46 protein-coding genes and 1 riboswitch (2 of these 47 only partly in view) are annotated in these 57,671 nt (G+C 38.6%); of the genes, 13 read left to right on the top strand and 33 right to left on the bottom strand.

The genetic code is table 11. The annotated features are described in order from the left end of the window. Nucleotides 1-842, bottom strand: partial view of a sensor histidine kinase gene (locus KHA99_RS11795; protein WP_213117638.1) — the 5' portion only. 301 nt of this gene lie to the left of the window's left edge; 842 of the gene's 1,143 nt are visible here — the first part of the coding sequence; it begins with the start codon at nucleotides 840-842; its stop codon lies beyond the left edge, outside the window. 282 nt (nucleotides 843-1,124) lie between these two features. Here KHA99_RS11795 and KHA99_RS11790 point away from each other — a divergent pair, with 282 nt between their 5' ends. After that, a complete protein-coding gene (locus tag KHA99_RS11790) occupies nucleotides 1,125-1,763 on the top strand; it encodes a YigZ family protein (protein ID WP_213117637.1) in 639 nt (212 codons plus the stop codon). 233 nt (nucleotides 1,764-1,996) lie between these two features. Here KHA99_RS11790 and KHA99_RS11785 read toward each other — a convergent pair whose 3' ends face one another. From KHA99_RS11785 to KHA99_RS11715, 15 genes are all read right to left on the bottom strand, one after another. Then, nucleotides 1,997-3,547, bottom strand: a complete 1,551-nt coding sequence (locus tag KHA99_RS11785; RefSeq protein WP_213117636.1) for an LTA synthase family protein — start codon at nucleotides 3,545-3,547, stop codon at nucleotides 1,997-1,999. Next, nucleotides 3,534-3,857 carry a hypothetical protein gene (locus tag KHA99_RS11780; RefSeq protein WP_213117635.1) on the bottom strand — a complete coding sequence of 108 codons (324 nt, stop codon included), beginning with the start codon at nucleotides 3,855-3,857 and terminating at the stop codon, nucleotides 3,534-3,536. Before KHA99_RS11780 ends, KHA99_RS11785 begins: the two co-directional genes overlap by 14 nt. A gap of 200 nt (nucleotides 3,858-4,057) precedes the next feature. Continuing rightward, entirely contained in the window at nucleotides 4,058-5,122 is a 1,065-nt protein-coding gene (locus KHA99_RS11775) for a glycosyltransferase family 4 protein (RefSeq protein ID WP_213117634.1), read from the bottom strand. 137 nt (nucleotides 5,123-5,259) lie between these two features. Continuing rightward, the gene (locus KHA99_RS11770) at nucleotides 5,260-6,357 is read right to left on the bottom strand and encodes a glycosyltransferase family 4 protein (protein ID WP_213117633.1); all 1,098 of its coding nucleotides are present in this window, start codon (nucleotides 6,355-6,357) and stop codon (nucleotides 5,260-5,262) included. Nucleotides 6,358-6,679: 322 nt separating this feature from the next. Next, nucleotides 6,680-7,525, bottom strand: coding sequence for a dTDP-4-dehydrorhamnose reductase (gene rfbD / locus KHA99_RS11765; protein ID WP_213117632.1), 846 nt, complete (start codon nucleotides 7,523-7,525; stop codon nucleotides 6,680-6,682). Further along, a complete protein-coding gene (gene rfbB / locus KHA99_RS11760) occupies nucleotides 7,525-8,547 on the bottom strand; it encodes a dTDP-glucose 4,6-dehydratase (RefSeq protein ID WP_213117631.1) in 1,023 nt (340 codons plus the stop codon). Before rfbB ends, rfbD begins: the two co-directional genes overlap by 1 nt. A 10-nt stretch (nucleotides 8,548-8,557) precedes the next feature. Next, on the bottom strand, nucleotides 8,558-9,118 hold the full coding sequence (rfbC, locus tag KHA99_RS11755) for a dTDP-4-dehydrorhamnose 3,5-epimerase (RefSeq protein WP_213117630.1): 561 nt from the start codon (nucleotides 9,116-9,118) through the stop codon (nucleotides 8,558-8,560). Nucleotides 9,119-9,141: 23 nt separating this feature from the next. After that, nucleotides 9,142-10,014 carry a glucose-1-phosphate thymidylyltransferase RfbA gene (gene rfbA, locus KHA99_RS11750; RefSeq protein WP_213117629.1) on the bottom strand — a complete coding sequence of 291 codons (873 nt, stop codon included), beginning with the start codon at nucleotides 10,012-10,014 and terminating at the stop codon, nucleotides 9,142-9,144. A gap of 225 nt (nucleotides 10,015-10,239) precedes the next feature. Further along, complete coding sequence (locus KHA99_RS11745; RefSeq protein WP_213117628.1) at nucleotides 10,240-11,085, bottom strand: glycosyltransferase; 846 nt, start codon at nucleotides 11,083-11,085, stop codon at nucleotides 10,240-10,242. After that, nucleotides 11,082-12,443 (bottom strand): O-antigen ligase family protein, encoded by a 1,362-nt coding sequence (locus KHA99_RS11740; RefSeq protein WP_213117627.1) that lies wholly within the window; start codon nucleotides 12,441-12,443, stop codon nucleotides 11,082-11,084. Before KHA99_RS11740 ends, KHA99_RS11745 begins: the two co-directional genes overlap by 4 nt. A 71-nt stretch (nucleotides 12,444-12,514) precedes the next feature. Continuing rightward, on the bottom strand, nucleotides 12,515-13,597 hold the full coding sequence (locus KHA99_RS11735; protein ID WP_213117626.1) for an acyltransferase family protein: 1,083 nt from the start codon (nucleotides 13,595-13,597) through the stop codon (nucleotides 12,515-12,517). A gap of 204 nt (nucleotides 13,598-13,801) precedes the next feature. Then, nucleotides 13,802-14,842, bottom strand: a complete 1,041-nt coding sequence (locus KHA99_RS11730) for an LCP family glycopolymer transferase (RefSeq protein WP_213117625.1) — start codon at nucleotides 14,840-14,842, stop codon at nucleotides 13,802-13,804. 200 nt (nucleotides 14,843-15,042) lie between these two features. After that, entirely contained in the window at nucleotides 15,043-15,759 is a 717-nt protein-coding gene (locus KHA99_RS11725) for a glycosyltransferase family 2 protein (protein ID WP_213117624.1), read from the bottom strand. Further along, nucleotides 15,756-16,808 (bottom strand): WaaS/CpsH family glycosyltransferase, encoded by a 1,053-nt coding sequence (locus KHA99_RS11720; protein WP_213117623.1) that lies wholly within the window; start codon nucleotides 16,806-16,808, stop codon nucleotides 15,756-15,758. The genes KHA99_RS11725 and KHA99_RS11720 overlap by 4 nt, the downstream gene beginning before the upstream one ends. Beyond that, nucleotides 16,808-17,944: an SDR family NAD(P)-dependent oxidoreductase gene (locus tag KHA99_RS11715; RefSeq protein WP_213117622.1), complete on the bottom strand. Its 1,137-nt coding sequence runs from the start codon at nucleotides 17,942-17,944 to the stop codon at nucleotides 16,808-16,810. The genes KHA99_RS11720 and KHA99_RS11715 overlap by 1 nt, the downstream gene beginning before the upstream one ends. Nucleotides 17,945-18,531: 587 nt before the next feature. Here KHA99_RS11715 and KHA99_RS11710 point away from each other — a divergent pair. From KHA99_RS11710 to KHA99_RS11700, 3 genes are all read left to right on the top strand, one after another. After that, nucleotides 18,532-19,602: a glycosyltransferase family protein gene (locus tag KHA99_RS11710; RefSeq protein ID WP_213117621.1), complete on the top strand. Its 1,071-nt coding sequence runs from the start codon at nucleotides 18,532-18,534 to the stop codon at nucleotides 19,600-19,602. A 233-nt stretch (nucleotides 19,603-19,835) separates the two neighbouring features. Next, nucleotides 19,836-21,275: an oligosaccharide flippase family protein gene (locus tag KHA99_RS11705; RefSeq protein ID WP_213117620.1), complete on the top strand. Its 1,440-nt coding sequence runs from the start codon at nucleotides 19,836-19,838 to the stop codon at nucleotides 21,273-21,275. 82 nt (nucleotides 21,276-21,357) lie between these two features. Next, on the top strand, nucleotides 21,358-22,269 hold the full coding sequence (locus KHA99_RS11700; RefSeq protein WP_213117619.1) for a glycosyltransferase family 2 protein: 912 nt from the start codon (nucleotides 21,358-21,360) through the stop codon (nucleotides 22,267-22,269). A gap of 184 nt (nucleotides 22,270-22,453) precedes the next feature. Here KHA99_RS11700 and KHA99_RS11695 read toward each other — a convergent pair whose 3' ends face one another. The 5 genes from KHA99_RS11695 to KHA99_RS11675 form a co-directional block, all read right to left on the bottom strand. After that, the gene (locus tag KHA99_RS11695) at nucleotides 22,454-26,608 is read right to left on the bottom strand and encodes an Ig-like domain-containing protein (RefSeq protein ID WP_213117618.1); all 4,155 of its coding nucleotides are present in this window, start codon (nucleotides 26,606-26,608) and stop codon (nucleotides 22,454-22,456) included. Nucleotides 26,609-26,930: 322 nt separating this feature from the next. Next, complete coding sequence (locus KHA99_RS11690) at nucleotides 26,931-29,627, bottom strand: glucosaminidase domain-containing protein (RefSeq protein ID WP_213117617.1); 2,697 nt, start codon at nucleotides 29,625-29,627, stop codon at nucleotides 26,931-26,933. Between the two features lie 182 nt (nucleotides 29,628-29,809). Further along, nucleotides 29,810-31,852 (bottom strand): N-acetylmuramoyl-L-alanine amidase, encoded by a 2,043-nt coding sequence (locus KHA99_RS11685; protein ID WP_213117616.1) that lies wholly within the window; start codon nucleotides 31,850-31,852, stop codon nucleotides 29,810-29,812. A gap of 162 nt (nucleotides 31,853-32,014) precedes the next feature. Continuing rightward, entirely contained in the window at nucleotides 32,015-32,893 is an 879-nt protein-coding gene (gene galU, locus KHA99_RS11680; RefSeq protein ID WP_213117615.1) for a UTP--glucose-1-phosphate uridylyltransferase GalU, read from the bottom strand. A gap of 174 nt (nucleotides 32,894-33,067) precedes the next feature. Continuing rightward, entirely contained in the window at nucleotides 33,068-35,467 is a 2,400-nt protein-coding gene (locus tag KHA99_RS11675; protein WP_213117614.1) for an immune inhibitor A domain-containing protein, read from the bottom strand. 275 nt (nucleotides 35,468-35,742) lie between these two features. Between KHA99_RS11675 and KHA99_RS11670 the strand changes: the two genes are divergently transcribed. Further along, nucleotides 35,743-36,357 carry a hypothetical protein gene (locus KHA99_RS11670; protein ID WP_213117613.1) on the top strand — a complete coding sequence of 205 codons (615 nt, stop codon included), beginning with the start codon at nucleotides 35,743-35,745 and terminating at the stop codon, nucleotides 36,355-36,357. A gap of 67 nt (nucleotides 36,358-36,424) precedes the next feature. Here the strand turns inward: KHA99_RS11670 and KHA99_RS11665 are convergent, their stop codons facing one another. After that, nucleotides 36,425-37,339: a CPBP family intramembrane glutamic endopeptidase gene (locus tag KHA99_RS11665; RefSeq protein WP_213117612.1), complete on the bottom strand. Its 915-nt coding sequence runs from the start codon at nucleotides 37,337-37,339 to the stop codon at nucleotides 36,425-36,427. 453 nt (nucleotides 37,340-37,792) lie between these two features. On the opposite strand from KHA99_RS11665, the gene KHA99_RS11660 reads away from it, so the two are divergent. Beyond that, on the top strand, nucleotides 37,793-39,574 hold the full coding sequence (locus KHA99_RS11660; protein ID WP_213117611.1) for a vWA domain-containing protein: 1,782 nt from the start codon (nucleotides 37,793-37,795) through the stop codon (nucleotides 39,572-39,574). A 143-nt stretch (nucleotides 39,575-39,717) separates the two neighbouring features. Beyond that, the gene (locus KHA99_RS11655; RefSeq protein ID WP_213117610.1) at nucleotides 39,718-40,341 is read left to right on the top strand and encodes a LysE family translocator; all 624 of its coding nucleotides are present in this window, start codon (nucleotides 39,718-39,720) and stop codon (nucleotides 40,339-40,341) included. Nucleotides 40,342-40,375: 34 nt separating this feature from the next. Here KHA99_RS11655 and KHA99_RS11650 read toward each other — a convergent pair whose 3' ends face one another. From KHA99_RS11650 to KHA99_RS11625, 6 genes are all read right to left on the bottom strand, one after another. Continuing rightward, the gene (locus tag KHA99_RS11650) at nucleotides 40,376-41,653 is read right to left on the bottom strand and encodes a UDP-glucose dehydrogenase family protein (protein WP_213117609.1); all 1,278 of its coding nucleotides are present in this window, start codon (nucleotides 41,651-41,653) and stop codon (nucleotides 40,376-40,378) included. A gap of 224 nt (nucleotides 41,654-41,877) precedes the next feature. Continuing rightward, entirely contained in the window at nucleotides 41,878-42,480 is a 603-nt protein-coding gene (locus tag KHA99_RS11645; RefSeq protein WP_213117608.1) for a response regulator transcription factor, read from the bottom strand. Beyond that, nucleotides 42,477-43,610: a sensor histidine kinase gene (locus KHA99_RS11640; RefSeq protein WP_213117607.1), complete on the bottom strand. Its 1,134-nt coding sequence runs from the start codon at nucleotides 43,608-43,610 to the stop codon at nucleotides 42,477-42,479. Before KHA99_RS11640 ends, KHA99_RS11645 begins: the two co-directional genes overlap by 4 nt. A gap of 4 nt (nucleotides 43,611-43,614) precedes the next feature. After that, entirely contained in the window at nucleotides 43,615-44,352 is a 738-nt protein-coding gene (locus KHA99_RS11635; protein ID WP_213117606.1) for an ABC transporter permease, read from the bottom strand. Further along, complete coding sequence (locus KHA99_RS11630) at nucleotides 44,353-45,255, bottom strand: ABC transporter ATP-binding protein (RefSeq protein WP_213117605.1); 903 nt, start codon at nucleotides 45,253-45,255, stop codon at nucleotides 44,353-44,355. A gap of 363 nt (nucleotides 45,256-45,618) precedes the next feature. Next, the gene (locus KHA99_RS11625) at nucleotides 45,619-45,759 is read right to left on the bottom strand and encodes a hypothetical protein (protein WP_213117604.1); all 141 of its coding nucleotides are present in this window, start codon (nucleotides 45,757-45,759) and stop codon (nucleotides 45,619-45,621) included. Between the two features lie 335 nt (nucleotides 45,760-46,094). On the opposite strand from KHA99_RS11625, the gene KHA99_RS11620 reads away from it, so the two are divergent. Next, nucleotides 46,095-47,147 carry a multicopper oxidase domain-containing protein gene (locus tag KHA99_RS11620; protein ID WP_213117603.1) on the top strand — a complete coding sequence of 351 codons (1,053 nt, stop codon included), beginning with the start codon at nucleotides 46,095-46,097 and terminating at the stop codon, nucleotides 47,145-47,147. 149 nt (nucleotides 47,148-47,296) lie between these two features. Here KHA99_RS11620 and KHA99_RS11615 read toward each other — a convergent pair whose 3' ends face one another. Then, on the bottom strand, nucleotides 47,297-47,473 hold the full coding sequence (locus KHA99_RS11615; protein ID WP_213117602.1) for a hypothetical protein: 177 nt from the start codon (nucleotides 47,471-47,473) through the stop codon (nucleotides 47,297-47,299). A 48-nt stretch (nucleotides 47,474-47,521) separates the two neighbouring features. Next, nucleotides 47,522-47,606: riboswitch (cyclic di-GMP riboswitch) on the bottom strand. Between the two features lie 234 nt (nucleotides 47,607-47,840). On the opposite strand from KHA99_RS11615, the gene KHA99_RS11610 reads away from it, so the two are divergent. Beyond that, entirely contained in the window at nucleotides 47,841-48,617 is a 777-nt protein-coding gene (locus tag KHA99_RS11610; protein WP_249366599.1) for a M15 family metallopeptidase, read from the top strand. 1,000 nt (nucleotides 48,618-49,617) lie between these two features. On the opposite strand, the gene KHA99_RS11605 is transcribed toward KHA99_RS11610, so the two are convergent. The 4 genes from KHA99_RS11605 to wecB form a co-directional block, all read right to left on the bottom strand. Next, complete coding sequence (locus tag KHA99_RS11605) at nucleotides 49,618-50,793, bottom strand: toxic anion resistance protein (protein WP_213117601.1); 1,176 nt, start codon at nucleotides 50,791-50,793, stop codon at nucleotides 49,618-49,620. Further along, nucleotides 50,790-51,446, bottom strand: a complete 657-nt coding sequence (locus KHA99_RS11600) for a 5-bromo-4-chloroindolyl phosphate hydrolysis family protein (RefSeq protein WP_213117600.1) — start codon at nucleotides 51,444-51,446, stop codon at nucleotides 50,790-50,792. The genes KHA99_RS11605 and KHA99_RS11600 overlap by 4 nt, the downstream gene beginning before the upstream one ends. 209 nt (nucleotides 51,447-51,655) lie before the next feature. Then, nucleotides 51,656-52,042 (bottom strand): SMU1112c/YaeR family gloxylase I-like metalloprotein, encoded by a 387-nt coding sequence (gloA2, locus tag KHA99_RS11595; protein ID WP_213117599.1) that lies wholly within the window; start codon nucleotides 52,040-52,042, stop codon nucleotides 51,656-51,658. A 185-nt stretch (nucleotides 52,043-52,227) separates the two neighbouring features. Next, the gene (gene wecB, locus KHA99_RS11590) at nucleotides 52,228-53,367 is read right to left on the bottom strand and encodes a non-hydrolyzing UDP-N-acetylglucosamine 2-epimerase (protein ID WP_372447586.1); all 1,140 of its coding nucleotides are present in this window, start codon (nucleotides 53,365-53,367) and stop codon (nucleotides 52,228-52,230) included. Nucleotides 53,368-53,606: 239 nt separating this feature from the next. Here wecB and KHA99_RS11585 point away from each other — a divergent pair, with 239 nt between their 5' ends. The 4 genes from KHA99_RS11585 to KHA99_RS11570 form a co-directional block, all read left to right on the top strand. Then, entirely contained in the window at nucleotides 53,607-55,013 is a 1,407-nt protein-coding gene (locus tag KHA99_RS11585) for a trypsin-like peptidase domain-containing protein (RefSeq protein ID WP_213117597.1), read from the top strand. A gap of 421 nt (nucleotides 55,014-55,434) precedes the next feature. Then, complete coding sequence (gene tagU, locus KHA99_RS11580) at nucleotides 55,435-56,361, top strand: polyisoprenyl-teichoic acid--peptidoglycan teichoic acid transferase TagU (protein ID WP_213117596.1); 927 nt, start codon at nucleotides 55,435-55,437, stop codon at nucleotides 56,359-56,361. A gap of 211 nt (nucleotides 56,362-56,572) precedes the next feature. Continuing rightward, nucleotides 56,573-57,394, top strand: coding sequence for a zinc transporter ZupT (gene zupT / locus KHA99_RS11575; protein WP_213117595.1), 822 nt, complete (start codon nucleotides 56,573-56,575; stop codon nucleotides 57,392-57,394). Nucleotides 57,395-57,539: 145 nt separating this feature from the next. After that, on the top strand, nucleotides 57,540-57,671 hold the beginning of the coding sequence (locus tag KHA99_RS11570) for a glycerol-3-phosphate acyltransferase (protein ID WP_213117594.1). The gene runs 438 nt beyond the window's last position; 132 of the gene's 570 nt are visible here — the first part of the coding sequence; it begins with the start codon at nucleotides 57,540-57,542; its stop codon lies off the right edge, out of view.

Here is a 57,671-nt window from a genome sequence, read left to right as displayed (position 1 = left end):
TCATTTCCTATTTTCACAAATTCAATTTTTGAATGATTATGATATTCTTCAATGGTCTGTAAATACTTTCTGAGGGTCGGTACGAGTCCCAAATCATCCAATGCCATTGGACGCAGGTCGTAAATAATCCGGCGGACCTCATAAAGTGCTGAGCGGACCATTTTCTTAAAGCTCTGAATCTCTGCGAATGCATCATCAGGACCCTTCTCACGAAAAACACGATCCACAATATCAGAACGCATGATGACATTTGCCAGCATTTGCGCCGGCCCATCGTGAATTTCTCTCGAGAGACGTTTCCGCTCTTCCTCCTGGGCTTCAATTATTTTCAAGCCCAAATCCTGCTTCGCCTTGGCATTTTCAAACGCCTCACCAAACTGTTTCAAGTCGCTCTGCAGGTAATTCATGACCACGCAGATTTGCGAAATCAGCTGCTCGGCACGTTCAATCGTATCATTAATACCAACAAGCCTGTGCTCGAGTTCTTCCCTTTTTTCAAGAAGCTGCTTGCGGTATTGCCAATTGATGGAGAGATCCATTTGCAGCTGATGCGCTTTTTCGTAGGCGTCACGGACCTCCTCCTCCGAGAAGGTTTTCATGTTCATGCTTACTTCTGAAAGTCTGTGCCTCGCGGCAGTAACCTGCGCCTCTAGCTGATTTCCTTCATCGATCAGCTTAACCATGACTTCCTTAATATTGTCCAGCTCACTTGTGATGCTGTCATAGTCCGTACGGCATTGCTCGCTAATGCGGAAGATGTCACTTTTGCTGCAGGTGACGGTTTCAATCATCGCTTCACGAATGTCATCAATCGATTTCAAATCTATTTGCTTTAAATTCATTTCAGATTCCTCCGGGGCTTTTTTTCCCTTAGGCCTTTAACATACTTTACCATTTTTTCAAATACTTTGCTAAGCTATAAATATTGCTTACGTGACTTTTGTATAAAAGTAGTATAATTACTATATCAGACTACTACCTTTAGCCTATTAGAAGGTACTATAAAGCTGTATTTATTATATCATTCGAACTTTACACCCATATTATAGGTATATTACATTATTTTTTTTTAAAAATATTATATTACATTAGTGTGACATTTTTGCTAAAGAAAGGAGTTTAACATGCTGCCTCGTTACTTAACTGTAAAAGAGTATGGAGAACATGAAATAAATATCCAAAAATCCCGTTTTATTGCCCAACTGAAAAGAGTGGAATCCGAACAAGATGCCCAAGAGTTCATTCAAGCTATTAAGAAAAAGCATTGGAACGCCACCCATAACTGCTCAGCCTACCTAATTGGCGAGCATGACCAAATCCAAAAAGCGAACGATGACGGCGAGCCAAGCGGCACAGCCGGCGTCCCGATTCTTGAAGTTTTGAAAAAAAGACAGTTAAAAGACACTGTTGTCGTGATCACCCGCTATTTTGGCGGGATCAAGCTCGGTGCAGGCGGGCTAATCCGTGCATATGGAAAAGCTACTTCTGAAGGTCTTGAAGCGGTCGGCGTTGTCGAAAGACGGCTTGTTCAAATTATACAAGTGAAAATCGATTACACATGGCTTGGGAAAATTGAAAGGGAACTGCGTGCTTCCGAGTACAAAATTAAAGATATTCTCTATTTAGATAACGTCCAAATTGATGTCTATGTTGAGGAAGATAAGAGTAAAATCTTTATGGACTGGATGGTCGAGCAGACCAATGGACAATGTACGCTGGGCAAGGGTGAAACGGTTTATTTGGAAGAAGATTTTGTTAGGTAATTCGAGATGTTCTTTATTTGAATTATAGTAGGACATTTGGCAGGAGGCAATTGGGAAAAAATATTAAGTTTGGACTATTGGGCAAAAAACAAAATGGAAAAATTAAAGGGATCTCAAATTTGAGACCCCTTTAATTTTTCATTATTTTAACCTAAAATTTACAGTATTTTTATCTAGGATTAATTTATTTATGATTAAATAAAAGAAAGTATATTTCTGACTAATTACTGTTATTACTTTTTAGCCTTTATTAAATCCAAGTAATCATCTTTCAAAATTTTGTCATTATAGAATTTTGAGTTTTTAGCTAACTCATCATTTAAGTTTAATATTCCTTGTTCTTCCGCTAATGTTTTCCTATTTGAAAATAGATTTGTTCCGATTCCTAATCGGTCTCCTTCGATTTTAACATCGATACTCGCTAAAATTGTTGGATACATATCCATGGATGAAAATAATCTGTTTTTCGAATTTATTGGCTCAATAGCGGAATTTATAATTGCATTATAAATGGTTCTTTCATAGCCCTTATACATATGGGATTCGAAGTATTTAGGATCTTGCATACTGTGATGGTCTCCCATTATTACTAGAGTTGTATTTTCATAAAAATCCTGTTGTTTTAACCACTCAACAAAATCATTTACTTGTTTAGAAGAATACGCAAAGACATTTTCATATTGACTTTTGTATAAATTCTCGGCAGCACTCTCCATATACCCATCTGTAAAATGTGTATTAGCAGTTAGGAAGGAAAAGCTAAAAGGTTTATCCGAATTCGCTAAATTGGTTATTTCCTCCTTAGCCCAATCAAATAGATGGGTATCATCAAACCCCCACCAAACTTTTTCATCTTCGGACATTTTCCCCTCATTGATTGCAGTATTAACGTCAAATATCTTGTAATTTCCATGTCTTAAATAATAATTACTACGTCCTCCAAAAGTAGCATCCGAACCAAACATAGCCTCTAGATTATATCCTTCTTTATGCAATAGGTCCCCTAATGTATAAGCTCCCACTAAAAAGTTATTTGAAGAAGTATACTCATTTCCATCAATAGGAATTTTCAGCGGAATACCTGAGGTAGTTGAAACAAGTCCCGCTACAGTCCATTGAGTGCCAGGAGCAAACAGGGCACCACCAATTTTATCAGAATTAGAGAAATTAATATTTTCCTTTGCAATACTTGCTAGCTCTGGAATAACAGAATATCCCCAACCTCCACCATTTTCCTTATCAATAAATGTGTTTTCAGTTGATTCCAAATATAAAATAATTAAGTTTCTTTTCTCATTAGGAAATGTAATAGAAACGTCGGCGGGATTAACATAATTATCATCAATTATTGATGAGTAATTTGTTATACGTTTGATGTATTCGTGCAAACCTAACATATTATAACTAAGAACTAATGAAACCAATAGCACAGTGGAAGAATAGATGATTCTGTATTTATATAAAAACTTGTTTGGCAAAATTGTAAAACAGTACTTCTTATTTTTAATTTTAACATCGATCATATATTTCCTTTTTTGTAAGCGGATAAAGGGGATTAATAAAAAGAGAAATAAAAATAAAAATGGCACTAAACTTAATGCTATGGCATGTACAATAACATCGGTGGATGTACCATTTAGTCCATTAAAAAGATAATAAACCATTTCGTCCGCATTTTGATTTGCGAAATTTAACTTTATATATATAGATGCTGAAATGATTATTGAAGTTATAAACAATAACAAGATTGTAAAGATATTAATAATTGTCTTATTCTTCTTCATCTCTTGATGTCACCACTCTAAGACCGATACTGAAATTTAATTCTAAAAACCGATAAATTATTGCAATTACAATTGCTATAAAGGTAGCCATGATACTATATTTCAATGTAAAACTGTCTGTGTAAATAAAAGACACTGTTTTTTTCAAGTATATTAAGAATGCATAACATATACAGTTCGTGATTAGGATAAATAAAACAGTATTACATAACCCATCAAAAAAGGTTACTTTTTTTAATGTAACTTTGGAATAGAATAGTAATGCTATTATTGAAGGCATAATTAATGCCATTACTTCATTAAAAGTCATAGGTACCTCCCAAAATAAATATAAAATTATTTCGAATAACGCATTAAATATTATTTTAGTAAATAATCAAAAATTTTTCAAAGTCATTTTATCCCCAAAAAACTTTTAGTAAATTTGTAATGCACTTTTATTGAAGTCAAAAATACATTAAAAAAGAGAGAACTATAAAAGTCCCCCCAAAAACCATTTACTTAAAGGAATCATGATCTTCCTTTGGCTGATCCCGCCCTTAGTGTTTGCAAAATGTTTAAAATTGGACGATAATCTCTCCCAACTAATCCGATTTTTTCTGCAGTAATCTCTATAAACAAAATTATTAATAAAATTAAAAACAAAGCTCCACCAATCCTAGCCTGAGAATAAATAACAGCCATTAAACCAAAAAATGCTGACATCGCGTAAATGAGTAATACCGCCTGACGATGAGAGTAACCCATTCGCAGCATGCAATGGTGTAGGTGCTGTTTGTCCGGTGCACCTAAAGGTTTTTTATGAATAATTCTACGCAAGATTGCAAAAAAAGTATCTGAAATTGGCACGGCTAGAACAATGACTGGAATTATAAATGAAATGAAGGTTACATTTTTAAAACCCATTAGCGAAAGCACTGAAATGATATATCCTAAAAATAGTGCCCCAGTGTCTCCCATAAAAATGCTTGCAGGATGGAAGTTGTATATCAAAAAACCTAATGTACTGGCAAGGACAATTAAACCTACTATTGCAACAAATATATGTCCTTGAATAACAGCCATCCCGGAAATTGTAATTAACGCTATGGAAGATACCCCTGCAGCAAGACCGTCCAGCCCGTCAATTAAATTAATCGAATTGGTAATTCCTACAATCCAAATAATTGTAAAGGGAATACTTAATAAACCAAATTGAAGCTGAGCCCCGAACGGCAAATTAATAAAGACGACCTGCAGGTTTCCCCAAAAAACAACAACAACCGCAGCTGCCAATTGGCCCAAAAGTTTGTATTTTGCCGAAAGCTCCAGAAGGTCATCCAAAAGGCCGGTCACTATTATGATAAGACAACCAATTAATATTGGAACCAAGGATGGGTTGGCAGGACGCAAAAGAAAAATGCCCAGCATAAAACTGATAAAGATTGCTAAACCACCAAGCCTCGGCATGATTGATTGATGAACCTTGCGCTGATTTGGCCTGTCAGTTGCCCCAATTAGAATGGCGAGTTTTTTTACAAGTGGTGTAATAAGAACCGAAGCAACAAAACATAATATCATGGTGAGAAGAAGCATATTAAATCCTCCTTAACAATAAGTTTGTCCATTAAAGAGGATTCGAAACACTAAAGGTTTTGCAAAAAAAAGGAAAATCTCGCGAGTGTCAAACAGCAAAAAAGCGAGCTCACAAGTTGTGAAAGCCCGCGCATTCTTTATTTATTTCGCAAATTGACTTGTCTAAAACCTCGAATCAGGTTTAACAATGGTTTGTAGTCTTCTCGGATAAGTCCTATTTTCTCAACAAATATTTCGATGATAATCAATATTGTGAGAAGAATAATGACCGACCCACGGATTGTTGCTTGGGAAAAGATAAATCCCGCTAGTCCAAAAACCGCACTCATCGCATATATCATTAAAACCGTTTGCCGATGTGAATAACCTGCTTTTAACAAGCAATGATGCAGGTGTGATTTATCCGGTGCAGATAATGGCTGCTTGTTCACAAGTCTGCGGATAATAGCAAAGAATGTATCTGAAACTGGAACACCCAATATAATAACCGGAATAACAAGGGACATCACCGTAACACTTTTTAGTCCTAATAATGAAAGAACACTAATTAAAAATCCTAAAAACAATGCGCCGGTGTCACCCATAAAAATCTTGGCTGGATGAAAATTATATACAAGGAAACCAAGTGTAGATACAGCCGCTATTAATGCCACAATTGTAACATAAGGGTTTCCAGTAATAAAGGCTATTCCCGCGATGGAAAATAAGGCAATTGAGGATACCCCTCCTGCTAAACCATCTAACCCGTCGATTAAATTTATTGCATTAGTAATACCTACAATCCAAACCATTGTAAATGGAATACTAAATATTCCAAAATCCAACTGTCCGCCGCCAAATGGTAAGTTAATGAATTCAACTTTTATGTTTCCATAAATTATGATAACGAGAGAAGCAAGGATTTGTCCTAACAGCTTTACCTTTGGTGAGATTTCTTTCACATCATCAATTGCACCGGTAAGGATAATAATTAAACTACCAAGTATTAACGCCAAGTGGACATGTCCATCAGGATTTATGAGATGTAAATTAAAACTCTCATTTGGTTGAATAACGAATATTCCTATTAAGAAACTAATATATATAGCCAGCCCGCCTAAACGCGGCATGATTTTCTGATGAACTTTCCTTTGATTTGGCTTATCGGTTGCACCAATTTTAAAGGCTAATTTTTTTACTAATGGTGTAAGGAAGATCGAAGCACAAAAACATATAAATAAAGTTACATATAACATAAGGACCCTCCGTGCTTATTTTATAACCAGATTTGAGTTTTATAGATATAAAATGTATAAAAAAGCCAAATTTCGATAAAATACTCCTAATGGATTATAGCATAGACTTACTCTCAATGAAACTATTAATTTGCTATATGTACAAGATTTACACAAAAGTAAAAAATTCTTATGTAAATATCGTATCCAATATTTCAGACGAAACTTTGTGAAGAAGGTTTCAATTATTTTTGAAAAAACCTAACCTTTAATAAAATAACATAAAAAAGGGATACATTAAAGTCAAAGATGACCAAATTAACGTATCCCTTTCTCTATATGATTAATTTTTTAGTTCCTTTAGATAAGCTGACAAAGCATCCTTCCAGCTTTGGAGCGGCGTCAGCCCTTCCTCTTCAATCCTCTTCTTACTAAGTACTGAATACTTCGGCCTTGCAGCTGGTCGCGGGAACTGTTCCGTCGTTAACGGACGAACTGTAACATCCATCTCCGCTTGCTTAAAAATTTCAACAGCAAATTCGTACCAAGAACAAATTCCACTGTTAGTAGCATGGTAAATTCCATATTTGTCTGTTTCCACGAGTGACACCATGAATTTAGCTAGGTCAACTGTATAAGTGGGGGAACCCACTTGATCTGAAACAACGCCCACTTCGCCGCGTTCCTTCCCCAGTCGAATCATTGTTTTGACAAAATTGTTGCCATGTTTACCAAATACCCATGCTGTTCGAACTATGAAGAATTCCTCTAGATTTTCTTGAACAAACACTTCACCAGCTAATTTTGTACGCCCATATGCCCCAAGCGGTTTTGTAGGATGGTCAACCTCATATGGCTCCGAAGCTGTTCCATCGAATACATAGTCCGTACTGATATACATCATCTTCGCGCCGGTTTGCTTAGCTGCCTGAGCTAGATATTTAGCTCCCAATCCATTAACCTTATAGGCAGTCTCTTCATCCTGTTCTGCGGAATCTACATTTGTATAGGCCGCACAATGGAGAATAACATCAGGTTTCACTTCCTGAATGAATGCTTGCACTGCTGCTTCGTCGCTTATATCTAATGTTTGGCGGTCTGCACCTATAGCTTGATGGTTATTTCGTTCCAATTCCAAAAGAACATCTTGACCTAATTGACCAGCAGCCCCTGTTACAACAACCTTCATCATTCTACTCCCAGTCTATCGCCATATTGTGATTTGAAATATTCCTGATATTCACCGGAAATGATGTTTTCCCACCATTCCTTATTATTTAAATACCAATTAATAGTTTGTTCAATCCCTGTGTCAAAATTATATTTTGGGGACCAGCCTAGTTCCGTGCGTAGCTTCGTCGCGTCAATCGCATAACGGCGGTCGTGGCCTGGGCGGTCTTTTACAAATTTGATTAATGATTCAGGCTTTCCTAGTTGCTTAAGGATTGTCTTTACAATATCAATGTTAGTGCGTTCATTATTGCCGCCGACATTGTATACTTCGCCAACAAGGCCCTTATGCAGCACTAAATCAATTGCCTGGCAATGGTCCTCAACGTGCAGCCAGTCACGAACATTTAATCCATCTCCATAAACTGGCAGTTCCTTATCATTCAAAGCATTAATTATCATTAAAGGAATTAGTTTCTCAGGGAAATGGTAAGGTCCATAGTTATTAGAGCAGCGAGTAATATTTGTCGGAAGACCAAACGTCTCATTGTACGCACGAACAAGCAAGTCTGCACCAGCTTTACTTGCACTATATGGACTATTGGCTGCTAAAGGTGTTTCTTCTGTAAAGTATCCTGTCTCTCCTAGAGTACCATATACTTCGTCTGTAGAAACTTGAAGATATTTCTTTACACCAAAGGTTTTAGCAGCATCGAGTAAAGCTAGAGTTCCTTGGATATTTGTTTGCACAAAAATTCCAGGGTCAGTAATACTTCTGTCTACATGAGATTCGGCTGCAAAGTTCAGGACATAATCGAACTTTTCTTCTTGGAAAAGGCCATGAATAAAGTCACGGTCTGCGATATCTCCGCGGACAAACTTATAATTTGGCTTGTTCTCTATGTCTTTTAAGTTCTCTAGGTTACCTGCATAAGTTAATAAATCTAAGTTCACAATAGTGTAATCTGGATATTTATTGACCATATAGCGGACAAAGTTGCTTCCTATAAAACCGGCGCCGCCTGTTACTAATAGTTTCATGTTTTACCTCCTATTTTTCATAAACGAAATTAAGATGTGTCGCTTCACTCAATCTTGGGTGTTTTGTATCTTTCTCTGAAAGAATTGGATTGTTTGTCGGCCAATCAATTCCTAATTCCGGATCATTCCAAAGAATCCCGCCATCGTGCTCTGGTGAATAATTTTCATCCACCTTATATGCAACTGTGGTGTCAGGCACCAAAGTGCAAAAACCGTGGGCAAAGCCTTTTGGTACTACAAGTTGCCGCTTATTATGTTCGCTTAGGATTACACCGACCCATTGGCCAAATGTCGGGGAGCCTTTACGAATATCTACTGCTACGTCATAAATTGCACCTGTTATACAACGAACAACTTTCGTTTGGGCCTTCGGGTTGAGCTGGAAATGTAATCCTCTTAATGTTCCAACCGGTGCGGATAAAGATTGGTTATCCTGAACAAAGTCGTAATAAAGGCCCAATTTCTCAAAAATTTCTTTATTATAACTCTCCATAAAATAACCGCGATGGTCTCCAAAAACCTTTGGTTCCAAGATTTTAACGTCAGGCAATTTTGTCTCAATAATATTCATATTTTTACCTCACTCATTAGCTTTTAAATTCTTTGGTTAGCTATTTTTATTAAATATTGGCCATACTGGTTTTTCTTTAATGGCTCTGCAAGCTCCAAAAGCTTTTCCCTTGAAATGTAACCCATTTTATAAGCAATCTCTTCAAGACAGGCAATTTTTAAGGACTGTCTCTTTTCGACTGTTTCAATAAATTGTGATGCTTCTAACAAAGATGCATGTGTGCCGGTATCTAACCATGCATATCCGCGACCTAACAGTTCAACATTTAATTCTCCCATTTCTAGATACGCTTTATTGATATCAGTGATTTCCAACTCACCTCGAGGAGAAGGCTGGATACTTTTTGCAATTTGTACAACACGATTATCATAAAAATAAAGCCCTGTTACTGCATAATTAGATTTTGGCAATTCGGGCTTTTCTTCGATGGAAACAGCTTTACCATGGTCATCAAATTCAACGACTCCAAAGCGCTCCGGATCATTTACATAATAGCCAAACACAGTTGCACCGGCTTCTCTTAAAGCGGCTTTACGCAATAAATTCGTTAGGCCGTGGCCATAAAAAATATTATCGCCAAGTACTAACGCTACGTTATCATCACCAATAAATTCGTCTCCTAAAATAAATGCTTGAGCTAATCCGCCTGGATGAGGCTGAATTTTATATGTAAGGTTTAATCCTAGATCAGAACCATCTCCTAAGATTTGTTCAAATCTCCCTGTGTCCTCAGGCGTTGAAATAATTAAGATATCTTTTATTCCTGCTAACATTAATACAGATAGTGGATAATAAACCATTGGCTTATCATAGACAGGTAATAGTTGTTTCGAAACAACCTTTGTTAACGGATATAGCCTAGTGCCACTGCCACCGGCTAGAATAATTCCTTTCATTTAAGACAACTCCTCTTTTTCTTTTAAAAAACCTTGTCTTCGACAATTTCTACCTAACCCATTATAAAGAAGGTTATTTAAAAAATAAAATATTTATTATGTTACAGTATTGTGTTTCTTAAAATATTCCCAAAAATTCCTTTGTTTATGTTAGTACTATTTCATATGCATCTTTACATAGAAAAAGGATATCTTCATATACCAAAGATATCTCCATTTCTAATTTTAAAATTTTGACATTTTAAAAAACTGTCTTAAGGTATGCAAAGCAATCTGCTTATTTTTAACAGTTAAAACCTGCTTTAAAAATCTTTTTAATAGCTGCTTCCGAAAAGAAGAGAACAACTCGGTTTTATAATTACTGTAGAAATTCAATTCTGATTCTAAAATACTTTGGTAACGTTTCAGTGAGACCCTACTATAGTCCATTACAGATAATTCATGTTCGAGAACTGAATCAAGAACCCACACCTTTTTTCCTTTTGCGTAAATCTCATAGAAAAGCCAATGATCTAGGTAGTCTAAAGGAAATTCCTCATTAAATCCGCCGATTTCATTTAAAAAATCGATTCGAATTATAGCACCAGAATTAATGGCCATTACTGGATTTTCTTGAATCCCGCTTTCTGGGCGATCCCCTAGCAAAGGACGAAGCGAATTACTATATACAGGAGAGATCATTGTATTTTCATTCATAATCTTTGGTACAACTGCTACAATCTCCTCTGAAAAATCCGCCAGGTCCATTACCTCATTCATATACTCTTGGGTTAACTCCGTATCATGATCCAGGAGGAGAATCCACTTGCTTCCATTTTCGTTCGCAATTTTCCAAGCATGATTATAAGCAGGTACAATTCCTAAATTTCGTGGGTCATGAACATATGACATATGTACCCCCTCATACTTGAGGGGATTAAATTCTTGTTTTTCCGGACTGTTGTCATACAAAATTAGCTCAAATTGATTGAATCCATTTTTGTTGGAAAATAATGTTTGTTTTAATGTAAGGAAAGTTTTACTTTCTTCCGGTGTTTTCTTATACAAGACGAGTACAATGGTTAACTTCATACTAATTCCTCATTTTGTTTTAATTCTTTCTTGTTTTGGGAAACCACGAGCAGAATTATGAAAAAGCTAATACCGATAGGGTTATTGATAAACGGATTGATATTCGTTAAAAGTAAAACTCCCATGAATGCAGCTAATAAGGAAATGTCTAAATTTGATAGCTTTTGTCCTTTTTTATAGGCCTGATAATAGTTATAGTAAATGATTAGGAATAAAAATCCCCATATTGCCAATCCAATTAAGCCTTGTTCAACAAGTATATCAATAAAACTTATTTCGATAGCAATTCTCCCGGCGATTTCAGTCCCATAACCAGCACCAATAATGAGGTTTTTTGGATCTTTTAATATTTCCTTTGAGCTATTAAGAATGTCCATACGCATATTGACACTTACATCATTAACTTCAGTTTGAACTTTTTTAGCATTAGGTTTTTTATTTAATTCAGTGGATGGATGCACTTCTTCAACTGCAGCAGTTTGTTCAAAACGTTCAAGCGTCATATATTTATAAAGGAACGGAACGGCGATTATTACCAGTAAAGAAATAGTGAATTTCTTCATAAATTGTTTGGATTGGATCAATTTTTTAAATTTACTCGATATCCCTTTGAATGGATCTACTATAACTTTTACGTCCAAAACTATAATTGTCAACAAGCTTACCATAAAAGCCAACAAAAAACCTCTAGTTTCAGACCAGAGAATAGAAACTGATCCAATTATAACAACAGCTATTTCCAATTTGCCGTATTTTTTACTTAAAAGTTCATTTAAAGATATAATTAAACCAATCAAAACAAAGAAGTGACTTTTATAAAATACACTGTTGCTAGGTCTAAAAAATAAATCATCGTTCATGATAGTGTTCATGAAATTATAAAATGGAGCAAAATTATTACTAAATACAGTTTTCCCTAACAACGAAACCGTAATAGTAAAAATTGCAACTACTATTGCACTGTATTTTAGAATTTTAATGATTCGCTGTATAGTAAAACTCTCTTTTGAAATATAGTATGCCAAAGGAAAATAAACAGCAAAAAACGAAACCCTAAAAAAGTCAGTTACAATTGCTCCAAGCGAATGCCCATTAATAAAACCAATTACTGAACTAACTAAAAACCAGAAAATTAAAACATAAACCCCAATGGTAACAGGATTTAACCTGAAAAATGTATTCTTTTTTTTATTAAAAATGGCTTTATCCTTTATAACCCGGACCATATACGTCCCTATGAGAAGTATAAATAAAAGCTGGCGGATAGATATAACCCCAAAGTCAATTAGCCTGCCCCCACCGCCTACGAATAGTTCAACAAAAAAAACAGTCAATAATATTTTTTCAAACTTGTTCATAAAAGTAACCCTCTCCTATAACTTGCTCGGAGTATTATCCTTATCTTAAATATCAATTCCACCAACCGAATTTATATATTTTTATTATTTGAATGATATCTGATTTTAATCAAAGACTTTTTTTCTGTGTTTAGTGAGAAGTTCTTCAATTTAAGCGCATTTTTCTCAATTAGATGCCATGAAATAAATGCAAATATCAATGTAAACGGAAGAGATAGAAAGAAGTCCTCCAAAGGTGATAGCTTATTATTAAAAAGATGAACCATTATTTGTTGAATTGGAAATGCATAAATATAAATACCATATGAAAAATCGCCATATTTACTAAAATTGTGCATCCCTAGCTTTGCTTCATAGCCTAAATAGAAAATAAGATAAGCACCAAAAATGGAAAATGCGGATTCAAAATAACCGAAGCTAGGTGCCAATAGTAGTATTATAAACGACAAAATCGCTATCGTTCCGTTTAACTTAATCTGTTTTCTAAATAGATAAAAAAGCATCCCCGAACTAAAATAACGAAATAAATCATAATATAAATCGTCTTTATTAAAGAAATGGAGGCCGGCGTTAAGAATAAATACAAATAATACAATCCTTTTATTAAGAAGCCTGGTGACCCCCAGAACAGCGACAACAATATAAAAGAAAAATTCATACCATAGGGTCCATAACGAACCATTTATAGCTGTAGGCCATACATTTGTTTGGAAAACACCGGGCAGGTCATACTGAATCCAGTACAAACTAATAGTGCTTAAATATTCATAAGTATCACGTGCTGTAAAGTAGTCCTTCAAGCTTAAATCTGTAAAAATGGGGCCCAATAAAAAAATGGATAAAAACACAACAAAAATGAGACCGGGGAAAATCCTCAAAAATCTTGCTTTAAAGTACGAAATTGGGCTCTTTGAACGTTCAAAGCTTTGTGTAATGAGAAATCCACTTATAACAAAAAAAATACTGACAGCAAATTCTCCAAATGTCATTTGTCCCTTGGTAAGAATTGCGAATGGTTCAGAACCATTGTTCCCTAACGTTAAAGGATATGAATGCGAGAATAAAACTAAGGCTGCTGCTATAAAACGGATAAAATCTAAATTGTTTTTTCTAGTAGTGATATATTGATCTATACTTTTTCCTTTTAAAAACACTAAGCATCCACCTTTTCCATTGCCAAGTATTTTTTTGCTTATACTCTAAATCCCAGCAATAAAGCTTTTTTAACACAAAGAAGATTATAGCATTATCTTGTTGGATTTTGTATCTTATATTTTCCTATAATGATATTTATATAACTATGTTTTTCACAAAAAAGCCTTTACCAGTAAGGCTAGTAAAGGCAAATATGGTATCTTTTACTGTTCACTTTCCAAATTTTGACCAGTTGTAGTATTATTTGTTTTTGTATCCGGAAGCATATTATACTTTTCAACAGGTTCGGGAGTAAGTCCCAATTGTTCACGCAATTGGTCCGAAAGACCTTGTCTATTTCCATCGCTTACAAGAAAATACCAGCCGCCGTTTATCATTTTACCTTCACCAGGGATTTCAAGCTTTTCAATGGTTTCTGCCGCCGGTTTATACGCAGATTGTATTCCAATAATATCGTCTAGAGTTAAATTAGTTTTAATATTGTTTTCAAGAGCACCTAGGATATCATCGTAATTGGTTAAAGTTGAAATTGATTTTCCTTTATCAATAATTTTTGAAATAACTTCGCGCTGTCTTTCTTGACGTCCTAAGTCACCGCGCGGGTCAGCTTTACGCATTCGGGCATATTGCAACGCCTTTTCACCGTTTAAGTGCTGTGGACCTTTTTTAAGATATACTCCATCAAGTTCGAAAGCATATTTGTTATCTACATCAATCCCTCCAACGGCATCAACTATATCCTTAAAACTCTCCATGTTTACTTGAACATAATAATCAATTGGAATGTTTAAAAAGTGTTCTACCGTTTCAATACTCATTTCAATTCCACCATAGGCGTATGCATGGTTAATTTTATCGACACGAACAACCCTACCTGTCTTTTCAGGGTCCATAATTTTCGTACGAGTATCACGTGAAATACTTAAAATTTTAGTAGTTTTATTTTCAGGGTTAACCGTTAAAACTACCATAGAATCTGTCCTGCCGCTATCTCCTTTACGCTCATCGACTCCGACCATTAAAATTGAAATGGGATCCTTTTTGTGAAATTCAACCTGTTCAACACGTTTTTTGGAAATCTCTCTAGAAATTGGTTTATTCATCTTATTAACCGCACGGGCAACATCAGTATAAACGTTGTAGAAATATACGCTTCCGCCAATTAATAGAATTAAGAGCGAAAACAACGTATATCGAAGCCATTTCTTTTTCTTCTTATCTTTTTTCCTTACCGATCTCTCCATTTATATAGATCCCCTCTTTACAGGTAGTAAATTTCAATAGCAATCATAAACCAAATTATAATATTCTAGTTTTATAAGTTCAACTGGAAATAACAATATTCGACTAAAAAAAGTACAAAATCTGACAATAATCTGATTATATCTACTAATTCAATTAAAAAAGTGTGTTTATCTAATTAGCAAACACACTTTTTTAATAACTATTTATGTTTTAAAAAGGACTTTATGAGCAAGTTCGAAATGGTGAATCTCCAGAGAAGCTTTTGCTTCAGAGTAGAATTATTTTCGACAGTTGTTACAGTTGCATCATGCCTTCGGTAATAAATCAATTTTTCCGTGATAAGAAGGGCAACGTGATTCATATCCGCCACCAACCCAATCCACATATCATGCATCGGGACATTCCTTGGAATCGGCAGGATTCTCGGCTTTAATTCTTTCCGAAATGACATGGCGCAGCCAATATAGCTGTTTTTAATAATATTTTTGATGACACCTGCACGGCTTCCTCTAAATTCATAAAAGGACTCGATGGTCGGATTAAGCTGATTGTCAACAACAGTAATATCGGACATAATCATTTGGACCTTAGGATTTTTCTCATAGTAGGATTTAACCGTATCAACTTTTTCCGGCTTCCATACATCGTCCTGGTCACTTAAAAAGATAATATCATTTTTTGTGTGCTTGATGGCATTCTCAAAATTGGAGGTCACTCCTGATTCATTGTTCATATACAGCTTGACCCGCGAATCTTCATTCATATAATTCTCGATAATAGAGATAGTTTTATCCTTTGAATGATCATCTGAAATAATCAGCTCATCAGCTTTATCCAATTGTGAAAGGATGCTGTCGATTTGCTGTTTCAGATATTTCTCTCCGTTATAAGTGGCCATTGCTACTGAAACCTTCATTGTTTTCCCTCACTATTTGTTCCTACATAATAATGATGTTCTTTTTCGCCGGTTACACCCAGTACCTCCAGAACAAAGTAGGCAATTGAATAACGGTTTCGGATTGTTTTATCAACCGGTACATAAGGCGTCGACATAAATTCAGGGGGGACCTCAATATGTTCTCTGTCGACAATAACAATATTGTTTGGATGGTAAAAATCATAATGTCGGATATCTTTATTAGTTGTAATCAGCTTTTTATTTGCCCCAAGCATTTCAATCGTTCTCATCGTCAGACCGGTTTGATTTGGATGTTGAATATCAACGACAGCTCTTGACTGCTTCAACTTCTCGGTCAGCTTTTCGCTCGGCATCCCAATAAACGAAAACTCACTAATATCACTGCCGGCAAAATCGTTAGTCATAAGCTTGCGTTGGTAGTACATCAGCTTACTCGGCAGATACATAAAGTAAAAAACCTTATGCCCGTTCCGTTCAAACTGTTGTTTCACTTCTTTTAAAATCCGGTAGCGATCACTGTGGACCGTTCCAACAAAAAACAAATCAAAAACAAGGGGCGTGGTTTCCCTTGCAATCTGGTCATATTCTACATCGTAGAACAATGGTCTGAACGTCAGACCGAACCTGTCGCAATCCTGTTTATCAAACGAAAAGACTTCATCAAAGAATTCCAGCTTTTCAAGAGTGTTGACCTTATTTGCAACAGAGTCCCAAAGCATCAATACCATCCGCGCATCGGGATTGAGTCTTCTAAGTTCCTTTAGAAACCAAATCGGCGTTGCTTCAGCTTGGCAAATAAAAATACAATCATATTTCTTATTGCTTATTTTTTGCGTAATTTCTTCATAATACTTTTTAATTTGCCCTTTCACAAAGTTACGATTAATTCGTAACAATGCTTTAGACATTACTGTGTTGGATGGGCGCTCATCGAAAAAATCGACTTCCGCACCCATTGTTTCCATCGCCCTTATTATTTTTTTATGGTAATTAAAAAATAAAGGACATAAAAATAAAATTTTCTTGTGTTTTAACTTTTCTTCCATTATTTATATAATCCTTTTTTCTTCATTTCTTCAATGGATTTTTGATACTGATCCTCGACAACCTCCTGCTGATTCACCCAATCGACAAACTTGCTGATTCCTTCTTCAAAGCTGACCTTGGGAGTAAATCCAAGCTTGTCATGGATTTTTGTCAGATCTGCGTAGTTATGACGAATATCGCCTAAGCGGTAATTGCCGCTGATGACAATCTCAGTATCGGACCCGTATTTTTCCTTTAACGTATTGGCAACGGTTAGAACATCTGTGCAGACACCTGTTCCGACATTGAAGCTTTCAAAGTTTGCCTCGTCTTTTTCAATTCCCAAAATGGTGGCATCGACAACATCATCAATGAACACAAAGTCCCTTGATTCATTTCCGTCCTCAAAGATATTGATGTTATTCCCATTTTTGATGATGGTGGAGAAGATGGACAGAATACCTGTATATGGGTTTTTCAACGATTGACCCGGTCCGTATACGTTTTGATAGCGATATCCAACAACAGGAATGTTTAAGGATTTCCCAACCACCATGCACATTTGCTCCTGTACCTGTTTGGCAATGCCATAAACAGATGTTGGATGGATTTTTGTTTCCTCTGTGGTTGCCATCAGTTCCACATTTTGATGGCATATCGGACATTTGACCTCAAAATCACCTTTGCTCATGTCTTCTTCAACTCTTGCAGTTGGATAGACAACACCGTGCTCGGAACAATGGTACATGCCTTCTCCATAGATAGCTCTTGAAGCGGCAATAATGATTTTTTTCACTTGATGCTCTTCATTCGTTAGAATATCCAACAAATTGGAAGTACCTTTAATATTTACATCTATGTATTTATTGATTTCGTACATCGATTGTCCTGTGCCAGTTTCAGCCGCTAGATGCACGACAACATCCTGGCCCTTTAAAGCTTTTCTCCAGTCATCGCCATTCACAACGTCACCTTTAATAAAAGTCACTTTATCTCTTACTTTTAAAAATAACTCTGAAGAGGTTCCATCTTGCCCATGAATTTGTGGTGATAGGTTATCAAGAACGGTTACTTTATAACCCTTTTCCAATAATTTTAGAGCCAAGCTACTTCCGATGAAGCCTGCTCCGCCTGTAATAAGTACATTTCTTAGCATAGTGAATTCCTTCTTTCTTTTAGTTAAAAAGTGTTTTAATACCCTTTTGAGCTTCCGACTCCTAAAAGATTAATTATAAATTAATAATATTTTTCTCAAAACTACGTCATTCATTCACAGATGTATTATTGATGCAGAAAACGACAATTATTGACTTAACGAAAATTAATTATAACAGATTACAACAAAATTTGTACTTTAAAATGCGGTTAGTTAGTTCAATTAAGTGACTTTGACTTAAGGAAATAAAGAAACTTACCAGCAATATGGTCATGATGATAATAGCAACTTTACATGAAAGGTCCCTATTCTTTAGGAATTTAATCATCTGATTGTTGATTGCCTAAAGTGAATATAATATACTTAAATAATGTACAAATTTTATTAACATTAATTAATCAAAGGGAATAAAGGGAAAATAAAAATCATGATTATTTAAATGAAAAAGGACACCAATTTTATTTACTTCTCACTCAGTACCGTTATGTTCTTTTTATGCATAAGTGAAATTATGCAAGTATCAAATAGAATCATAATCTATGTATATTTATTTTTTACCAAAGAAAAGCTTTCGGAAAGGGGTTTGTATGAAGAAAAGAGTTTTATACCTTATGCACGTTGATTGGGGCTGGATAAAACAACGTCCCCATTTTATTGCTGAGAAGCTGGATACTGTATTTGATGTGACAGTGTTTTACCAGTTCGCACGCAGCAGAAAAGTAATCACTTCAAATCCTTCAAAAACTAAAAAGTTTCCAATAATCGTACTTCCATTGAAACGCATGAAGATTTTCCATTCTTTGAATAGCTTTATTCAACAGATGATTTTCTCAATAATTTTGAAGGTGATTAGGCCCAACATTATTTGGATCACTCATCCTTCACTTTATGACTATATTCCGAAAAGAAACATAAATAAGTTCAAAATTATTTATGATTGTATGGATGATGTCCAAGGGTTTAATTACATTCCGAGCGTTAAAAAAAATCTTGATATTTCTGAAAGACAGTTGTTACATGACTCTGACATTATATTTGTCTCGAGTAAGAATCTCCAAAATAAAATTATTGATAGAGGCTGCAATTCCAATAAAACAGTTTTAATCAGAAATGGTTATAATGGTAAAATCATTGATGCAGTGGATAAAAAACAACAGCCACTAAAAGATTTTAAAGTTGCTTATATTGGAACAATCTCCGAATGGGTTAATTTTGATACTATCAAGAAAAGTCTTAATGAAATAAATAATTTGGAGTATCATTTTTTCGGACCAATAGAATGTGAAATCCCGGAAAATGAAAAAATAATTTTCCATGGACCTATAAATCATAGTAAGTTATATGATGTTGTTCAGGATGTTGATTGTCTGATAATGCCTTTCAAATTAAACGAATTAATTCAATCGGTTGATCCAGTCAAATTATATGAATACATCAATTTCAACAAAAATATAATTACTATTTATTATAAAGAAATTCAAAGATTTAATGATTTTGTTTGTTTTTATAATAATACGGACGAGTATATTAATGTTCTAAAAGGCTTAATTGCAAATAATGAGCTGAAGTACAGTCAAGACCAAAGATTAGAATTCCTTAAAGAAAATACTTGGGATAAAAGAACCAATGTTATGATTGAAAAATTAAATGATCTGTAAAAAAACGCCGCTTGCTTTTTTTCAAACCATCCATAATGAAAGGCTGTCTAATTCACAGACAGCCTTTTTTATATTAGAAGAGGTAATTGGAACTACATAAAAATTTCTTGTCTATTCATGTAGAAATATGTATTATCGTTGTTTATAATAACGTTTAATGCTACTCTTATAAAGCAAATCATATTGATTATGCCAATAAAATGCTAAACAAAAAAAGGATTTGATTCCGTTAAATGGGCAAACTTATATCAAATTATTTATTTACTGTCGTATATCAATTATTGATTGTTATAACACCATTTATTACTACCCCATATGTTTCAAGAGTACTTAAACCAGAAGGTGTTGGAACTGATGCGTATGTATTATCTATCGTTCAGTTATTCATAGTCTTTGCTGCTTTAAGTATCCCGATTTACGGTAGTAGACAAATAGCAACAAAATTAGACCAGAACGAGCGTTCTAAAGAATTCTGGTCCATTTATTGTGTACAACTATCCATTTCATTGCTTACCACATTGTGTTATGTAATATTTATATTTACTGTCGCTGATAATAAAATGTTATTTTTCATTCATATTTTCACCTTAATCGCTACTACAATTGACATTTCTTGGTATTTTATAGGGATGGAACAAATTAAGAGCATCACAATGAGGAATATACTAATAAGAGTAGTAAGTATTATTTTAATTTTTACTCTTGTAAAAAGTATTGAAGATTTAAGTCTTTATATTTTGATTAATGCGAGTACGCTCTTCATGGGTCAACTAATTATGTGGATTCCATTGTTAAAAGTGGTTTCGTTCAAAAGAACAACTTTTAGAGACATAAAAGTGCATATTGCACCAATAATTAGCTTATTTTTACCCCAAATTATGATTCAGGTATATATTCTTGTGAACAAAATTGTTTTAGGACATGTTTCTGGAAAAGTTGAAGTTGGGTATTACAACCAAGCAGATAAGGTTATTCGAATAGCCTTAGGATTTATCACATCATTAGGTTCAGTTTTACTTCCAAGAATGGCAAAAGAATTTGCTCTAGGGAATATTGACTCAATGAAAAAATACATTAACTATGCCCTTCAATTTGTATTAATGATTACATTGCCTATGACATTAGGTTTGATGGCGATATCGTCTAATTTCGTTACTTGGTTCTTAGGAAATGAATTTAAAACCGTAATTAATTTACTTAATATAATGAGCCCAGTTATATTTTTTGTTGGTTTAGCAAATATATTTGGTATTCAAATATTAGTTTCAACAAACCAGAATAATAAATATGCTGTATCCATTACTATCGGTGCGCTCCTAAGCTTAATTGCAAATATCCTTTTAGTTTCATATATGGCAAGTACAGCTACAACTATTGCCCTATTGGTCGCTGAAGCTTCAGGCGCAATGATTCAGATGTATTTTGCTAGAAAATATTTTGAACTGAAAACTTTCTCAAAAATGTTTACAAAATACTTTTGTTTAAGTATTTTGGTTTATTTCTCTGTTAGTGTAGCTGGAAGTATAATCAATGTAAGCCCGTTCTTGCTGACTTTCATCCAATTATTTATTGCTGCAGTCGTATATTTGGCAGGGTTAATAGTAGTAAAGGATTCAATTGTTTTCATGATTTTTAATAAACTAAACAATAAATTGGTTATACGAGGCAGATAATTTTATTCAATAGATTTAATCTTTTCAAGCCCTAATAGTTCAATGAATACCAAAAAATATAAAAAAGTGAGGGGAAATGGATTTGGAAAATAATAATAAACCTATTCCTTCTGTTTATTTTGTAATTCTAAACTACAATAATCCAAACGACACAATTGCCTGTATAGAATCGGTAGAAAAAATAAACTACATGAATTTTAAGGTTATTATCGTTGATAACTTTTCTAAAGATAATTCAGAAACTGTTTTAAAGCAAAGATTCCCACATCATATATTTATACAAACCGGGGCAAATTTAGGTTATGCTGGCGGGAATAATGTCGGCCTGAAACTCGCTAAAGCTGAAAATGCTGACTATATTTGTATCCTTAACAATGACGTGATTACGAATCCGGATTTTTTACAAAAATTAATGGACTATATGGTAACACATCCAAATGTAGGTGTTGTCGGACCAAGAGTATGTGAATTTAATGAACCTGAAATTGTGCAATCAACTGGTGCAATGATCGACTTTAATACTGGAAGAGTAAAAGTATTAAATAACAGGGTACACGAGGACAAGGTTAGCGGGGAAATTATTTCTTGTGACTACGTTGGTGGAGCATGTATGTTATTTCATACTAAAATTCTCGACGAAGTCGGGTATATTCCAGAAGACTACTTTTTATTCTATGAAGAAACAGAATGGTGTTTAAATATAAAGAAAAAGGGTTATGAAGTAATTTGCAACTGTAATGCAAAGGTTATTCATAAAGGATCCGCTTCAATCAATCAGGTTTCAGGATTGTCAGAGTATTTTATGTATAGAAATGTAGTATTATTTATGAAGAGAAATGCTAATTTAAAGCAGCTTTTTATTTTTTATCCTTATTTATTTATCTATGCTGTTTATCGCGGGGTTATTAAAAAAGATGGCTTAAAGTTTGCCAAGTATTTTTACCATGGTTTAACAGGTAAAAATAAATTTAAAGAAAAGTTACAAATAAAATAAATAATTGATTCATTAAGCCACTGTTTTTGCAGTGGCTTATTACTTCGGATCGGTTATTAATCCATCTCTGTTCAAAGTATCCGTAATTACGTGTCAGTAACAACCAAGAAAAAAGGACAAATCCATACTTTTATAAGGAAGTGTCCCTGTAAAGAATAAAACTTGTATTCATTTGCTTTAATTACTATCGTGCTCGCATATATGAGTTATCTTCACCAACTAGTCCGCCTTGACCTTTAGGAACAAGTTTGATTTCAATCGCCTCTAATCGTTTGGCTTGCCCTTCTGATCCGGCTTTCATTCCATTTTTAGCCCAACTCAGCCAACCATAATCTTGAATATGGACGCGGTAGTAAATATCATAGTAATTTGCTATTTCTCCAGTTAAATTGATTGTTATTGCTTCTAAGCGTTTAGCTTCTCCGGAGGTACCGGACATTGCACCATTAGCTACATTAGGCAACCAGCCATAATCTTGGACATGAGTAGAATAAATAACATCTCCGCTGTAAGAAGAATTTTGTAAATCTATCTTAATACCTTCTAACCGTTTTGCCTCACCTTGCGTTCCACTTAATATACCATCTTTAACATAGTTCATCCAGCCATAATCTTGTACATGGGTTGCATAAATAACAGATGGTATCTTTAAAAACGGATTTTCAGTCGGTCCAGGTGCTGAACCGCCTTTTTGGACTAAAACAATCTGGATAGCTTCCAATCGTTTAGATAGTCCTTGAGTCCCTGCAGATTGACCATTTTTGGCCCAATCCAACCAGCCATAGGTTTCTGCATGAACACGATAGTAGATATCAAAATGCTTTGCCATTTCACCAGTAAGTTTTATTTCGACGGCTTCAAGGCGCTTAGCTTTTCCTTCCGTACCTGACATGACTCCATCAGCAACAAAGTCCTGCCATCCATAATCTTGAACATGGGTTCTGTAAATAATTCCTCCTGGATAAGGAGCTTTATTCCTATCTAAGGAAATCGTGATTGATTCCAAACGTTTAGCCTGTCCACTAGTTCCAGATACTGCTCCATCAAAGACCGGCGATTGCCATCCATAATCCTGAACATGAGTGGCATATTTTACAGAAGGAAAGTTTTTCACAATAACGATTGCGTCTTCGCTGCTATTTCCTGCTACATCTGTAGCGATAACCGTTATTGCAGTTCCCGCGGGCTGTAAGGGAATATCTACTTTGAATGTACCGTCTAATTCCACCTTATCAGTTCTAATTACTAAATCATTTGACTTAACTGTGATGGTTGTCCCTGCCTCCGCCATTCCGGTTATTTGCCCATCTTCGTCGGTTACTAGATTAACTTCGGGTTTCGTCGGAGCTGTAACGTCCTTCACTGTTACAGTCATTTCGTCACTCGTATTTCCAGTTTCATCCGTAGCAGTAAGAGATATTTTTGTTCCTGCCAACTGTAATGGTATATCTACCGTAAACGATCCATCGGATTCAACCTGGGCAGTTCGAATCACTGATCCATCCACTTTCACTTCAATCGATGTTCTTGCTTCCGCTTTTCCCGTTATTTGTGTGGATTGATCAGTTACTTCATTGACCTCGGGTTTCGTTGGTGCGGTGACATCCTTCACCTTTACAGTGGATTCTTTACTAATATTTCCAGCTTTATCTGTAGCAATAAGAGTTAATGTAGTTCCAGCTGGCTGTAATGGAATTTCAATTGTAAATGTACCGTCAGACTTTACGATGCCCGTTCCAATTACTGAATCATTTACCTTTACTTCGACTGTTGTTCCGGTTTCCGCCTTTCCTGATACTTGTGTGGATTGATCCGTTATTTCATTAACTTCGGGTTTCGTCGGAGCTGTAACATCCTTCACCCTCACTGTGGATTCCTCACTTGTATTTCTAGCTTCATCTGTAGCGGTAATAGATATTTTAGTTCCTGCCAATTGTAATGGAACATCTGCTGTAAAGGTACCATCGGATTCAACTGGGGCTGTTCCAATCACAGATCCATCCACTTTCACTTCAATCGTTGTTCCCACTTCTGCTTTTCCCGTTACTTGTCTGGATTGATCCGTTACTTCATTAACTTCCGGTGGAGCAGGTGCCGTATCATCTGTAACGGTAATGTCTAAAGATTCACTTTCCACTCCATTTTCACTAATCGCGTGAACTTTAAGGACTGTTCCTGCTGATAATGTTGGAATTTGAATAGTAAAATCACCAGACTCATTTGCTGTTCCTGTCCATTCAGAACTTTCAGTTTTGGCTATAATAGTAGAATTTTGCTGGGCATTGCCTTTAATGCTAGTACTTTGATCGGTTACCTCATCGACAGTAAAAAATTTATATTTCTCTGTATATACTTTCGACTGATTTCCGAATTTATCCACTGCAATAAATTTAAGAGTTGTATCTTTATTGATTTTGATCGGCTCACTATATTTATTACTTGAGATGGAAGGATCTTCTCCATTCAAAGTATAGTAAATGCTGCCAGCCTCAGACATAGTTAACTCAACTAATTTTGGACCGCCATAGTATCCTCCCGGTATTTTGGCATTTGCCGCAGGAGCCACCGTATCAATAATATTTAATGGGAACTGCTTTTTTATTGTATTGCCAAACACATCGATAAAGGAAACTGTAAGATGGTCTTTGCTTCCAACATTCAAATCATGTAAATAAAATGTTCCGTTCCATCTTAAATCTACTTTATTATCTTCAATATACATATCAGCAATCGGCAGTGTTGCACCTTCCATATATTTAATAATTCCATTTTCGGCAACAATTGGTGATGTATAAAACTCAATCGGAAATTCTTCCACCGGACGGTTAGACACAGACATCGTACTGATATTATTCATACCACTGCGGATATTGACTGTTCCGTTATAAAGGGTTGATGACCAACCATAACGAACATTATTGGCATGGATGGTACCTTTGACATTAAATGTTCCATAACTCACTAGAGCACCAAGCACATAAATATTTCCATTTACAGTTACATCGCCATTTATCGTTAATACAGCCCCAGGGCCAATGTAAACATCGCCATTAATCGATTCGGATGTCCATGTTTCATTTTTGGTGACCACTCTTTGGTTCAATGGTTTAATACTTACACCATCTGTAACAGCAAATTCCCCGCTTGATAAATCCACCCTTTCACCCAAACTCGATAAATACTTATTATATAACGCTAAATCATTTCCAGCGTTATCCTTTATTGAGATACTGTAAATCCTCCATAACCCATTTTCAATCTGATCGGTAATTTCTATTTTCGTTTCATATTTTCCGGTTTCCGGGTTATATTTTAATGAGAAGCCTTGCAGTTTTTCTGTAATCGGGGTTTGATAACTCAAATAGACAGACTTGATTCCTGTTTCCTTGTCCTCTGCTGTGATACTTATTTTAACTGTATCACCGACACTTGCTTCTTTCGGTTCTACCTCTATATTGTTTAATGCTGGCTTCGTTACATCCGCTCCTGTTGTACCCGTTACGTGAAAATCACCACTTGATAAATCGGCTCTTTCGCCAAAACTTGATAAATCTTTATTATATAACGCTAAATCATTTCCAGCGTTATCTTTTATTGAGATACTATAAATTTTCCAAAACCCATTTTCTATCTGATTCGTAACCTCTATTTTCGTTTCATATTTACCAGTATCCGGATTATATTTTAGTGTGTACCCTTGCAGCTTTTCTGTAATCGGGGTTTGGTAACTCATATAGACAGATTTGATTCCCGTTTCCTTGTCCTCTGCTGTAATACTTATTTTAACTGTATCACCAACACTAGCTTCTCTCGTTTCCACCTCTATGCTGTTTAATGCTGGCTTCGTTACATCCGCTTCTGTTGTACCCGTTACGTGAAAATCACCGCTTGATAAATCCGCCTTATCGCCAAAACTTGATAAATCCTTATTATATAATGCTAAATCATTCTCAGCATTATCCTTTATTGAAATACTGTAAATTTTCCACGTCCCATTTTCAATCTGATTTGTAATGTCTATTTTCGTTTCATATTTACCAGTATCCGTGTTATATTTTAATGTGTACCCTTGCAGCTTTTCTGTAATCGGGGTTTGGTAACTCATATAAACAGACTTGATTCCCGATTCGGCATCTTCCGCATCTATACTAATTTTAACAGTATCTCCTATTCCAACTTCTTGAGATTCTATTGTAATACCCTTTAATATTGGTTTTGTAGTATCTGCAGCGGCAAGTACTTTCCCGATTTGAAAGATTCCGCTTTGAAAAATCAGTAAAACAGATAGAGTAAGTACTATTACTTTAAATATTACCCTTTTAAAATTTTCAGAAAACATTTCTTTCTCTTTCCCTTCGCATAGCCTATTAAACTCTTTATTAAATTACTTAAGAACCACTTTTATTTTGCAACACATAGGTAATTAGAATATTTGTTTGGTTCTTAAATTAAATCCCCCATTATTGATTTCTAAAAATAGACTATATTTATTATAACTTAATTTCTATATTAAACTGTTTAAATTAATCACTTCGAGTATTTTCCAATTATCCGTGGTCTTTTAACTAAATTTAAACTGTTTTCACAATTTGCCCTATTAATGAATGAAGGACTGCCCCCAAAAGTACTTTTTACATTACTTTTGAGAGCAGCCCTTTATTTTATTTATATACTGGATATTCCAGGAATACAGTAAATGGTTGAATTTTATAAACGTCATACATAACTTGAACTTGTTTAGATGCCCATCCAATGTCCGTTGCATATTGATGCCCAGCTCTGTTATAAGTAGCCATTACTTGTGGGTTCCAACGCATTTCATATAACGTGTTTTGAACTACACTATAAGTGTTATTGCCACCCAAATAACCATTGTCAATAAAGGATGCACCACCCACTATTGCATCGTATGGAGTAAACCAACCTTTTTCATAAGCTGTTTTTGCCCCACATTCAACCGGGCAGTTATCAAGCGCTCCTACACCATACATGTTATAAACTGTTCTACCATTATATTCTACTCCTTTTGCAAGAGTCGAAGTACCATTTCCCGTTTCTAACAAAGTATGTGCCATTAAATATACTTCATTTATCCCATATTTATTTCCTGCATCAATGAAGGCTTGACCTTGACCTGCTAATATTCCTTTTCCAACAAGATATTGATTTAAAGTCTCTTTTGAAACTCCACTAGGTTTTGTTAGGTCCATGAATTGAAATCTTTGTTTCTCATCATTTATAAAATTAGTTGGATTCAAATAATAAAGGACATCTGAAGACATTGCATTACGCCAAGCACCCACACTAACTCTATCCCAGTCACCAGCTTCTTCTAAAACAATGAATAAAGTATTCTTCATTACAGTAGCGTAAATATGACTGCCTGAACTCTTTTCTGCTCTAATATTAAGATAATCAACAGTAGCTTGACCGATTCTCAAATTAGCTGACGCAAGAGCACTATGCACGTATAAAACCTGTCCATTGTATTCAATTTTATACCATCTTGTACTACCTGAGAACGAATCACCGGTAACATTAGCATCTAATACTTTGTATAATGCTCCTTTTCCAACGTTAATAGCTATATTATCATTATTCAAAGTTGGAGAAGTCCTAAGGTTTACACTGCTTCCCGTTATCGAACCACCATTAAATACGTTAAGGTATTGACTGCTGACATATGCAGGAGCATTTGCGTATTTATCAGTCTGTGGCGTAACATTCATTTGCATATTTAACGCATCATTTAGAGTGATATTATAGTAGTTAGTCAAATCTGACTGAATAAATGGTTTATTCGTTGAGCCTGGTGCTGCCCCACCTTTTTCAACTAACATAATCTGAATAGCTTCCAACCGTTTTGAAAGTCCTTGTGTACCTGCAGATTCCCCGTTTTTAGCCCAATCCAGCCAACCATAATCTTGTGCATGAACACGGTAATAAATATCGTAATGTTGCGCCATTTCACCGGTTAGGTTAATTTGAATCGCTTCTAAACGTTTACCTTCTCCAGATGTTCCAGAAATTGCACCGTTTGATACATTATTTAACCAGCCATACCCTTGAACGTGGGTCTTGTAAGTAATACCCCCGGCATAAGGAATCTTATCCAATGAAATCTTGATGGCTTCCAAGCGTTTTGCTTGTCCTTGTGTTCCTGACATTTTTCCATCAGATACACCCGATAACCAACCATAATCTTGAACATGGGTAGTATAAACAACAGATGGATCCATAATAATTGGTCTATTTGTTGAACCTGGGGCAGCTCCACCTTTTTCCACCAAAACAATCTCTATGGCTTCCAAGCGCTTCGACAGTCCCTGTGTACCTGCAGATTCCCCGTTTTTAGCCCAATCCAACCAACCATAATCTTGTGCGTGAACACGGTAATAAACATCGTAATGTTGTGCCATTTCACCTGTTAGATTGATTTGAATCGCTTCTAAACGTTTACTTTCTCCAGATGTTCCAGATATTGCCCCATCTGATACATTGTTTAACCAGCCATAATCTTGAACGTGAGTCTTGTAAGAAATACCTCCAGAATATGGAGTATTTCCTAAGGAAATCTTGATGGCTTCCATTCGTTTCGCCTGGCCTTGTGTCCCTGACATTTGTCCATCGGACACACCTGTTAACCACCCGTAATCTTGAACATGGGTTGAATAAACAACAGAAGGATTTTCTATGGGAGTACTTTCTGAAGCAGTTTGTACTGTATTGGGATTATTCTCACTTTCTATTGAATTAACATTAGAAGAGTTTACTACCCCAGATGAATCTACATCAGAATTTAAAGAATCATATTCTTCTTTAGTAATTACTAGTTTTTGGTTATTTTTGTCAGTTGAATAGTAAATTAAGCCTTTCTTTTGAATCACAGTGCCGTTTTCATCTACTAAGTCTACTTCCTCAATTGAAGTTCCATTTTTATTTTCAGCTACAACTGTAATTTGCTCTTTTAAATCTACAGGCTTTACTTCATCAACTTTAAAAGAATCAGACAAAGCTAATCTATATTGAATACTTTCATTTTCAGATATGGCTAATTCATTTAATTCATTATTAACATTTACCGTAATATCCTTTACTTCAGTTGATGAATCATTTTGAATTTCAATTTTACCATTTACAGCTGTTTTGGATTCATCCGCCCATCCAGTCAATATCAACTTTACATTTTCACGTATGACTACCTCTTGTTCTCCACCATTATAATGAATGAAATAATAGATAGATCCTTCTACAAAATTTCCAGTATCGGAGCTTTCTATTGCATAAGCAATATTTCCTACAGTAGGAAATGCAGAACCCATTAATAGCGTTCCGATAAGAACTATACTTCTTCGCATTTATCATTCTCCCTGTAGTTTTTTTACATAAAAACACGAATAAGAACTAAATTCGACAATCTTCATGTATTAACTCTATTAGTCTAACATAAAAATCAGGTTAAAGACTATATCAATATTACTATTTTCGACAATAAAAATATACCAAAAAACCCCCAAAAGTACTTGGGGGTTTTCATGAATTAATATGTTTTAAAGTAATCATCAATTGCATCAGCAATTGCTTTTCCCAGTATATTTTGATATGACTCCGTGAATAATTTCTGGCGTTCGCTAGAATTATTTATAAAGCCAATCTCTATTAAAGTGGCAGGCATAGCCGATTCCCGTACGACTGAAAAATCTGCCCCATCAGTTCCACGGTTAGTGGCTCCTGTATATGCAATCATTTTTTCTTGAATTAAATTTGCAAGTTTCATACTCTTTGCAATTCTGTCTGGATTAGTAGCCATACCAGCATTGATTTTTGAAGGATTTGTTGGATCACTTTCATAGAAGTAAGACTCAATACCACTAACTGAAGTTGTTGATGTTCCCGTAGAGTTAGTGTGGATACTAACGAAGATATCTGCATGTAAATTATTTGCCATTTGAGAACGATCCAGCAATGGTATAGATGTATTGTCATTTCTGGACATATAAACTGTATAGCCGCGATTTACTAATAATGCTTGTGCTTTTTTCGCAACAGCTAAATTTAAGTCCGCTTCTCGATACCCGCCTGCAGTTGCACCAGGGTCAGATCCACCATGTCCAGGATCTAAAAATACTGTCCATGATTGTTTAAATGCCTCGTTTACACTTACTGGTTCACCTTGGCCTTTAGGGACTAACTTGATTTGGATAGCTTCTAATCGTTTTGAACGCCCTTCGGTACCAGCTTTCATCCCATTTTTCGCCCAACCTAACCAACCATAATCTTGTGCGTGAACTCGATAATAAATATCATAGTAATTTGCTATTTCACCAGTTAAATTAATTTTAATGGCTTCCAATCGCTTGCTTTGTCCAGTGGTACCTGAAACTTCACCATTGGAAACATCTTTCATCCAGCCATAATCTTGAACATGAGTTGAATATATAATATCTCCATTATAAGGAGTATTGGGTAGAGTAATTTTAATTGCCTCCATACGTTTACCCTGCCCTTGGGTTCCACTCGTTGCTCCGTCTTCTACATACCCCAACCAACCATATGATTCAACATGAGTTGAATAAGCAACAGATAGTTTTTTTACAAATGGTTGATCTGTTGAGCCAGGAGCTGCTCCACCTTTTGGCACCAAAACAACCTCAATTGCTTCCAAGCGTTTTGAAAATCCCTCTGTACCAGCGGATTCTCCATTCTTTGCCCAACCTAACCAGCCAAAATCTTGTGCATGAACTCGATAGTATATATCATAATTTTCAGCTTGGGTACCAGTTAAATCGATCTTAATAGCTTCCAAGCGTTTTCCTTGTCCTGTAGTTCCACTCTCTTTTCCATTGGAAACATAAGGAAGCCACCCATAATCTTGAACATGTGTGGAGTATTTCACACCTAAGTCTTCTACATTATCGACTGAAATTTTAATACTTTCCAGTCGTTTTGCTTGCCCTTCTGTACCGGACAATTCTCCATCTGAAACAGGGTTTTGCCATCCAATGTCTTGTACATGAGTGGCATATTGAATAGAAGGTGTCCCAATTGTTGATTCTGCATTGGTTGAATTTAAAGCTTCTTCAGAAGTTCCTTCACTAACTACAGTACTGTCCTTCGAAGATGGGGTCTCACTAACTACAAAACTGTCCTCCGAAGATGGAGTCTCATTTACACTTTGAGTACTGGTAGCATTAGGTTCATTTGTCACTTCCTCAACGTTAAATGTATCAGACACTTCTAATCTATAAAATATACTTTCTTTTTCCGGGACTGAAATTTCCTTTAGGTCATTGGTAACATCAATCGTGATATCTTCTGTTTGATTTATGGAATCAGTATGAATATTAATCTTACCCTTAACAGAAGATTTTGCTTCATCTGTCCAACCATTTAACGTCAATGATACATTGTCATTTAGTACTGTTTCTTGATTTTCACCATTATAATGGATGATAAAATAACTTGAAATTTCAGGTGAAGTTCCTAAAGTTGTAGTATCTAATCCATTTGCATTACTTCCTTTTGGAAGAGATCCAAAAAAGATTAATAGTACAGAAAAAAATAATAAAACCTTTCTATTCATCCTCCTACTCCCATTCTACAAATTTTTACAAACAATATTGTTATTCTATCATAAAGTAAGTAGAAATAATTGCGAGTATATTACTATTTTTACAAAAAAACACTATGAGTAATAAACTTTTCTCATAGTGCATACTGAATATTTATTTTGGCTTATTTGGCATTACGATTGAAATTTGGCGATTTGACTTGCCATGAACCTTAATAAATCTTCCCGTAATTCTTCTTTCTGAAGAGCAAATTCAATCGTTGTCTCAATAAAACCTAATTTTTCCCCTACATCATACCTGTTGCCTTCAAATTCATAAGCAAATACCCGCTGAATATGATTTAGATTTTGTATAGCATCCGTAAGTTGGATTTCCCCTCCTGCACCAATTTCCTGCTTATCTAAAAACATGAAGATTTCAGGTGTAAAAATATATCTGCCGATAATGGCTAAATTTGATGGCGCTGTACCTAAGTGCGGTTTTTCGACAAAGTTTCGTACTTGATAAGAGTGGCCATGCTGTTCAATTGGATCGATAATACCATATCGATTTGTTTCCTCTTCAGGGACTTGCTGTACACCAATGACAGAAGAACGAGTTCTGTTAAATTCGTTCATTAGTTGTTTGAGGCAGGGAGTCTCTGCTTGAACGATGTCATCCCCAAGTAAAACCGCAAATGGTTCATCACCGATAAAATTCCGCGCACACCAAACAGCATGTCCCAATCCTTTAGGCTCTTTTTGTCTAATGTAATGGATGTCAGCCATTCTTGATGGTTCTTGAACCTTCTCCAACAAGTCAAATTTTTCTTTACTAAGGAGAGTTTGTTCAAGCTCATATGCGTAATCGAAATGATCTTCAATTGCCCTTTTTCCTTTACCAGTCACGATTATAATATCTTCAATTCCAGATTCTATCGCTTCTTCAATTATGTATTGAATCGTCGGTTTATCCACAATTGGCAGCATCTCTTTGGGCATGGCTTTTGTGGCAGGGAGAAAACGTGTTCCAAGACCAGCGGCAGGAATAATTGCCTTTTTCACATTTTTCATTATCATTCTTCCTTTCATCACCTTTAATTCAACAAACAGAAATTTCCCAGCTCATCGCTTTTATTACTAAAATTATTCCATAATAGTTGGGAATTAACAAGATGGAACGAAAATGGAAAAGGCATTCTTTACATATAAAAAGACACCGAGCAAAACCCGATGTCTCTCAATCTATTATTTATGGACCCAAACAGCCCCAGCGGAGTTGTCTTTTGCTTCACCGATGACTTGAACTTTAATAGGATACTGAGCAGGAACTTTAACTCCAGCATCAGGGATTACATTGTTAATGTAAGCCTTAGTGGAATCGAATTCCGTTACACCTGGAAGGCCTTTGTAATCGTAGATTCCGCGGGTTGGTGAGCTCACAGACCATGCAGGTGCCTGATCTAATGAGAACGCAGCATCCGCTACTTGGTAGCGAGTAGTTTGAGCGATGGAATCTTTACCCTTCAAGTTAAAGATAAGCGCTTCTGGATGAGAATCGACTACGCTTAGGAAGCCTTCACCAGGGTGGACACCGCCCCAGTTATCAGTAAACGTATCGTCACCATACCAAACTACTAAACCAGTATTATATTTTGCGTCACGAGAGTATTGCAGTGCCTTATCAGAGCCGGCGTAGTTTCTCCACTCTAGGTAATAGTAGTGAGGCTTTTTAATCCAGCCGTCCGATACTTCGAAACCGTCTAATGTTACTTGTGGTGTACCCTCTGCATCGTCGGAGAATTTCACTTGTCCATCAACTGTTAATTGAAGGTTATCAATTGCAAAACCGTCTGGAGCAAGACCGCCGTCTGTTACATAATTAAATACTAGTTTTACTTTTTTGCCAGCAAATTGGCTTAGATCTAGAGATTTATCTTCCCATTTGCCTTGAGAAGTTTCAAAACCACCTGAAGTGTTTTGATCACCAATTGTATCAAGTCTTACGCTCTTGCCATCTTCTGTTACTGCGTTAACATATAGGTAGTCATAATCAGCTTCAACTTTATAATACTGTTTGTAAGAGAAATCTGCAGCTGTCGCAGTTGTTAAATCAAATACAGGAGTTTCAAGTACCGTATTAAGGTCATCGCCTTTAGTGCTGTAATAGTATTTTGCGCCAAATTCAGGCTGGATTCCAGGAACCTTTTTAGCAGGAAGATTAACCTTCACAATTCCAGGATTCTTCGATTTCGTTACACTCTGGTCAATGACTGCAGCCAGACCATTTTGATCGATATCTTCATAGTTTACCTCTGTAATATTCGCCCAGTTTCCGCCGATTGTTTTTTGATAGAATTCTTTCACCTGCGGCGAGAAACTTGGCGGCTGTGTTCCGGCAATATGGCCGCTCCAGCTGCCGCCGCTCATGATCGACCATTGTGCAACTGTATCGCCATTACCGGTATATTGTGTATCATACTCATCTGGAGCCCCTAAGTCATGGCCATATTCGTGTGCGAATACGCCCACTGCTCCGTCTTCAGGCTCAACAGTGTAGTCATAAGCTGCCATTTTACCGCCCCAGTAATCTACAGAAGCTGTAGTATTAGCGACAGGATAAACACCATTTAATGTCCAGCGGTGTGACCAAATTGCATCATCTCCAACTACTCCGCCGCCAGCCTCCTGGCCGACACCTGCATGAAGAACCATTAAGTGGTCAACTAAACCGTCTGGCTCGTTTCGATCGCCGTCACCATCTAGATCATATTGGTCGAATTTATCATAATCTGCTAAATTAATTCCAGATGCCACAGCTGCATTTAGTGCATCCTTAATAAGTCCGCGTGCTCCTTTTGTGCCAGGTTTATTATCATGGCCGCCTGCTGGACTGTCACCGCCATACTCAGCAGCGTTTCCTGGTACTGTCAACCAATCGGACACCGTACCGTCGACGGTGTAACTACCGCCTGATTGCTCTTCATAATATTGTTTAAATGTTTTAATCTTGTCTCCGTTGAAGAGAGTGAAATCTTCATCGCCAAACAACATTTTTTCATAATGTTCTTTGTTGAAGTCATCTGCGTACATATATCCGTCTTCTTGTTCTACATTATTGTGCTTTAAGTCAGCATACTCTACTAAAAGCACAAGAACCTTATCTTCACGAACATCCCCGTTATATGCTGCCTGCTTGGCAGAGTCTACTTTAACTGCGCCAGTCGGCTTACCTTTTTTGAAGTTTTCGTGACCTTTGTTAAGCTGTTTAGCTAGATTGTCCTTTTGCTTTGTTAAAAAGTCTTTTGCTTTTTTATCCATATCCTGCTGTTCTTTTGTAACTGCTTTGTCTGACTTGCTAGGCTTTTCTCCCTGCTTTTGCTTGATATAGGCTTTCACAGCCTTCGTTACTTCCTGAGAAGAAGCGTTCTTTGAAATCAGCCCCCGCTCCTGCAATGCTTTGGCCAGCCTGTCCTGATCAATGATGTTCAAATCAACAGGAGCCGATTCAACTTCAGCAGCATACGCTGGTTTTGCTGAAAATGGTGCTGCTTTTGTCCCAGCGAACGGCACTGTAAATAATGCCGATGCGGCTAATGTGGTTGCCGCGATGCTGGAAAATACCTTTAGACCGTAGTTCTTCTTCACTATGTATCCCCCCTAATAATAGACTCCTTTTTTATATTTTCAGAAGAGTCTGATTTGAATTCTATCACCCTGTAAGAATATTGTAAATAATGTCAATATAATAATAATTCAAAAGTACTAGAAAAAAACTCCATAATAATTCGTTGATATCAAGATTTTCGTGTCATATCTATATTTGTTAAATTATTTTATTAAAACGATTTAGGGAATAAATGGATTTAACTGCTACTTTTGTAGTAGTATAATAGTAATCTATTATTAATCGGGGTGCGTTCATGCTGACTCCTGCCCAACAAAAAGTCAAACAAGAGCTAGAGGAACTAAAGGCAAATGCTTCTTACAGGGAGCATCCGATGAGTGAAAATCCCATTCCGGCCAAAACAAACTCACATAAAAACTGGATATTTGCAGCCTTCGGAATTATTCTACTAATATTTTCCTCTATGTTAACTATCAATCTGGCAGGCCCAAAAAATGAGAATGTTGTCACCTATTTAAAAAAAGAGCAAAGGTACCAGAGGGAAAGTTCAACATTATTGGAGGATTGCCTAGAAAATAGAGCACCCAATCTTCAATGGGCTAAAGTGAAGCAGAACGAGCTGATCACAATGCTAAAGAATTTGCCGGTTCCTTCAGGCTTTCGTGAATATAACCAGGAACTGCTTAGTGTTTTTGAGCAGCGCCTTTTCATTATCACGTACCTTGCTGAAACGAAAACGATTGACCCTTTTCTGCTTCAAAAATCTTTAATCGAGCTTGATGTAAAACAGGAATTGGCTAAGGATAATTTACTGAAGGCCTTTGACAGCCAAAAAATAATATATCGTGTACAGGAAAATAGGGAGATTGAATATTGGGTAAGTGGCAAATCTTATCTTTATGAGGAATGACTCGTTTCATCTTATAATAACGGTCGATAAGAAAAGGTCACAGAGGGATTCTGTGACCTTTTTTCTATTATTCTGCTATTTGCCCCGCCTCAGTCTGTTCTAGCGGTGTGTGAATGCGTTTTTGCGCCGATTTTTCCTTTAGGAATAAAATCATGTGTACCACCAACAGTCCCCCTGCAAAAAGTTCGACAGCATAGTCGACGTAATACCATGACAGGGTTGCGGTGATGTCGTAGAGGGAGTGAACCAGCACGGTCAGCCATAGGTTTCGTGTCCATAAAAGAATGATTCCAAATAGAAAGCCCATGTTAGCGAAGGTAACTATGGACCCTATTTTTATTGTCCATGCCTGTTCGGTATCGAGTGTGTGGTCGATGCCGAAAAAAATCGAGGTCCAAAACAGGGCAGCCATTAGGAAGACATCTCTCGACCCACTCTCCCACCGTTTTGGAAAAAGTTTTTTGAAGACGGCAAGAATAAGGATTATATAGGCTAACCGCCATACCTCCTCCAAACCGGCAAGGGCGTCTGTATAAAGATCCGCGCCAATTGTATCGATTTTATCCATATAAGACCAAAATTTTGACTCTGCTGTTGCGGCGGTTCCCTTCTCTTCTTCTTGGTAGGTTTGCGTTTCGGTATAAGTTTGCACATATTGGTCATAATCAGAGTTAAATTCATCGAAAGTCATACTTGAATAGATGTTAATTACGGTGCTGCCTAGAAAGAAAATCAAAAATGCACCCGTAAATTGAAGGAGCTTCTGCCGTTTCGTTTTACAAGGGCCATGCTCCTGCTGGGGAGTGAGCCTTCGGTGAAGCTTGATGCCGATAAAAAGCGAAGCGACCATCACCGCGTCATAAAGGGTTCCTGCGAGATAGCTAAAGCGGTTGAGATAGAGCAGAATTTCGGCTCCAAAGACCACAACCAGCATACCAACAAGCAGCTGGATTGAAATAGGTTTAGTTAAATTCGTTATCATCAACGTCATTCCCTACAGGTTAATTTTGGGGGGATTTTCAAGTTTACTTACTTAATAAATGTACTGCCAGGATCCCTAAGCCATTTAATAAAAGCAAGAATACGAAACTGGCAATAATCCACTTCCATGTTCTCGTCATGCGATTTCCCCTTTTTAATGGTTATTTGAATTTGAGTTTAATAGAAATAATTTAACATATTGTTATGTGATAAGCATCAAAATATTCTTACCATTATCCGTAAACCGTCCACACTCCTCTGTAATCCCCCATTTTGAGGCACGAGAACCGTCCCCATGCATCACTCGAAACTTGTCGATAATACTTTTGTTTTTTTAGACAAATATTTTATGAAAAATATGGCAGGGTCGGTAGAATAGTATTATATAAAGAACATTGTGTGTTTATTTATTGAACACTTTCTAATAATAGATTACTAGTAGGGGGTTACATAGATGATTAAAAAGTGGATTTACCTTTTTGCCGTGTTTGTCTTCATCCTTAGTTCGGCGGGCGCTTACCGTGCTGAAGCTGCCACCCAGATGGAGCTTTCATCAAGGATTGAAGGGGTGCTAGTGGTCGATGTTAGCAAGTCGATGTTGTCCAGTGATCCAAACGGTCTTTCTAATGAGGCGATGAAGATGTTTGTTGACATGTCCTCTATCAAGGGGGACAAGATTGGCGTGATTGCTTACGGAAATGATGTCGAAAGTAAAAAGGATCTAACGAGAATCCAAACTGAAGCAGATAAACAGGCCATCAAGGGGTTTATCGATTCGCTTGGAAAATACAATAACACCGATATATCCGTTGGAGTGGCTGAGGCCCTCAAATTTTTGGACACTGGCCATGAATCAGGCTATATTCCGCTCATTGTCGTGCTCGCCGACGGCAACAATGATTTGGACAAAACCAAGCCGAAAACCAATCAGCAGGCGGATGAGCAGCTGGCCCAATCGGTGGTGGATGCAAAAGCGAAGGGCTATCCGATTTATGTCATTGGCTTGAACGCCGATGGCAAGCTGAATAAACAGCTGTTGCAGAATATTGCCGCCGGTACGAACGGGAAATTTTTCGAAACAAATAATGCCGCTGACCTGCCTGGAATTCTTAGTGAAATCTTTGCTGACCATTTGATGTTAAAAATGGTCCCCGTTAAAGATGTAACAGCAACCGAGGAGTTTCAGGATGTTCCATTTACCGTTCCGAATGAAAATGTCTTGGAGGCCAATATTTCGCTGATTTCCAGTAAGCCTGTTGAGCTGAAGCTGGTTGACCCGTCAGGAAAAGAGGTCGCTATCCCTTCCGACAATATTTCGTTAACGAAGTCAAAGAATTATTCGATGTTGAAATTGCTTAATCCCGTTCAAGGAAATTGGACTCTAAAAGTGAAAGGATTCCCGCAGGACAAGGTGGATGTAAAGCTTGTCTTCAATAATGACCTACAGCTGAAACTTGCCCCGTTGGTAAAGAATATTAAAACGGGCGATACCGTGAAGATTGAGGCTTTCTTTGAGGATAACGGCAAGAAAATCGTCAATAAGGATCTTTACCCTACGCTTAAGGCAAGTCTTTTTGTAAAGGATTCAGCTTCAGGGAAAACAGAGGAAATCCCTCTAAAGGCTGGGGACAAAGGGTTTTTCGGCGAGTTTAAAGCAGGGGACTCTGCCAGTTATGAATTAACAGTGAAGGCGGAAGGAAACAGCTTTTTCCGTGAGACCAAGCCGCAAACAATTGAAGTTGCTACGACTGGCGGGAAAGACATTGAGCCTGTTGCTGGCGATGTTAGTCCTTCCCCTTCAAAAAATTCAATACCATGGCTATACATTGCGATTGCCGCAGCTGTTGTGTTTCTTCTGGCGGTACCAAGCTTCTCTTATGCCTCTAAAAAGAAGAAGGAAAACCGTGGCTTTAGCGGCCAAATTGTGGTCGAGATAATGGATGAAGAAACAGGAGTAAGCACAGAGCCAAAGGTAAAAAAATTAAAAGCGTTTAAAGGAGAATTTCACTTGCGCCAGCTGTTCTTGCTCGATCAGGAATTTTCCGAAACCGACCAAATAACCTTCGTGCCGATAACGGACAATACCTTGCTGCTCCTCAACAAATCCAGTTGTACGATTGACATGGGCGGCGAGTTGATTGATGCCGAAACCGGCCACCGGCTTAGAAGGAATGACAAGCTTTGTATTCATTTGCCTGAATTGCATAAGGCTATTTATATTGAGAATGTGAGTTAAATAAGTAGACTCCTTGCCTCCGATTTCCGGGCAGGAGTTTTTTTATTGGTACGTTCAAATGCTTTTTCACTTCAACGCATTATAATATTTTCAATATTATGATAAAATAGCATCACCATATATTTTCCATGGAGTGATAAAAATTGCTATCGTTTATCTTAGTTGTGCTTGTCCTATTCCTTATTCCCGGCCCCGCCGTCCTGTTAACGGTCACACAGACCGCCAATGGCGGGCGAAAATCAGGGATCATCACAGGTGTTGGGATTGCCGTCGGGGACTTGATCCATACGGTTGCGGCGGTGCTTGGACTTTCAGCCATCTTGATGACCTCCGCTCTTGCCTTTGAAATCGTGAAATATTTAGGGGCTGCTTATTTGATTTACATCGGAATTAAATCGTTTTTAGAAAAAGCAAAAAGTCAAACCGAAGCTGCCGCGGCGGCGAAACCTGGCTCAGCAGTCACCTCCTTTCGCCAGGCACTGCTCATTGAACTGTTGAATCCGAAAACAGCGCTGTTCTTTTTGGCCTTTCTGCCGCAATTTGTTCATCACAACGGAACGCCGGTTGTTTTACAATTGCTAACTCTCGGACTCACCTTCGTATTAATGAGCATCCTGTATACAACGCTTTTGGCATTTTTGACAAGCTCCATCGGGAAGCGGCTCTTTTCCAATCGGAACAGCCGATTCGCCCGCTGGCAGGGCAAAGTGGTTGGGACCATCTATATCGGCCTGGGATTGCAGCTGGTTTTGCAGAGCCAAAAATAATAAGGGGACAATTGTCCCCTTATCTTATCAAGATTTAGTGATTGGCGACTCCCAGATACCGAAAGCCAAGTTCCTCGATTTTTGTTTTATTGAGCATGTTTCTACCATCAAAGATGATAGGTTGTTTCATCAATTGCTTAAGGGCCGCCCAGTCTAAGGTTTTGTAGTCGTCCCAGTCGGTGCAAAGAATGACTGCATCAGCGCCTTTCACTGTTTCTTCCACCGTCGAAAACTGCATGAAGCCCACTGATTTTACGACGGGATCATGGACTTGAACCGCGGCCTGTTCCCCGCGCAGTTTTTCAATCAAAATCAAACTTGGCGATTCCCGTGTGTCGTCCGTATTGGCTTTAAAGGCTAATCCCAGCACGGCAATTGTTTTATTTTCCAAGTTCCCGCCCAACACCTGCCTGATTTTTTTCATAAAATAAAGCTGTTGTTCGTCGTTTACTTGAACCACCTTTTCCAATATCGAAAGCGGTCTTCCCGTTTCTTTGGACGTTTGGATTAAGGCATTGACATCCTTGGGGAAGCAGGAGCCGCCGAAGCCCATTCCAGCACGGAGGAAATGCGGGCCAATCCGGTGGTCGAGGCCAATCCCCGTGGAAATATCATTGACGTTAATCCCTAGCGCATCACAAACCCGGGCTAACTCATTAATAAAGGAAATTTTCATAGCGAGGAAGGAATTGGCGGCGTACTTGATCATTTCGGAGGCTTGCGGGTTGGTTTCAATGATTGGGCATTGAAAATCCTTGTATAGTTCCCGCATGACTGCTCTGGCTCTGTCACTTGAAGCACCTATGACGATCCGGTCGGGATTGAGTGCATCGTAAAGGGCGGAACCCTCACGTAGGAATTCTGGATTGGATACTACGTCAAAAGGGATGGGGGATGGCTGGTTCTCCTTAATCCAATTGGTGACTTTTTCAGCTGTGCCCACAGGTACCGTACTTTTGGTCACAATCACCTTGTAATGGTTCATATAGCGGCCGATTGTGCCTGCAACATTTTTTACAAAAGTGAGGTCGGCTTTTCCCTGTGGCCCCAAGGGTGTGCCGACGCAAATAAAGATGACATCGTTTTCTTTTACGGCCTTCTCGGTGTCAGTTGTAAAGCGGATGTTTTGAGCGCTGACATGCTTGGTCAATAAATCCTCAAGGCCAGGCTCGTAGAAATACAGTTTACCCGCTTGAAGTGCGTTTATTTTTCGTTCATCGAGATCCAGGCCGGTAACTTGATGCCCAATTTTGCAAAAAATAAGTCCGGTCGTCGTCCCGACATAGCCTGTTCCGACGATTAATATTTTCAAAACAGATGTAGTCCTCCTTTTCTCGAAAGGACTGAATAAGGCTCCCCAGGAGAATTCTTCAGATGTTCCCATTTATGGCTTTCAGCAGAGCCTTGTCCTCCCCTCAATTAAGATAGTATTAATCTATTCAGAAAATGATTTTAAGGAAGGTTGTTCTGCCTAGAGAAGAGGAAATGGGCAGTTGGTCTCGGACGGTTCTCATGTTTCAAACTGTCCCCAGTCCATTAGATCCACCCTTTTTGCCGGGCGATTGCCGACGCTTCAGTGCGGTTTTTGGCGCCGAGTTTGTGGATGATTTCGGAGATGTAGTTGCGGACGGTGCCGGATGAAAGATAGAGTGCGGATGTTATTTCTTTCGTTGTTTTGCCTAACGCTGCCAATCTTAGAATCTCTTGTTCCCGCTGGGTTAATGGGTTTTCCTCGCGAATGACATCGACCGCCAAATCGGGGCTGAACACCCGCTTTCCTGCCATGACCTTGCGAATTGCTCCGGCCAGGTCGTCAATTTCCCCATCCTTAAGCAAGTAGCCATGAACACCGATTTTTACCGCGCGTTCGAAATAACCAGGACGGGCAAAGGTGGTCAGAATGATGACCTTGCTCGGTGCTTCGAGCCCTGCCAGTTGTTCCGCTACCTCCAGTCCATTCAGTACAGGCATTTCAATATCCATTAAACAAACATCCGGCTTAAGCTTCAAGATGGAAGCGAGCGCCTCCTCCCCGTTCATTGCCTGGCCGATTACCTTCATGTCCTGCTCCAAATCTAACAAAGAGCCGAGTGCACCTAAAAGCATCCGCTGGTCCTCTGCTATAAATAATGTAATCATACTGCTGCTGCCTCCTTTTTTATAATCGGTACGTTGATTTCCAACACTGCCCCGTTTTGGTTACGCAACAACACCGAACCATCAATAAGTGCAAGCCTTTCTTCCATTCCCTTCAGCCCATTTCCGAAGGCGACCGTGGAGAGCGGAACCCCCATCCCGTCGTCGCGGACCATAGCCTTCAGCTTTTCTGCAGATAGATTAATAGATATCGAGCAATGTGTTGCCCGGCTGTGCTTGACCACGTTTGTTGCCGCCTCCTTTAGGCACATACTGATAATATTCTGCGTAAAAGGAGGAATGTTTGAAAAATCAATATCGCCATCGTATTGATAGGTAATGTCTGCTGCCCGTAAAATCTGCTGAACCTCGAGCAGCTCCTCGGTGATCGCAATGGCTCTCATATCCGTCACCAGCTCGCGCACTTGCTTTAACGCTGCCCGTGAGGTGACCTCCATTTCTTTGGCTTCACTACGTGCCCGCTCAGAATCAACCGGAATCAAACGCTGGACAAGCTGGCTCTTAAGCGTGAGAAGCGACAATGTATGCCCGAGAGTGTCGTGCAGGTCACGAGCAATCCTGACCCGCTCCTCCCGCTTCACCAGTTCCTCGATTCGTTGATTTGCCCGTTCAAGTTCCTGCTCTAGCTCCATCCGTCTGTTCATCGAACGGATGCCAAACGGTGAAATCAACATGATAATGAGAAAAGGAACGAAATATAACAGCTCTTTTGGTGTGAAAAACTGTTCAGTCCTAACCACATGGTAAATAAACGGGACAATTTCAACAAAAGCTAAACTGAACAGCCCGCGCTTAAACACCTTTTTATCACGATACCAGCCGATAAAATTCGCCGGAAAGAATCCCAAAAAAATGTGATTAAGACTATAAAAGACACTCAGGATAAACACAATGATAAGCTGGACCGCCAGCCAGTATGAGAATGCTTTTTTTTCCATCAAAAAATAAAGCTGACGGTACGTCAGCAAAAACAACAGCACCATCCCATAGCCAGCCAGCTGCTTTACTCCTGATTCCTTTGTCAAATAATAGATAGGAAACCCAAAATAAACGAGAAAGATATAGGGAAAAAGGCCGTATTTTCTTGGAAATATGCTGAATGATAGTTTCATTAAATCACACCGCTTCTTGTTTTCTTCTAATATACTTCGATAGTAGCATGAACAGGACCAAATAGGCGATAAGAATCAGTATATTTTTCCAATCCGGCATCCCTCCGCGGACAATCTCCCAGGCCCCGCTGCCGAAATTATAGGACGGAAGCCATTTTCCAATAGTCTGCATGATTTTTGGCATCACATCAAGCGGCATCCACAAGCCCCCGGAAACCGCGAGTACCATGTACAGCACATTGCTGATGCCAGCCGCGGTCTCTACTTTCTTCATCAAGCCAATCAATGTGCCAATCGCTAGGAATGGCAGGGAGGCTAGCAGAATCCACAACCCACTCATAATCCATTCGAATGCTTTTAACGAAACCCCGTTAATGAGCGCTCCTGCGATAAAAATAATCGTGATAGACAAGGCATGAATCACGCTCTGCCCGACCATTTGCGCCGCAAAATAAACCGTGTCAGACAGCGGTGTCGTACGGATAAACGTTGACCAGCCCTGAGAGCGCTCCTGCACCATGCGGATCCCGAGGGTCATCATTGACGAACCCATCACGCTGAACACCGTCATTGACATTAAATAATGCGCCTGCCACTCGGCTTTATTCGGAACATCGGCATTCACTAAATTAGTGAAAACATAATAAAAAATAATCGGCATCAGCAGAGACCAAAACACAAAATAGCGATTCCTCAGCACCCTGATGATTTCTGTTTTACATTGCATTTTAAAAGTTTTCATTTAGATGGCATCCTTTGTTTCGCTGGTCAGCTGCTCAAACGCTTCCTCCAGCTTTCCTCGTTCAATTTGGATGTCACGTGCCCCAATTTTTTCTTGAAAAAGCAGCTCGAGAATTCGGTCCGTGTTTTCCGTATGAATGTAGACCCGGTTATTTTTTCGAAAAATATCATGGATTTCGATGTTAAGATATAGTTTTTCAAGTGATATTTCCGGGTCGACGATAAAGGAAACGGACTGCTTGGAAATGCTTGCTTTAATTTGTGCAGGCGTTCCATCGGCGGCAATCGCTCCGTCTTTAAACAATAAAATCCTGTCGGCCGCGTCATCCGCTTCCTGTAAGTAGTGAGTCGAAAAAATGATCGTTTTGCCCTCCTCTGCTAGTGTTCGTACCGTTTGCCAAAAGCGTTTTCGCGCATGTATATCCATGCCGACAGTCGGTTCGTCAAAAATAATCAGCTCCGGGTTTCCTGCCAGTGCTAGGGCAAAGCTAAGGCGCCGCTTTTGTCCACCCGATAACTTTTCCGCCCGTGTTCTTAAATCCTGTTCAGTAAGACCTGTCAGCTCTATGAGTTCCTCCATGGCTAGCGGCTGTGGATAATAGCTTCTGATTAGCTCGAGAACCTCGCCAACTCTAAGGCCCTGCATCACACTGACCTCCTGCAGCATTGTGCCAATTTTTTCCCTAACCTGCTTTTCCTGGGGAGGAAGGTTGAATAACCGGACCTCTCCGGATGTGGGCTTAAGCAGTCCCAATATCATCGATATCGTCGTCGTCTTTCCGGCACCGTTCGGTCCGAGGATTGCTACAACTTCACCTTTTGTGATGGAAAAAGAAACATCGTTTACTGCCTTTTTACGGTGGAATGACTTTGTCACGTTTGTTACAGTTAGAATTTCGTTCATTTCTGAACACCTCCTGATTACTTGATTTCATTGTACGTTGAGGAGGCGTTGCTTTTTAGTAAGCATTGTCATCAAAATGAGGTGACAAATGTCATATTCTAAGAGGGGAAAAAGTCAGACTGTCCACAGGGTTGTTTTACCTATCCATAGTTTATAAACAAGTTTTTAACAGTATCCACATGGTTATCAACAGATTTATACAAGTTATCCACGATTTAACCAAGTAAAATATTTTTTTAAAAAATCAATTACCCACAAAAGCACACTAGTTACCCACAATTAGTAAAGATTTATCCACAAGTTATACACATTATGCACAAATAAATAGGAACTAGATATTAGTTTCTAGTTCCATGGGGTTTATTACTGCTGCGACCGTATTTCTGAAGATTGATTTTCATTATTTTCAACAATTTCCCGAAGTTCCCCTTCATCTCCTTTTGCATTAATAATTTCAAAAATTTGATTCAATCCATCGCTTGTTCCATCGTTTTTATTCTTCAAAAAAATCGCCTCCTTTTATTAATAGAATTACCACTATCAGCTGAGAAATTAGTATTTACACCATATAAATATTACTTTGCTCAGTTATTCACAAATTGTTCAAGAACACCCCATTTTTGAGTGACCAGCATCACTAGGAGCATTTCTAATAAAAGTAAAATGAAAATGTAATCATTAATCAAATAAATGAAAACTCGTCGATTGGCAAGTCCGATAGGACGAAGACAGAGGCGTAGTTGAATTTATGCGTTAAGAAAGTATAAAGCTTTCGACAGAAAGTTTGTACATTCTTATTAGCCAAAAAAAATTAGGAGTTCTAAATGGAGGGAAGAAAAATGGGTAAGTTTACAAAGGTTGCAGCAATGGTTGTCACATCCGCATTAATTCTAGGTGCTTGTGGTAAAGCTGATCTTTCAGTGGAAAAAAAGGTGGAGGCGCAAAGTGATAAGGAAGCTGCAGTCGAAGTATTCGCACCCCATAAAGGCCTAAACCAAAAACCAACTCCAATTAAGATTGACCGAATTAGCGAACATGAAGTGAATATTGAAATAACTGCTCAAATTACCGATATAGAAATCAACAAAGGCGAAATGTATAAGGCTTGGACATTTAACGGCGAAGCACCTGGTCCGGTGGTTGTCGTCAATCAAGGAGATAAAATCAATTTTACCTTAAAAAATATGGATCCATCCATCCCGCACAGCATGGACATGCACGCCGTACATGCAGCACCTTCTACGGATTTTGCAAATGTAATGCCTGATCACACCGGCACGTTCAGCTATCCTGCTGACAATCCTGGCGTATTCATGTACCACTGTGGCACGAAGCCAGTTCTCGCTCATATTGCGAACGGGATGCACGGGATGATTATTGTGAAACCGAAGGATGGCTACCCTACAGACTCTCAAGTGACTCGCGAATATGCGCTTGTGCAAAACGAGTGGTATAAATACAACAACCTAGAGGACTTTACAAATGGTGTTCCAAAATATGTAGTCTTTTCCGCGAAAGCGCTTAAAAACGGCGACCCAAACACAAATGGTGCCGTTGGCTCCCTTGTTGATAAACCGCTCCTTGCCAAGGTTGGTGACAGAGTGAGACTTTACGTGGACAACGTGGGCCCTAATGAAGTTTCTAGCTTCCATGTAGTCGGAACTGTCTTTGATGATGTGTATATTGACGGAAATCCATTCAACCACATGAAGGGAATACAAACCTTGCTGCTGCCAGCAAGCGGCGGTGCCGTGGTTGAGTTCACTGTAACAAAAGAAGGCAGCTATCCAATTGTAACACACCAATTCAACCATGCCACCAAGGGCGCTGTAGCAGTACTGAAGGTGACCAAAGACGGACATGACGATGGCAGCGCTGTAATGTCTCACTAAAATATGTATAGATGTAAAAAGAAATCGGCTGGGGAACAGCCGATTTCTTTTTTGTCTTGGCGAGAAAAGTGTCGAAAGATTCCTTGTCCCTCTGACATTTTTCATCTTATTTCACCTTAAGGATTTGCTATCTTAAAAGAAACCAATTTTTAGGTTAAAGGATTTAATTTAAAACCAAGTTCAATCGCCTTGCTATTGTGATAAATGGCTTTAATCTTCAACTTCCACCTTAGCTTCTCGCATAAACAATCTTTCTGCAGCAGCTCATTATGTCTGTACAGATAGACATGATAATAGTATTTTCCCTTTTGCCATAATTTTAACACATGAAAGCCTCCTCACTTGTCTTTACATAAACCGCTGGAGTATTCGTGTTCGGTAGCTGGCTAGCATCGTTGTTAAACATTAGCCCCTATAGCTTTGCGTCACCATTTTTCAATAGTTTTGCCGTTTCGTACGATTTATGTGTTTGTAAACAGCATAAATAACCTAATTTAAAATGAAAAGAGTCTTGGGTACTAATTTTTTTGAAAATTCACATAAGGTTTGCCTGCTGACAATAGGATCATGCTTTTGTTTATAGGAAAAAGGGCACACCTTGCTAGTGGGGCTTTATTTTTATAAGCATGTTTAAAAGTGGCTTTATTGTGTCCATGCTGTTATCAAATTCATTTTAAAAAAAGGAAGTTTGCGATGTTAAAAATATTTTCTGTGATGACTAGCTTGATAATTCTGCTCTTTCCTTTAACCGGCTGCATGGGAAAAAGCTTCTTTTCCCAGGACGATAAAGGTGTCACAGGAACCGAATCTGATGCTAAGGACGGCTCTTCATCCGTTGCCTCTGAGAAAAAGTCGGAACACCGTGATGGGCAGGTGCAAGAGGTGTTCAACCCAGAAAGTATTCCTGTGCTTGTAAATCAGTACAATATCTTACCTGAAAACTATCAACCTGAAGATTTAGTGTATCCAAACATCCCGTATATTTCTAATAAAAAAGCGGAAAAACAAAAAATGCGAAAGGAAGCGGCTGCGGCTATCGAAAAATTATTTGCCGCTGCCGAGGAACAGGGCATCGGTCTAGCCGGAGTTTCTGCCTATCGATCGTATACCTCACAAAAGGCGTTGTTCAATTATTACGTCAATCAGGATGGTATTAAAAAAGCGAAAACCTACAGTGCCGTGCCTGGGACAAGCGAACATGAAACGGGCCTTGCTATTGATGTAACGGGCGGGAACGGAAAATGCCCTGCGGAGGATTGCTTTGCGGGAACGGTGGAAGCTAAGTGGCTCGCGGACCATGCAGATGAGTATGGCTTCATTATCCGCTACCCGAAAGGAAAAGAATCCATCACCGGCTACAAATATGAGCCATGGCACCTTCGTTATGTTGGTAAAGCCATCGCCAAGGCTATCACCAAACATGGGATTACCCTAGAGGAATACTATGATGCGGTACCGGTGAATAATTGACAACGGTCTAGGGCTGCGACAACAGATTCTGAGGTTGGGGGTTGACTCATAAAACAGGGGTGGGCGAGTAAATCCTATCTTTTGACGAGTAAAACCCAAATCGAGCGAGTAACTTTTAAAAAGGTATTATTAAGATCTCATATGTTACCTAAGCCAGGCTCACCGCCTGGCTTTTTTGGGTGATCCCCCCTAAAAAATAAGTTTAGAAAGTAAATCATTTATTTTGGAAAGTAATTGGCCAAAAAGTGTAAGTAAAACATGAATGTGGAAAGTATTTCTCCCCATTTGGAAAGTAACCACACCTAATCGGAAGGAGTATCCAATAAATAGAAATAACATCAAAAAGGGTAATTGAAAAGGTACCTTTTTGGGTAGATTTGGCCTCTCCATATAGGGATGGGCGAGTAAATCATGAAATTAGGCAAGTAAAACTCAAAAGTTGACGAGTAAAACCTATCTTTTGACGAGTAAAATCCCAAATCCAGCGAGTAATTTTTAAAAGGTATTATTAAGATCTTATATATTACCTGAGCAAGTTTCGCCGCCTGGCTTTTTTGGGTGATCCCCCCTAAAAAATAAGTTTAGAAAGTAAATCATTTATTTTGGAAAGTAATTGGCCAAAAAGTGTAAGTAAAACATGAATGTGGAAAGTATTTCTCCCCATTTGGAAAGTAACCACACCTAATCGGAAGGAGTATCCAATAAATAGAAATAACATCAAAAAGGGTAATTGAAAAGGTACCTTATTTGATAGGTTTGGCCTCTCTAAATAGGGCTTGGCGAGTAAAATCTAGATTTTGGCGAGTAATTTAGGAAATCAGGCGAGTAAATCTATAAAGTTGACTAGTAAAACCACAGAAATGACGAGTAAAGGCAGGGCCAACCCCTGCCTTTTTTGGTTTGAAAAAATGCTCCGTTTCTCAGAACGGTTTAAGGGCGGATTGTGTCTAACAAAAAAATAGCCCCCGCAACCTGAACGTGTCCATTGCGGGGGCATTTCTTATTTTCCTTTGATTTCTAGGAGTTTCAGTTTTAAGTCGTTTTCCATCGTGGCAAGTTCTTGTTCGGCAATCCGGCGTTTGTGGCGGCCTTCCTCTTGGATTCTCAGCGTCTCCTCCAATGTGGAGATCAGGTTTTCCTGTGTTTTCTTAAGCGTTTCGATATCGACAAGGCCACGCTCGTTTTCTTTGGCTGTTTCAATAGTATTTGTTTTCAGCATTTCGGCATTTTTTAGCAGCAGCTCGTTCGTTGTTTTCGATACCTGCTTCTGTGCCTCCACCGCATGCCGCTGGCGGATGAGTGTCAGTGCAATCGCCACTTGGTTTTTCCATAACGGAATGGCTGTAACAATGGAGGACTGAATTTTTTCCACTAATGCCTGGTTTGTGTTTTGAATCAGGCGAATTTGCGGTGCACTTTGAATCGTGATCTCCCGGCTTAGCTTCAAATCATGGAGACGTTTATCGAGCCGGTCCGCAAATTGAATCATATCGTTGACCTCTTGAAACTTCATCTGGTCATTTGTGGCTTCTGCTTCTCTTTTTAGCTGCGGGATTGTCTTTTCGTACATTTCCTCAAGCTTAATTTCACCAGCGGCAATATAGACATTGAGGGCATGGAAATATTCTTTATTCGTTTCATAAAGCTGTTCGAGCAGCTTAATATCGGACAACAGCACATTTTTGCTGCGCTCCAGCTTTACACTGATGCGGTCAATTTGCGCCCCCGTTTTCTGGTACTTGGACAGAACCTCCTGAAGCGAGCTGGAGATTTTTCCAAACATCCGTCCAAAAAAGGACGGCTTGCTATCCTTTAGCTCGTCCGGATTCACTTCGTTGAGGCGCTTCATTAAATCGCTGATGATTTCTCCAATTTCACCAACGTCCTTTTGCTGAACATGCTCAAGCATCGCGTGAGAAAAGGAGAGCAGCTTTCCTTGTGCCTGTGTCCCGTACTGAATCATCGCCTGATGGTTGGTCGGGTCAATTTGTTCGGCTAGCTGATAAGCTTTGGCACGGTGCTCCTCCGGAATAACATCGATAAGTTTCGTCGGTCTTGGGGCGTCCCCAGGCTGCTGAACCACTGGGCTTTTCGAGGGCTGAAGCCCATCGCCAAACGGATCAGCAAGAATATCGTTTAAAAAATCACCTTTTTGCAATGGATTATTTTCGGTCATTTTAACCACCTATTTTCTTCAGGGAATTTAGCTTCTTTTTGTTTTTTAATCGTATGTTTGGCAACATCAATTTCAAAATTTAAATGGTCCACGTCATCTGAGACCACATGATATAAATCTTCCTCAAGTACCTTGGTAAGTTCATTCAATGTCTGTCTTGTTTCAATCAGAGATTGATTAATTTCCAAGCTTTTTTTCGGCTGAGCTGAAAGAAAATTGTATTTTTCCGTCAGCTCGATAACTGAATCGAGATGGGAAAAATAAAACGGCTCGGCCTGATAAAAACGCTTCGGCTCCTTGAGAGCCATTTTTTGAATTTTTTTGGTGATGCGAAGAATATCAATTCTCTGCTTCACTGACGACAGGTCGCGAATACTGAAAAGCGATTTATTCAAACGGCGGATTTTTTTCTGGGCATCCGCTAAATTTTTTCGAATATAACGGTATTCCCTCCATGACAGCTGGTGTTTTTTCAAAAACGTTGAAGTCATGATTGGGCCTAGGATCAAATGGGTTAGAACTCCTGCGGCAATCGCGATACCAATCGACGGCAGAAAGTTTATGTTCATAAAGAAAAAGCTGACAAAGCCCGCCATGATGGTAACCGGTACAGCCACAAACGAGCGTAGAATTAACGAAAGAATGGGATTCATTTTAATCGACTCCTGACTATTCATCACTTCTATTCATACGTATGAAAGAAGCGAATGTTTCATTTTCGAATGAATTGCCAACAAATGAAAGTTATTTCCATCTATTAATTCCACAATACATGAAAAAACTCCTGCCCGCCATAGACTCGAATCGCAAACAAACTACGACCTGAGACCTATTTTTTTGAGAAGGCGGGTGGTGGTTTTTTCTATACCTCGTATAGTTCAATGGGAAGGCCGTCCGGGTCTGAGAAGAAGGTGAATTTCTTGTTGGTGTGGGTGTCGATGCGGATGGGCTCCACCTCTATTTGCTGCTCTGTTAAATGGTGAACCGCTTCTTCGATGTTCTCTACTTCAAAGGCTATATGCCGTAGGCCTGCTGCCTCCGGATAGCTTGGTCGCTTGGGTGGATTCGGGAAGGAAAACAGTTCAATCTGATATTGGCCATTCACTTCTAAGTCCAGTTTATAGGAATCCCGCTCGTTTCGATATGTTTCGCTTTTTGGGGTGAGGCCAAGAATTCGCACATAAAAATCCTTTGACTTCTCATAATCAGAACAAATAATGGCAATATGATGGATTTTCTTTAATTTCATAAATAACACAACTTTCTACATAAAAATAGGAATAACCCTCTTTCCTCCCTGTAGGAGACAAGAGGGCTGAAAAGCTCAATACTTACAAAGGTTTAGTCAGTTTAAACCTAAATTCAAAAAACGTCCACCCTACATGGCCAATGTCCACAAGCGGTGCCTGATACTTTTAATGACACCCTTTAACTTTAAGCCCCAAAATCCTCTGGCCTATCCCCTCTTTTGCCAAAGTGGTAGAGGATGGCTTGGACGATGCGCCCGGAGGCGATGCCGTCGCCGTAAGGGTTTGAGGCTTTAGCCATTTGGTCGTGTGCGGCCGAATCCGTAAGCAGTTCGTCAGCCATTCCAAAGATGGTTTCTTCATCGGTGCCCGCGAGCTTTAGCGTGCCGGCGGCAATCCCTTCTGGACGCTCGGTTGTATCCCTTAGGACAAGAACCGGAACACCTAACGATGGTGCTTCCTCTTGAACACCTCCGGAATCAGTAAGAATCAAATATGCCTGTGAGGCAAAGTTGTGGAAATCAATAACATCCAGCGGTTCAATCAAATGAATTCGGTCATTGTCTCCCAAGATTCGACCGGCAATCTCGCGAACAACCGGATTCATATGTACCGGGTAAACGACCTGAACATCATCGTGCTTTTCAACTAAACGGCGGATGGCATTGAACATGTTCTCCATTGGTTTCCCGGTGTTTTCACGACGGTGGGCTGTCATAAGCACCAATCTATCTCCGCCAAGCCTATCTAATACAGGATGCGAATATTGGCTTTTAACGGTGGTCTTTAACGCATCAATAGCGGTATTTCCTGTTATGAAAATAGATTCTTCCTTTTTATTTTCGACTAATAGGTTCTGCTTTGACTGAACCGTTGGCGAAAAATGAAGATCAGCCAAAACACCTGTCAGCTGGCGGTTCATTTCTTCCGGGTAAGGTGAATATTTGTTGTGCGTACGAAGCCCCGCCTCCACATGACCAATCGGAATCTGATGATAAAAAGCTGCTAAACTTGCCACGAACGTTGTGGATGTATCGCCATGAACCAGCACGATATCTGGTTTAACCTCGGCCAAAACCTGATCAAGTCCCTCCAGCGCGCGGGTGGTCACTCCGACTAACGATTGTCTTTCTTTCATTATATTTAAATCATAATCAGGCGTAATTTCAAAAATATTCAATACCTGGTCTAACATTTCACGATGCTGAGCCGTCACCGTTACAATTGACTTGATTTGCACCGGATGCTTTTCCAGCTCCTTTACAAGCGGCGCCATTTTGATTGCTTCAGGTCTCGTACCGAATACCGTCATAACCTTTAATTGCATATCTAATAAGACCTCCATTAGTTAATCTACAAACCATTATACCTTTCAAATACTTTTTTGAAAAATTACTGCCAGTTCCATGCTAACGATTATAACAAAAGACACCTTGAAACTATGGCCGCCATTCCCTGCTGCCTCCGCAGCAAAATTTTGCAGGTACAAATTCCCGTTATCCAACCACCGAATATATTGCCATTGTTGATTTTTTAAAAATTCCGAATATAGAGGTGAATCATGCATTGAAGAAGAGGCTCCTATTTACCATTCCGATCAGCTTACTGCTGATTGCGGCGATTGTCACTTCCTTTATCCTCATCAACATCAAGCCTTCCAAAGGAGATGTATCGCAAGCCCAGAGGCTGAATGAATATACAAAGCCTGCGGTGGTGCGGATTATTGACTATGCATTGGTCGGGTGGCAGTTTAACGACTACAACCCTGAAGTCGAAGCTGTTTTGGAACAGTTAAAATATCAGACGCTTATCGGCGGGTCGGGTTCAGGCGCGATTATAAGCGCTGACGGCTATATCGTTACCAATGCCCATGTCGTCGAATATGGAAAAATGGCTGACCAAGAGGTGGCCGATGCAGCATTCCAACAACTGGTGACCATCATGGCGGACCACTTCCAGGTTGATTACAATACTGCTTATAATTATTTAGTCGCCTATACTCAGTATACCGAGATTAATCGTGTCACTAAGGTTATTTTACCCGGCGGAGATGTTCTCGATGGGGAAATTAAGAGCTACGGTGCGCCGATTAACCAGGGAAAGGACGCTTCCGTTGTAAAAATTGAAGGAAAGAACCTGCCAACCATCCCTCTTGGTGATTCCAGTGACGTCCAAAACCAGGATAATATTTGGGTAAGCGGGTATCCGGCCGCTGCCGATTCGGACCTTTTATCACCCGATTCATCTCTCGTTTCTACCATGAATGCCGGGCAAATTTCCGCGACTGACAAAAAGACCGATCAAGGAAGTCCGGTAATTCAAATCAACGCCGCGGCTACTCACGGAAATAGCGGCGGACCTGTCATTAACGAAAAAGGGCAAATTATCGGGCTTCTGACCTTTAGAGGCGATACGGTCAACGGTCAAGAGGTGCAGGGCTTTAATTTTGCCGTACCAGTCAATACAGTCAAGGAATTTGTGAACCAGGCCGGTGTCAGAAACACCAAGAGCGAAACGAATCGGCTTTATAAAGAGGGCCTTGAATTGTATTGGGGCGGATACTATAAACATGCCTTGGAAAAATTCGAAGCAGTCCAGCGGATTTATCCAAATCACTCGGAAATAAAAGAGTATATCAGCAATTCTGAGGAGAAAATGAGCAAAAGCAAGATGCTTTGGTCCGATTATGCCACCTTCTTCTATATTGGTGACGGTGTAGCTGGTCTGCTAGTTCTGATTCTTTTGGTGTTCACCTTTGCTAGTAGTTCGAAAAATAAGGCGGCTGCAGCTGTACTTCCGGCTGCTGGTCCGGGTGTGGATATGGGTGTGCAGGGCCCGACGCCTACTGTACCACCAACGCCAGAAATGAATTTAAACGACCTGAATAAGGACGGCAAGGTGGATATCCAGGACCTTCTGATTGCCCTGCAGGAACAGCAGAAAAAACAAAATAAAGATGGAAATAGCGAGTAAAATACTTGTGCTATTGGAAAAATGAGAAAAGGGGATCCAGTTCGATAAAACTGGATCCCCTTTTCTATTGTGGGGAAAATGCCAATCAGCGGCTACAATCTTTTAAACCCTATCAAAACATACTTTCGAATTGGACTTTTTTCCAAATGGTGATAATATATCCCTAACTACTATATATTTAACTGTACCAAAAGATTCATTTTTGCATCCACAACGGTTACATCAACACGTATTTTCTAACATTTAAATCTTTCACAAACTACCACAACAAACAACACCGCTACTTGAAAGCGCCGACTACATAACCAATTGTCCACCCCAGAAGGACAATTGTCCACGGGCGGTTCCTGACACCCATAGCATAGAAACTAACACCTATATTGTTATACTATTAAACTACATATTTTGGAGGTCTACTATTATGGAGATTCAAACAAAAAAAGGTAGAAAGTGGCTAAAAGTAACAGGAATTATTATTTTACTAGTTTTTGTTGCGGCGGGGGTTTATGGGTATATGGTTTATCATTCGCTCAAAGAAGCCGTAGTCACCATGCACCAGCCGGTTAAACGAACCGTGCCGGAAAAACGGGAACAGCCAGTTGCTTTGGAAAAAAAGGAGCCATTTTCTGTGTTAATGCTCGGTGTCGATGAACGGAAAGGGGACAAAGGCCGTTCGGACACGATTATCGTTTTGGCTGTTAATCCAAATACCAATTCGGTTAAAATGCTCAGCATCCCGCGAGACACTCGAACGGAGATTGTCGGAAAAGGAAAAGAGGATAAAATTAATCATGCTTATGCTTTTGGCGGAATTCCCATGTCAATGGCTACCGTCGAAGAATTTCTTGATATTCCAATTGACTACTATATGCAGATCAATATGGAAGGCTTTCAGGATATTGTCGATGCGGTTGGAGGTGTCAAGGTCTATAATGATTTTGATTTTTCCGAAGGGGATTCCCACTTTCCTATAGGAGAAATAAACCTTAATGGTGAGCAGGCTTTAAGTTTTTCAAGAATGAGGTATGAGGATCCCAGAGGTGATTTTGGCCGGCAGTTAAGACAGCGACAGATCATTGAAGGAGTAATTGATGAAGGCATGAGCCTGTCAAGCCTGACCAAATTTTCCTCCATTTTTAACGCGATTGGAAAAAACATAAAAACTAACCTAACCTTCGATCAAATGGTAGACATCCAAAAAAATTATAAAGACGCCGGAAAATCGATTCAGCAAATGGAAATCAAAGAAACGGGGAAGTTGATCAATAAAATTTACTATGGACTGGTCTCACCAGAAGAAAAGACAAGAATCCAAACCGAACTAAAGAAACAATTGGAATTACAATAAAAGAATAAAAGAGAAGTACCTGACTGGCTAAAAGGGCAGCTTACCCCATTTAGCCAGTTTTTTTGTGATGCACAGGGACGGTTCTTCTGCCTCATAAAAGGAAACATTTCTGGGTTTGCGCATATAAAAATATAACTGTTTTTAAGTTATTTTGAAAAGAAAGAGAAAAATTGAGAAAGATAAATTTTTTTTTATAAAGGGAGGGAAAAAGGTGACTCAAAATCTGCTATTGGCCTTTGGGTTAACTTTATTTGCCGGCCTTGCGACTGGGATTGGCAGCGTACTTGCATTTTTCACCTCGCACACAAATACAAAGTTTCTTTCAGTCACACTTGGATTCTCCGCAGGTGTCATGATTTATGTGTCCATGGTTGAGATTTTTGTGAAGGCAAAAACGGCACTAGTTGACGCCATGGGGCCCGTTCCAGGCAACTGGCTGACCGTCGGCGGTTTCTTTGCAGGGATGCTTTTGATTGCCAGCATCGATAAATTTATTCCAAAGCAAAGCAACCCGCATGAACTTCGTACGGTTGAAGATATGTCCGATTCCGGAGGGGCAGTTGCAGCAGCCGGAAAGAAACCAGACTTACTAAAAATGGGGACATTCACGGCCCTTGCGATTGGCATTCATAACTTTCCAGAAGGGATTGCTACCTTTACCTCTGCCCTCCAGGACCCAAAGCTTGGAATCGCCATTGCTGTGGCCATTGCCATCCACAACATCCCCGAAGGAATTGCGGTTTCCGTTCCGGTTTATTTTGCCACCGGCGATAAAAAAAGAGCGTTTAAGCTATCCTTTCTTTCGGGACTTTCGGAACCAATCGGGGCGTTAGTTGCTTACCTTTTCCTAATGCCTTTTCTTAACGATATTATGTTCGGGGTTATATTTGCCGCCGTAGCCGGGATTATGGTATTCATTTCCCTTGATGAGCTGCTGCCAGCCGCCAAACGATATGATGAAGCCCATCTGTCCATCTATGGGTTAATTGGCGGGATGGCTGTAATGGCAATCAGCCTCCTGTTGTTTATATAAAATATTTAGGGTTCGGTTCCCTGGGGACCGAACCCTATTGATATTTTAATCACATTTGCGCTTTAATAAATCTCCGTCCAAACAATAGAAGCATATTATAATAGTTAAAAGCAGCGTTTTTATAAAAGCACTTGGATAGGCAGTGATGACAATGGTTTGGTTGTATTATCTTGTTTCTTATATCGTTGGTAATATCATGTTCGGTTTCTTGGTATCCAAGTTGTTGAAAGGGCAAGATATCCGCGAGCACGGGAGCGGGAATGTCGGAGCAAGGAAT

This window comes from Neobacillus rhizophilus (assembly GCF_018343535.1).
In the GTDB taxonomy this organism is placed as follows: Bacteria; Bacillota; Bacilli; order Bacillales; family Cytobacillaceae; genus Neobacillus; species Neobacillus rhizophilus.
This window is presented reverse-complemented; position numbering and strand designations above follow the sequence as displayed.

Coding starts and splice junctions, on each gene's coding strand:
- KHA99_RS11715 (WP_213117622.1), bottom strand. CDS start 17,944: ATGCTAAGAAATGTACTTATTACAGGCGGAGCAGGCTTCATCGGAAGT.
- KHA99_RS11770 (WP_213117633.1), bottom strand. CDS start 6,357: ATGTTATATGTAACTTTATTTATATGTTTTTGTGCTTCGATCTTCCTT.
- gloA2 (WP_213117599.1), bottom strand. CDS start 52,042: ATGAAATTAAAGAAAATCCATCATATTGCCATTATTTGTTCTGATTAT.
- KHA99_RS11725 (WP_213117624.1), bottom strand. CDS start 15,759: ATGAAGGTTTCAGTAGCAATGGCCACTTATAACGGAGAGAAATATCTG.
- KHA99_RS11610 (WP_249366599.1), top strand. CDS start 47,841: ATGTTAAAAATATTTTCTGTGATGACTAGCTTGATAATTCTGCTCTTT.
- KHA99_RS11720 (WP_213117623.1), bottom strand. CDS start 16,808: ATGGAAGAAAAGTTAAAACACAAGAAAATTTTATTTTTATGTCCTTTA.
- KHA99_RS11740 (WP_213117627.1), bottom strand. CDS start 12,443: ATGAACAAGTTTGAAAAAATATTATTGACTGTTTTTTTTGTTGAACTA.
- rfbB (WP_213117631.1), bottom strand. CDS start 8,547: ATGAAACTATTAGTAACAGGCGGCGCCGGTTTTATAGGAAGCAACTTT.
- KHA99_RS11685 (WP_213117616.1), bottom strand. CDS start 31,852: ATGAATAGAAAGGTTTTATTATTTTTTTCTGTACTATTAATCTTTTTT.
- KHA99_RS11600 (WP_213117600.1), bottom strand. CDS start 51,446: ATGAATCCCATTCTTTCGTTAATTCTACGCTCGTTTGTGGCTGTACCG.
- KHA99_RS11775 (WP_213117634.1), bottom strand. CDS start 5,122: ATGCTTCTTCTCACCATGATATTATGTTTTGTTGCTTCGGTTCTTATT.
- KHA99_RS11665 (WP_213117612.1), bottom strand. CDS start 37,339: ATGATAACGAATTTAACTAAACCTATTTCAATCCAGCTGCTTGTTGGT.
- KHA99_RS11695 (WP_213117618.1), bottom strand. CDS start 26,608: ATGTTTTCTGAAAATTTTAAAAGGGTAATATTTAAAGTAATAGTACTT.
- wecB (WP_372447586.1), bottom strand. CDS start 53,367: ATGCAATTAAAGGTTATGACGGTATTCGGTACGAGACCTGAAGCAATC.
- KHA99_RS11705 (WP_213117620.1), top strand. CDS start 19,836: ATGGGCAAACTTATATCAAATTATTTATTTACTGTCGTATATCAATTA.
- tagU (WP_213117596.1), top strand. CDS start 55,435: ATGGAGATTCAAACAAAAAAAGGTAGAAAGTGGCTAAAAGTAACAGGA.
- KHA99_RS11745 (WP_213117628.1), bottom strand. CDS start 11,085: ATGAAGTTAACCATTGTACTCGTCTTGTATAAGAAAACACCGGAAGAA.
- rfbD (WP_213117632.1), bottom strand. CDS start 7,525: ATGAAGGTTGTTGTAACAGGGGCTGCTGGTCAATTAGGTCAAGATGTT.
- KHA99_RS11620 (WP_213117603.1), top strand. CDS start 46,095: ATGGGTAAGTTTACAAAGGTTGCAGCAATGGTTGTCACATCCGCATTA.
- KHA99_RS11785 (WP_213117636.1), bottom strand. CDS start 3,547: ATGAAGAAGAATAAGACAATTATTAATATCTTTACAATCTTGTTATTG.
- KHA99_RS11730 (WP_213117625.1), bottom strand. CDS start 14,842: ATGGAGAGATCGGTAAGGAAAAAAGATAAGAAGAAAAAGAAATGGCTT.
- KHA99_RS11710 (WP_213117621.1), top strand. CDS start 18,532: ATGAAGAAAAGAGTTTTATACCTTATGCACGTTGATTGGGGCTGGATA.
- KHA99_RS11605 (WP_213117601.1), bottom strand. CDS start 50,793: ATGACCGAAAATAATCCATTGCAAAAAGGTGATTTTTTAAACGATATT.
- KHA99_RS11690 (WP_213117617.1), bottom strand. CDS start 29,627: ATGCGAAGAAGTATAGTTCTTATCGGAACGCTATTAATGGGTTCTGCA.
- KHA99_RS11790 (WP_213117637.1), top strand. CDS start 1,125: ATGCTGCCTCGTTACTTAACTGTAAAAGAGTATGGAGAACATGAAATA.
- KHA99_RS11640 (WP_213117607.1), bottom strand. CDS start 43,610: ATGAAACTATCATTCAGCATATTTCCAAGAAAATACGGCCTTTTTCCC.
- KHA99_RS11660 (WP_213117611.1), top strand. CDS start 37,793: ATGATTAAAAAGTGGATTTACCTTTTTGCCGTGTTTGTCTTCATCCTT.
- KHA99_RS11670 (WP_213117613.1), top strand. CDS start 35,743: ATGCTGACTCCTGCCCAACAAAAAGTCAAACAAGAGCTAGAGGAACTA.
- KHA99_RS11630 (WP_213117605.1), bottom strand. CDS start 45,255: ATGAACGAAATTCTAACTGTAACAAACGTGACAAAGTCATTCCACCGT.
- KHA99_RS11645 (WP_213117608.1), bottom strand. CDS start 42,480: ATGATTACATTATTTATAGCAGAGGACCAGCGGATGCTTTTAGGTGCA.
- KHA99_RS11780 (WP_213117635.1), bottom strand. CDS start 3,857: ATGACTTTTAATGAAGTAATGGCATTAATTATGCCTTCAATAATAGCA.
- KHA99_RS11635 (WP_213117606.1), bottom strand. CDS start 44,352: ATGAAAACTTTTAAAATGCAATGTAAAACAGAAATCATCAGGGTGCTG.
- galU (WP_213117615.1), bottom strand. CDS start 32,893: ATGAAAAATGTGAAAAAGGCAATTATTCCTGCCGCTGGTCTTGGAACA.
- rfbC (WP_213117630.1), bottom strand. CDS start 9,118: ATGAATATTATTGAGACAAAATTGCCTGACGTTAAAATCTTGGAACCA.
- rfbA (WP_213117629.1), bottom strand. CDS start 10,014: ATGAAAGGAATTATTCTAGCCGGTGGCAGTGGCACTAGGCTATATCCG.